Annotated in this window: 45 protein-coding genes (1 of these 45 running past the window's edge); 25 read left to right on the top strand and 20 right to left on the bottom strand. The window is 40.6% G+C overall.

Annotation, left to right across the window (positions count from 1 at the left end):
• The 4 genes from QZ576_RS15445 to QZ576_RS15430 all read left to right on the top strand — a co-directional run.
• Window positions 1-328: the final stretch of a FecR family protein gene (locus QZ576_RS15445; RefSeq protein WP_297098688.1), read on the top strand. 668 nt of this gene lie to the left of the window's left edge; the window shows 328 of its 996 coding nt (coding positions 669-996); the start codon falls outside the window, past its left edge; the stop codon is at window positions 326-328.
• Window positions 329-555: 227 nt separating this feature from the next.
• The gene (locus QZ576_RS15440) at window positions 556-3,738 is read left to right on the top strand and encodes a SusC/RagA family TonB-linked outer membrane protein (protein WP_297098687.1); all 3,183 of its coding nucleotides are present in this window, start codon (window positions 556-558) and stop codon (window positions 3,736-3,738) included.
• Between the two features lie 18 nt (window positions 3,739-3,756).
• Window positions 3,757-5,433 carry a RagB/SusD family nutrient uptake outer membrane protein gene (locus tag QZ576_RS15435; RefSeq protein WP_297098686.1) on the top strand — a complete coding sequence of 559 codons (1,677 nt, stop codon included), beginning with the start codon at window positions 3,757-3,759 and terminating at the stop codon, window positions 5,431-5,433.
• A 132-nt stretch (window positions 5,434-5,565) separates the two neighbouring features.
• Complete coding sequence (locus tag QZ576_RS15430) at window positions 5,566-6,972, top strand: Gfo/Idh/MocA family oxidoreductase (protein WP_297098685.1); 1,407 nt, start codon at window positions 5,566-5,568, stop codon at window positions 6,970-6,972.
• An 82-nt stretch (window positions 6,973-7,054) separates the two neighbouring features.
• Here QZ576_RS15430 and nhaC read toward each other — a convergent pair whose 3' ends face one another.
• Window positions 7,055-8,518 carry a Na+/H+ antiporter NhaC gene (gene nhaC / locus QZ576_RS15425; protein WP_297098684.1) on the bottom strand — a complete coding sequence of 488 codons (1,464 nt, stop codon included), beginning with the start codon at window positions 8,516-8,518 and terminating at the stop codon, window positions 7,055-7,057.
• A gap of 183 nt (window positions 8,519-8,701) precedes the next feature.
• Between nhaC and QZ576_RS15420 the strand changes: the two genes are divergently transcribed.
• A complete protein-coding gene (locus QZ576_RS15420) occupies window positions 8,702-14,638 on the top strand; it encodes a hypothetical protein (RefSeq protein WP_297098683.1) in 5,937 nt (1,978 codons plus the stop codon).
• Window positions 14,639-14,694: 56 nt separating this feature from the next.
• On the opposite strand, the gene QZ576_RS15415 is transcribed toward QZ576_RS15420, so the two are convergent.
• A complete protein-coding gene (locus tag QZ576_RS15415) occupies window positions 14,695-15,381 on the bottom strand; it encodes a hypothetical protein (protein WP_297098682.1) in 687 nt (228 codons plus the stop codon).
• A 544-nt stretch (window positions 15,382-15,925) separates the two neighbouring features.
• Between QZ576_RS15415 and QZ576_RS15410 the strand changes: the two genes are divergently transcribed.
• Window positions 15,926-17,614, top strand: a complete 1,689-nt coding sequence (locus QZ576_RS15410) for a M20/M25/M40 family metallo-hydrolase (protein ID WP_297098681.1) — start codon at window positions 15,926-15,928, stop codon at window positions 17,612-17,614.
• 100 nt (window positions 17,615-17,714) lie between these two features.
• Here the strand turns inward: QZ576_RS15410 and QZ576_RS15405 are convergent, their stop codons facing one another.
• The 5 genes from QZ576_RS15405 to QZ576_RS15385 form a co-directional block, all read right to left on the bottom strand.
• A complete protein-coding gene (locus QZ576_RS15405; RefSeq protein ID WP_297098680.1) occupies window positions 17,715-19,394 on the bottom strand; it encodes a sugar phosphorylase in 1,680 nt (559 codons plus the stop codon).
• A 13-nt stretch (window positions 19,395-19,407) separates the two neighbouring features.
• Entirely contained in the window at window positions 19,408-20,625 is a 1,218-nt protein-coding gene (locus tag QZ576_RS15400) for a hypothetical protein (RefSeq protein WP_297098679.1), read from the bottom strand.
• Between the two features lie 144 nt (window positions 20,626-20,769).
• On the bottom strand, window positions 20,770-22,221 hold the full coding sequence (locus tag QZ576_RS15395; RefSeq protein ID WP_297098678.1) for a glycosyltransferase: 1,452 nt from the start codon (window positions 22,219-22,221) through the stop codon (window positions 20,770-20,772).
• Window positions 22,218-23,099 carry an HAD family hydrolase gene (locus tag QZ576_RS15390; RefSeq protein WP_297098677.1) on the bottom strand — a complete coding sequence of 294 codons (882 nt, stop codon included), beginning with the start codon at window positions 23,097-23,099 and terminating at the stop codon, window positions 22,218-22,220. The genes QZ576_RS15395 and QZ576_RS15390 overlap by 4 nt, the downstream gene beginning before the upstream one ends.
• Window positions 23,092-24,378 (bottom strand): hypothetical protein, encoded by a 1,287-nt coding sequence (locus QZ576_RS15385; protein ID WP_297098676.1) that lies wholly within the window; start codon window positions 24,376-24,378, stop codon window positions 23,092-23,094. The genes QZ576_RS15390 and QZ576_RS15385 overlap by 8 nt, the downstream gene beginning before the upstream one ends.
• A gap of 91 nt (window positions 24,379-24,469) precedes the next feature.
• Here QZ576_RS15385 and QZ576_RS15380 point away from each other — a divergent pair, with 91 nt between their 5' ends.
• Entirely contained in the window at window positions 24,470-25,345 is an 876-nt protein-coding gene (locus QZ576_RS15380) for a creatininase family protein (protein ID WP_297098675.1), read from the top strand.
• A 146-nt stretch (window positions 25,346-25,491) separates the two neighbouring features.
• Here QZ576_RS15380 and QZ576_RS15375 read toward each other — a convergent pair whose 3' ends face one another.
• The gene (locus QZ576_RS15375) at window positions 25,492-25,701 is read right to left on the bottom strand and encodes a helix-turn-helix transcriptional regulator (RefSeq protein WP_297098674.1); all 210 of its coding nucleotides are present in this window, start codon (window positions 25,699-25,701) and stop codon (window positions 25,492-25,494) included.
• 3 nt (window positions 25,702-25,704) lie between these two features.
• On the bottom strand, window positions 25,705-26,241 hold the full coding sequence (locus tag QZ576_RS15370; protein ID WP_297098673.1) for a DUF2975 domain-containing protein: 537 nt from the start codon (window positions 26,239-26,241) through the stop codon (window positions 25,705-25,707).
• 196 nt (window positions 26,242-26,437) lie between these two features.
• On the opposite strand from QZ576_RS15370, the gene rimO reads away from it, so the two are divergent.
• A complete protein-coding gene (gene rimO, locus QZ576_RS15365; RefSeq protein ID WP_297098672.1) occupies window positions 26,438-27,733 on the top strand; it encodes a 30S ribosomal protein S12 methylthiotransferase RimO in 1,296 nt (431 codons plus the stop codon).
• Window positions 27,734-27,739: 6 nt separating this feature from the next.
• On the opposite strand, the gene QZ576_RS15360 is transcribed toward rimO, so the two are convergent.
• Both QZ576_RS15360 and QZ576_RS15355 read right to left on the bottom strand, forming a co-directional pair.
• Window positions 27,740-28,372 carry a hypothetical protein gene (locus tag QZ576_RS15360; protein WP_297098671.1) on the bottom strand — a complete coding sequence of 211 codons (633 nt, stop codon included), beginning with the start codon at window positions 28,370-28,372 and terminating at the stop codon, window positions 27,740-27,742.
• 18 nt (window positions 28,373-28,390) lie between these two features.
• Window positions 28,391-30,517, bottom strand: a complete 2,127-nt coding sequence (locus QZ576_RS15355; protein WP_297098670.1) for a TonB-dependent receptor — start codon at window positions 30,515-30,517, stop codon at window positions 28,391-28,393.
• Window positions 30,518-31,030: 513 nt separating this feature from the next.
• On the opposite strand from QZ576_RS15355, the gene QZ576_RS15350 reads away from it, so the two are divergent.
• Window positions 31,031-32,248, top strand: a complete 1,218-nt coding sequence (locus QZ576_RS15350; protein WP_297098669.1) for an acyltransferase family protein — start codon at window positions 31,031-31,033, stop codon at window positions 32,246-32,248.
• A 99-nt stretch (window positions 32,249-32,347) separates the two neighbouring features.
• Here QZ576_RS15350 and QZ576_RS15345 read toward each other — a convergent pair whose 3' ends face one another.
• The 3 genes from QZ576_RS15345 to QZ576_RS15335 all read right to left on the bottom strand — a co-directional run bounded on the left by QZ576_RS15345 (window position 32,348) and on the right by QZ576_RS15335 (window position 34,376).
• Window positions 32,348-32,950, bottom strand: coding sequence for a short chain dehydrogenase (locus QZ576_RS15345; RefSeq protein WP_297098668.1), 603 nt, complete (start codon window positions 32,948-32,950; stop codon window positions 32,348-32,350).
• A 227-nt stretch (window positions 32,951-33,177) separates the two neighbouring features.
• A complete protein-coding gene (locus QZ576_RS15340) occupies window positions 33,178-33,567 on the bottom strand; it encodes a nuclear transport factor 2 family protein (RefSeq protein ID WP_297098667.1) in 390 nt (129 codons plus the stop codon).
• Window positions 33,568-33,584: 17 nt separating this feature from the next.
• Entirely contained in the window at window positions 33,585-34,376 is a 792-nt protein-coding gene (locus QZ576_RS15335; protein ID WP_297098666.1) for a hypothetical protein, read from the bottom strand.
• A 648-nt stretch (window positions 34,377-35,024) separates the two neighbouring features.
• Here QZ576_RS15335 and QZ576_RS15330 point away from each other — a divergent pair.
• On the top strand, window positions 35,025-35,534 hold the full coding sequence (locus QZ576_RS15330) for an aminoacyl-tRNA deacylase (RefSeq protein ID WP_297098665.1): 510 nt from the start codon (window positions 35,025-35,027) through the stop codon (window positions 35,532-35,534).
• Window positions 35,535-35,595: 61 nt separating this feature from the next.
• Here QZ576_RS15330 and QZ576_RS15325 read toward each other — a convergent pair whose 3' ends face one another.
• From QZ576_RS15325 to QZ576_RS15300, 6 genes are all read right to left on the bottom strand, one after another.
• Window positions 35,596-36,708, bottom strand: coding sequence for a sodium ion-translocating decarboxylase subunit beta (locus QZ576_RS15325; protein WP_367270498.1), 1,113 nt, complete (start codon window positions 36,706-36,708; stop codon window positions 35,596-35,598).
• Window positions 36,709-37,258: 550 nt separating this feature from the next.
• The gene (locus QZ576_RS15320) at window positions 37,259-37,684 is read right to left on the bottom strand and encodes a biotin/lipoyl-containing protein (RefSeq protein ID WP_297098663.1); all 426 of its coding nucleotides are present in this window, start codon (window positions 37,682-37,684) and stop codon (window positions 37,259-37,261) included.
• A gap of 35 nt (window positions 37,685-37,719) precedes the next feature.
• On the bottom strand, window positions 37,720-38,091 hold the full coding sequence (locus QZ576_RS15315) for an OadG family protein (RefSeq protein WP_297098662.1): 372 nt from the start codon (window positions 38,089-38,091) through the stop codon (window positions 37,720-37,722).
• A gap of 14 nt (window positions 38,092-38,105) precedes the next feature.
• A complete protein-coding gene (locus QZ576_RS15310; protein ID WP_297098661.1) occupies window positions 38,106-39,665 on the bottom strand; it encodes an acyl-CoA carboxylase subunit beta in 1,560 nt (519 codons plus the stop codon).
• A 24-nt stretch (window positions 39,666-39,689) separates the two neighbouring features.
• A complete protein-coding gene (gene mce / locus QZ576_RS15305) occupies window positions 39,690-40,094 on the bottom strand; it encodes a methylmalonyl-CoA epimerase (protein WP_297098660.1) in 405 nt (134 codons plus the stop codon).
• Window positions 40,095-40,395: 301 nt separating this feature from the next.
• On the bottom strand, window positions 40,396-41,703 hold the full coding sequence (locus tag QZ576_RS15300; protein WP_297098659.1) for an acetyl-CoA hydrolase/transferase C-terminal domain-containing protein: 1,308 nt from the start codon (window positions 41,701-41,703) through the stop codon (window positions 40,396-40,398).
• Window positions 41,704-42,133: 430 nt separating this feature from the next.
• Between QZ576_RS15300 and QZ576_RS15295 the strand changes: the two genes are divergently transcribed.
• The 15 genes from QZ576_RS15295 to rpmB form a co-directional block, all read left to right on the top strand.
• Window positions 42,134-43,138 (top strand): LuxR C-terminal-related transcriptional regulator, encoded by a 1,005-nt coding sequence (locus QZ576_RS15295; RefSeq protein WP_297098658.1) that lies wholly within the window; start codon window positions 42,134-42,136, stop codon window positions 43,136-43,138.
• A 585-nt stretch (window positions 43,139-43,723) separates the two neighbouring features.
• Window positions 43,724-44,917, top strand: coding sequence for a hypothetical protein (locus QZ576_RS15290; protein WP_297098657.1), 1,194 nt, complete (start codon window positions 43,724-43,726; stop codon window positions 44,915-44,917).
• Window positions 44,918-45,138: 221 nt separating this feature from the next.
• The gene (locus QZ576_RS15285) at window positions 45,139-45,789 is read left to right on the top strand and encodes a hypothetical protein (RefSeq protein WP_297098656.1); all 651 of its coding nucleotides are present in this window, start codon (window positions 45,139-45,141) and stop codon (window positions 45,787-45,789) included.
• 1 nt (window position 45,790) lies between these two features.
• Complete coding sequence (locus QZ576_RS15280; RefSeq protein ID WP_297098655.1) at window positions 45,791-46,291, top strand: CsgE family curli-type amyloid fiber assembly protein; 501 nt, start codon at window positions 45,791-45,793, stop codon at window positions 46,289-46,291.
• A 15-nt stretch (window positions 46,292-46,306) separates the two neighbouring features.
• Entirely contained in the window at window positions 46,307-46,735 is a 429-nt protein-coding gene (locus QZ576_RS15275; protein WP_297098654.1) for a curli production assembly/transport component CsgF, read from the top strand.
• A 16-nt stretch (window positions 46,736-46,751) separates the two neighbouring features.
• Window positions 46,752-48,140 carry a CsgG/HfaB family protein gene (locus tag QZ576_RS15270; protein ID WP_297098653.1) on the top strand — a complete coding sequence of 463 codons (1,389 nt, stop codon included), beginning with the start codon at window positions 46,752-46,754 and terminating at the stop codon, window positions 48,138-48,140.
• Between the two features lie 11 nt (window positions 48,141-48,151).
• Window positions 48,152-48,796: a carboxypeptidase regulatory-like domain-containing protein gene (locus QZ576_RS15265; RefSeq protein WP_297098652.1), complete on the top strand. Its 645-nt coding sequence runs from the start codon at window positions 48,152-48,154 to the stop codon at window positions 48,794-48,796.
• Between the two features lie 187 nt (window positions 48,797-48,983).
• Complete coding sequence (locus QZ576_RS15260; RefSeq protein WP_297098651.1) at window positions 48,984-49,982, top strand: response regulator transcription factor; 999 nt, start codon at window positions 48,984-48,986, stop codon at window positions 49,980-49,982.
• A gap of 369 nt (window positions 49,983-50,351) precedes the next feature.
• Entirely contained in the window at window positions 50,352-51,422 is a 1,071-nt protein-coding gene (locus tag QZ576_RS15255) for a hypothetical protein (RefSeq protein WP_297098650.1), read from the top strand.
• Between the two features lie 38 nt (window positions 51,423-51,460).
• A complete protein-coding gene (locus QZ576_RS15250) occupies window positions 51,461-52,819 on the top strand; it encodes a hypothetical protein (RefSeq protein ID WP_297098649.1) in 1,359 nt (452 codons plus the stop codon).
• A gap of 280 nt (window positions 52,820-53,099) precedes the next feature.
• Window positions 53,100-53,615: a ferritin gene (locus tag QZ576_RS15245; protein ID WP_297098648.1), complete on the top strand. Its 516-nt coding sequence runs from the start codon at window positions 53,100-53,102 to the stop codon at window positions 53,613-53,615.
• 63 nt (window positions 53,616-53,678) lie between these two features.
• On the top strand, window positions 53,679-55,871 hold the full coding sequence (locus QZ576_RS15240; RefSeq protein ID WP_297098647.1) for a RelA/SpoT family protein: 2,193 nt from the start codon (window positions 53,679-53,681) through the stop codon (window positions 55,869-55,871).
• Between the two features lie 2 nt (window positions 55,872-55,873).
• Entirely contained in the window at window positions 55,874-56,161 is a 288-nt protein-coding gene (locus tag QZ576_RS15235; RefSeq protein WP_297098646.1) for a hypothetical protein, read from the top strand.
• 211 nt (window positions 56,162-56,372) lie between these two features.
• Window positions 56,373-57,146 (top strand): hypothetical protein, encoded by a 774-nt coding sequence (locus tag QZ576_RS15230; protein ID WP_297098645.1) that lies wholly within the window; start codon window positions 56,373-56,375, stop codon window positions 57,144-57,146.
• A gap of 382 nt (window positions 57,147-57,528) precedes the next feature.
• On the top strand, window positions 57,529-57,671 hold a 143-nt coding region (gene rpmB, locus QZ576_RS15225; RefSeq protein ID WP_297098703.1), incomplete at its 3' end, for a 50S ribosomal protein L28.

The following is a 57,671-nucleotide window of genomic DNA, read 5'->3' as shown; positions in this document are numbered from 1 at the left end:
CTTTAAAGATTTGTATCCCGGCGAACAATCAACTTTTTACACCGAAACAGCCGAAGTTTTAATCGGCGAAAAAGACTTTGATATTTACACCGCCTGGCGCGAAGGACGTTACGAATTCCGTAACGAATCGGTCGACAAAATTTTTAAAATTATGGAGCGCTGGTGGGATGTTGATATCGATTACCCGGAAGAAGAATTTAAGTACGAATATATCTCAGGAGTTCTGAGAAAACATAAACCAATTAAACAGCACTTTGAAGTTATCAACGAGTTAGTGCCAATCGACTACCAGATTGATAACGATAACATTACCGTGAATCTGAAATAGAATTTCACAAACTTTATTTTACTAACTAGCTAACTAAAACATCTACTGCCTATGAAATGAGACACCTATGCATCCAAAAAAACGGGAAATACGCCACATACTTCCCGTTTAACATTACTAGTGTAATTTTTTGATTTATAAATTAAAATCGTAGCGAAACTATGAAAAAAAAACTAATCCACCTCTTTCTTTTTGAAAGAAGGAAGGGGCGAAAACTGTTTCTAGTTATGAAACTATCCCTTTTTTTAATTCTAATAAGTTTAGTCAGTGCGTCGGCTAGCGTTTATTCGCAATCAGTGCGGATTGATATGGAGCTGCACGATGCAAGTCTTGAGAGTGTTTTTCAATCTATTCAAGATCAAACCGAGTTCGATGTCTTTTACAAAAACGAGCATCTGCCACGATATAAAAAGGTTGATGCCGTATATGCCAAAGCTACTGTTGAGCACGTATTAGACGACGTTCTTGTTGGTACCGGATTGAAATACAGAGTGTTTAATAAAGATATTGTGATTACCAAGGACAACTCCGGAAATGGCAGTGATCAGGAATCGCAGCAGAAAACTGTTCGGGGGGTAATTACCGACCTCGACGGAATGCCGCTGCCCGGTGTAACTATTGTTGTGAAAGGAACTACGAATGGAACGGTTACCAATTTAGATGGCCAGTATTCGTTACCGGGAGTTCCTGCTGATGCCGTATTGCAATTCTCGTTTGTAGGAATGCAAACCCAGGAAATTGAAGTGGGTACTCAAACCGAAGTAAATGTAACGATGCTTGCCGATGCAATTAATGTTGACGAAGTAGTTGTTGTTGGATACGGTACTTTGGAGAAAAAAGAAGTAACCAGTTCGATCACCACTGTAAAATCGAAAGATCTGATTCCGGGTGGATCAGGAAATCCACTTATCGGTATGCAGGGAAAAGTTACCGGTTTAAGTATTCAATCGACCAACGGAACAAGCCCGAATGCCACAACATCAGTACAATTGCGTGGTGTTGCATCGGTTTTGGCCGGACAAGGCCCGCTTATTGTAATCGACGGTGTTCCAGGAGGTAGTTTAAACTCGGTAAGCCGCGAAGATATTGAGTCGATCGATGTTTTGAAAGATGCATCGGCCGGAGCAATTTATGGTACACGAGCTGCAGGTGGTGTAATTCTTATTACTACCAAATCGGCAAAAGCCGGAAAAATTCGTTTGACTTATACATCGGAGTTCACTACAGAGACTATTCGTCGTAAACCGGAAGTTTTAAGTGCTGAAGAATTTGTTGCCAACGATTTGGGAACGGATTACGGAAGTTCTACCGACTGGTACGACGAAGTTACCGTTGATAATCCTTTCAGTCAGCGTCATCATATTAACTTAAGCGGTGGTTCTGAAACTTCTCGTATTTATGCAACGTTCCTGAAATCTGATCAGGAGGGTATTGCCATTGGCGATAAAAGAGAAGAAATGGGCGGCCGTATTAACGCCAACTTTACTTTAATTGATGGATTTGCTGAAATTATTGCGCATGCCGATTACCGGAAAACAAACAGCGATCGTTCGCATAATGGTATTTTCGATATGGCTTTGAAATTGAATCCAACACAACCTGCTTACGACGATACACAAGTTCATGGTTATAATGTTTGGACCGGTGGTTGGGAATATTACAACCCTGTTGCCGATATTTATTTACGTACCGATCAGGGACACTCAACCAACTTTCTTGGTGATGTAACTTTGAAACTTAACCTTACCGATAATTTGAGTACACAGGCTATGATTGCGCATCGTGCCAACGAATACCGGGATGTTTTATACTATTCAGCGCAGCACAAAGAGTCGCTGGATAACGCCAGGGCTGGTCGTGCCCGTCAGGCATACGGCCGTAATATGGATAAAACCTTCGAATGGTTAGCAAAATACATCAATACTTTCGGAGATCATTCAATTAATGCAGTGGCCGGTTATAGTTTCCAGGAATTTAATGCTGATGGTTTTGATATGACGAACTATGATTTCCCGGTTGACGGTATCGAAGCCTGGGATATGGGGAAAGGAACATTCCTTTCGGAAGGAAAAGCCGGAATGGGATCGTGGAAAGATCCTCGCGAAAGACTGATCGCTTTCTTTGGTCGTGCAAACTATACTTTCCGCGAAAAATATATTCTTTCTGTGAGTGGACGTTACGAAGGTTCTTCGAAATTTTACACCGACAACCAGTGGGGATTTTTCCCAGCTGTATCGGCCGGATGGCGAATTGGTGACGAAGCCTTCATGAGCAACCTTGATTTTGTGAGCGACTTAAAACTGCGTGGTGGTTATGGTGTTACCGGTAACCAAAGTTTTGCTCCGGGTGCAGCAACACGTATGTACGCTTCGGATACCTGGTGGTTGGTTGACGATGAATGGATATATACTTACGGATCGGCACATAACCAAAATAAAGACCTGCAATGGGAAGAGAAAAAGGAATTTAACGTTGGTGTTGATTTCGGATTCTTTGATAACAAACTGACCGGTAAGTTCGATCTCTACGATCGTAAGGTGGATAAAATGATCTACGACATTTCGGTATCAGTGCCACCGGCAGTACACGATAAAACCACCATGAACGTTGGTAGTTTACGCAACAAAGGTTGGGAAGCAGAAGTTAATTACAATGCTGTAAGTTCTGCCAACTGGGATTATTCAACAACATTCCGTATTTCACACAATAAATCTACTCTGGAGTCGCTTTGGGGCAGTCAAACCTATTGGGATAGGGTAGGATTTCCTGCTCCCGGCTCTCCGGGTAATGCCGTTCGTTTGTTCCCGGGACAAGACATAGGTAAGTTTTACGTATGGCGTTTTGCCGGATTTACCGACGAAGGAAACTGGATGTTGTACGACAAAGACGGAAATGCATTTGATGTAACTCAGCAAACAAAAACAAACGACGATAAAGCATTTGTTGGAAACGCAATTCCAAAAGTTCAAATGTCGTGGAACAACACAGTTAGTTTTAGAAACTTCGAATTGGAAGCCTTTTTTACCAGCTGGTTAGGTCACGATATTTTCAACACCATCGATATGTATTATGGTTTGCCAAATGTGGAAGAACAAAACGTTTTGGCTGATGCATTCGATAAAAACAAAGATGTTACAGGCGAGAAAGAGTTGTGTGATTACTGGATTGAAGATGGCGATTTCATCAAACTGAAAGCCTTAACACTGCGCTATCGTTTTGAAACACGGAACATCAACTGGCTGCAAAACGCCAATGTGTATGTTACCGGAAGAGATCTGTTTACCATCACGTCTTATTCGGGAATGGATCCGGAGTCGAACATCAATGGTTTAGACCCTGGTTTCGAGTGGCATAATAACATTTATCCACGTACCCGTACCTGGACTTTGGGTGTGCAATTAACTTTCTAACCTTTAAATTGAATTGTTATGAAAATTAAATCATATAGTTTACTACTAATCATGTTATTGTTTACCGGTGTTGCTTGTACCGATTTGGAAGAGGAATGGTACTCTGCAGTGGTTCCGGAAACATTCTTTAAAACAGAGCAGGATGTAAAAGCTGCTTTGTACCGCTCATTTACACACGCACGCTGGTACGTTCAGGAGGACAGATGGCAGTTGCAGGAAATGACTGCTGACCAGTTTGCAATTACAACCAAAGGTCCTCACTGGTATAACGGTGGCGAAAACTACCGCTATCATTATCACCAATGGACTGTTAACGACGGTTGGATCTGGCAATCGTGGAGAGGTTCGCTTATGGGCGTTGCACTGGCTTTAGATACCAAGCAAGACCTTGAAAACCTCGACTACAGTACCGTAGGTTTAACCGAAGAAGATAAAGCATCACACCTGATGCAGCTGCAAACGCTTATCGCATATTTCTACTTGCGTGGGCTGGATTTCTTTGGAGGACTTCCGATTTTTACTTCAAACGAAGGCGAAAACATTCCTAGAAGCACGGATAAAGAAACCTTTGAGCATATTGAAAGTTTGCTTTTGGAAGCTATTCCTCAGTTACCTAAAAAGGCAGCTGGCGAAAAAGAAGAAGGCGCTCTTCGTCAGGGAGCTGCTGCAGCCATGTTAGCTCAGTTGTATTTTAATGCGGAATCGTACATTGGAGAGAGCCGCTTTTCAGACTGTGCAACAATTTGCCAGGGAATCATCAACGGAGAATACGGCGATTACGATCTTGATCCAACATGGTTTGGTGCACTTGGATTCTACAATAACGAATCTCCTGAGGTAATCTGGTCGGCTCCATCGGAGTTTAACAAACTTCAGTACGACTGGATGTGGAACCGTTTTTACCACTACGAAACCTATAAATATTTTGGTTTGGATGGTGGTGCCTGGAACGGTCATCACTTGCAACCGTCGCGTAAACCAACCGGCGAAATTTATACCGAATTCAAGCTGGGTAATCCTTACGAAAAATTCGACGATGGCGATTTGCGCAAAAAACCATACGTATATTTAGGTGGCGGACGTTACGAAGGAATGTTCCTGGTTGGTGATCAAATTAGCCCTTACGGAACTTCGTACGGAACGCAGGAATACAAAGACGAAGTGATTTCGTTTGTTGATATGGTAGCCACGTTCAAAAAGGTAGGCGACGAATATCCTGATATCGCATCGTTACCATCTACAATGGCCGACGGTGAGGAAAATACCGGAATTCGTTTGGTAAAAGCTCCTATGCCAAATCTTGCTGACGAATCGTTACGCTGGGGCGCTGATAATGTTATCATCCGTTTGGCTGAAGTTTATTATATGTTGGCCGAATGTAAACTACGTGCAGGCGACGAGGCAGCAGCCGCTGATTTGATCAACGATGTTCGCGTACGCAATTTCGAAGAAGGAAATGATCCGAATCCTGTTACCGCAGCGAATTTGGATGAATACAGAATGCTTGACGAGTGGGGTGTGGAATTCCTTGGTGAAGGCCGCCGTCGTACTGATTTAATCCGTTGGAATAAATTTGTAAATGACGACTGGTGGGATCATGAAGCTTCTAATTCGGAGCATTTACGCCGTTTCCCTGTACCGCAAGATGCACTTTCCGGTAACAACGCATTGGAACAAAATCCGGGTTACAACTAAACCTGATAGTCTAGTAATTAGTTTATGAATCGAGAGGCTGCCTGTGGGCAGCCTCTTTTTTTTGGAAGAATACACAAATTGTCTTAAGTTTATTCGTCTAAATCAACTACTATTCATTCTAAACTTTTACACATGCAAAACAGACGAAACTTTCTGGCCACTATTGGCACCATCGCTGCAGGTGCTGTTGTCTCCAATCCTTTAAAAGCTGCTGTTCTTTCCGAAGGTGAAAAACTGAAAATTGTTTTGGTGGGCACCGGAATTCGCGGAAACAGTTTCTGGGGCAAACGACTGGTCGACAAATACAATGAGATTCTTGAATTTGTGGCGCTGGTGGATATAAATCCCGGCCGCGTAAAATATGCTGCAGATTTTATCGGAGTCGGTAAGGACTGTAAAACCTACACCGAGTTCGACGATATGATCAAGGAGCAAACGCCCGATTTAATAATTGTTACAACACCTGATGCCACGCACCATCAGTTTATAATAAAATCGTTGGAAAATGGTGTTGATGTGCTGACTGAAAAGCCACTAACCACCGACGAAGATAAATGCCAGGAAATATTGGATGCCGAACGACGATATAAACGAAAAGTTATCGTTGGCTTCAATTATCGCTGGAGTCCTTACAATACAAAGATCAAGGAGTTGTTGATGAATAATACCATCGGCAAACTGGTTTCGGTTGATTTTTCGTGGATGTTAAATACCAGTCACGGTGCTTCGTATTTTCGTCGTTGGCACGGGCAGCGAGAGTGGAGCGGAACTTTATTGATTCACAAAGCCACACATCATTTCGATCTGCTGAACTGGTGGATCGATTCCGATCCGGATGAAGTTTACGCCAAAGGCGATCTGGAGTATTACGGCAACCGCCCCGAAAAAAGCGGTGTAAATTGCCGGTCGTGCGATGAAAAAACAACTTGTCCGTTTTTTTGGGATATCACCAAAAGTACTACAGAATACAATCTGTACGCAAAACACGAGCAGTACGATGGTTACATCCGCGATAATTGTTTGTTCCGACCCGAAATAAACATTTACGATAAAATGAATGTGAATGTAAAATATGCCAACAATGTGTACCTGAATTACATGCTAACGACTTACTCGCCGTGGGAAGGCTGGCGCGTTGCATTTAACGGCACCGAGGGGCGTATTGAAGCATTTTTGGATGTGCCTTATTTGGAGGAAGTGCAGATTTCGCAGGAAGATATGCACCGTGCAGAAATGGACCAGAGTGGCAACGAGGAGCAAATATTGAAGCCAATAATTTTGCATAAACTGTGGGGCGAGCAGGAAATTATAAATGTAGGGTACAGTCGTGGTGGCCACGGAGGAGGAGATGAACGATTGCACGATCATATTTTCAGAACTCCCGATGCCGAGGACGAATTTCAGCATTTGGCCGGAACCCGCGACGGAGCAATGTCAATTCTGATTGGTACCGCCGCCCGAAATAGTATTGAGTCGGGAATGCCTGTAAAAGTTGGTAGTTTAACCACTTTACAACCACGAAGTAAACGATTAACGTAATTCACTTTTCTACCATAAAATAAATAACGCAGTCAACGTTATGTTGCTGCGTTTTTTTGTGCTTTATAAAAAGTATTTCAGTTTAATCTTCTTTTACTTCCTGTGGCTTTTCGCCTTTGACAAATCGCCTGATTTTGATGTTCAGATAAGCAAAAAGTATGGTCATAAACGGACTGATGATATTAAAAAAGGCATAAGGCGCGTACGACCAGGTATCAACACCTAAAACACGCGATTGTGTTGCCCCGCAGGTATTCCACGGAATAAGCACAGAAGTAATCGTTCCGCTGTCTTCCAGCGTTCTACTCAAAACTTCAGGCTTAAGGCCTTTGTCCTCGTACGCTTTTCGGTACATCCTGCCCGGAACTACCAGTGCAATATACTGGTCGGATGCTGTGGTGTTGAAAAAGATGCAAGTTCCAACTGTTGATGCCACCAGACTTCCGGTGCTTTTTGCGTACTTTATAATTGGCTGTGTAATTCGTTTTAATAAACCTGCCGATTCCATTACGCCACCAAAAACCATTGCCGAAAGTATCAGCCAAACAGTGTCGAGCATTCCGCGCATACCCGATGTGCTCAGCAAATCGTTTACATTGGCATTTGAAGTGGTTAAACTTACATCGCCAAACATGGCCTGCATAACCGAATAATACGATGCGGTTCCGTAATTGTCAACGTTGCCAGCAACAGCATTTATAATATCGGGTTGGAAAATAATGGCAAACAAACCGCCTAATAATGTTCCAATCAACAACGATGGAAGTGGCGGTACCTTTAAGATGATTACCGTAATCAACGCCACCGGAACCAAAAACAATAGCGGACTGGTGTTAAAAGTAGCGTCGATGGCCACTTTTACATCTTCAACATTTATCGATGCATTCGTAAAATCATAATTAAAACCCATGATCAGGAAAATGATCAGAGTGATTGTCATCGTTGGTACCGTGGTGAAGGTCATATATTTTATGTGGGTAAACAAGTCGGTTCCCGCCATTGCAGGAGCAAGATTTGTTGTATCGCTCAACGGGCTCATTTTATCGCCAAAATAGGCGCCACTAATAATGGCTCCGGCTACTACGGCTTCGTCAATTCCAATGGCTTTCCCGATACCCAACAGCGCAATTCCAATTGTTGCAATGGTCGACCACGAACTTCCGGTGGCCACACTAACAATGGCACTCACCACAACTGCCGTAAACAGAAACATTTTGGGGCTGATAATATCTAATCCGTAATAAATCATTGCCGGCACAACACCACTAATAAGCCATGTTCCAGCCAACGAACCGATCAAAAGAAGAATTAAAATAGAGGGCATCGCCGAACCGATTGTCGAAACGATTTTGTTGCTGATTCGGTCCCAACTAAATCCCAGCCGATAGGCAACAACGCCTGCAATGGCAGCGGCCAGCATCAGCGCAACCTGGTTGGCGCCGGCCAAAGTATCGTCAAAAAGTAATACGTTAAGTGTTAATAGTCCTATTAAAATGAGAATGGGCAACAATGCCAGAAAAAGTGATGCTTCGCGTTTTGTTGTCATATTATAGTAGTGGATAAATAAATGAAGCGCCAAAATAACATATAATAGTTGAAAAATGTAATAAAAAAGCGCGTAAATCGTGCATTTTGTAAAAAACAGCCGTTAAAAGAAAAACATGCTACAATTTATTTAGCGGATAATTATTTGTTTTTATTTTCGTTCTTTGTTAATTAACAAATTGATATGAAGCAAGGGTTTACAAGCATAATTACCATTTTAATTTTTGTTTTTTGTGTTGGCCAGTCGATGGCTCAGCGCGCCAATGGTTTGGCTGTTGAAGGTACGATTACCGTTCAGGAAGGATCTCCTGAAGGGGCTATTATACAAATGTATCGCGATGGCAGACGACTTGATAATTACGGTGTTGGAGCCGATGGAAGATACAATGTCGAGTTGAACTGGAACCACAAATGGGAACTGGTTTTTGAGCACGAAGGAAATTTTAGCCAGAAAATTGTGATAGAAACCGCTGTTCCGCGCGATGTTCTTAATGCCGATCCTAAATTCCCTCCATTCCCGATAGATATTAATCTGTTTACTGAGATTCCGGGAATCGATAATTCGTTTGCAGAGAACACCGTCCTGAAAATATTTTATAGTCCGAGTGTCGATAATTTTGTAAAGGAACTGTATTACAACGATGCGCAAATTGAGCGTCTGATCAACCAGGCAATTGCACAGGCGCAGCAGGTTGATGAGAATGCTGATTTTATGGCGCGTTTAACCCGTGCCGAATTGGCGGAGCTACGAAAAGAATACAACGAATTACTGGAACAAGCCGGAAATGAATACAGTAACGAAGAGTTTTTAGAAGCTTTGGATGGTTATAAAGCTGCCAGCAAAATATTCCCGAGCGAGCAGTTTCCGAAAGACCGGATTGCTGAAATTAACGATCTTCTGGGATTGATTATGGCTGCCGAAGATTTGGATGCCGCAATGTTAGCGCGCTTTAATAAACTGGTTAAAGAAGGCGATCTGCACTTTACGAATCGTGAATTGCCCGAAGCCAAAAATTCATACAACCGCGCCCTGTCTATAAAACCTTTTGATCAGTATGTAAACGATCAGATTAAAAAGATTGCCGAATTACAGGAGCAGCAGCGTGTTGCCGGAAATTATCAGAACCTGATTGAACAAGGCGACCAGGCGATTGACGAACTGTTATTCAACGAGGCGCTTGGGCTTTTTAATAAGGCGCTGGAGATCAGGCCCAACGAACAATATCCGAAGACTAAAATTGCGGAAATAAATGGTTTGCTTGCTGAACAACGCAGAAATCAGGAAGATCAGAAAAGTTATGATGATGCGATGACGGAAGGGGAGCGTATGTTTACCAAGCAGTTTTACGATCGGGCGCTTACTTCGTTCGAAAATGCATTGTCGTATAAACCCAACGATATAAAGGCTACCCGCCGAATTGAGGAGACGAAAAAGGAAATGAAGGACATCCTTAACCGGATGGAGTTTGATAAATTTATTGCCGCCGCGGATAAGGCCTACAAAAAGGAAGATTATCCCGAAGCCTTGTCGAACTACGAGCAGGCACTGGAGTTAGTTCCCGATGAGCCAAGAACGAAAAAGCGGGTCGAGGAGATCAGCCAGATTCTGTATGCTCAAAACAGTTTTAATGAGTTTGTTAGTCAGGCCGATAAGCAGTTTGATGCCCAAAGTTATGCCAACGCCAAAACGCTTTATGAAAAGGCAAATGAATTAAAATCGGGCGACAAACATGTTGAGGAGCGAATTGCGGAAATTACTCAGTTAATTGCCCAACAGGGAGTTGACGAGCAGTATGCGCAGGTAATTGAGCAGGCCGACAATATGCTGGCACTGAAAAATTACGAAGATGCCCGGGGTAAATACAACGAAGCCTTGCAAATAAAACCGCGTGAGCAATATCCGAAAGATAAGCTGGATGAAATTGCTTCGACTTTAACTGAATTGGCTCGTTTGGATCGGGAATACAACGATTTGATTGCAGAGGGTGATCGTTTGTTCGGACGAGAGGATTATGCTGATGCGAAATCCACTTTTGCTGAAGCTGCACAACTTAAACCGGAAGAGACTTATCCGCCGGAAATGATGGCTAAAATTGATGGGGCTGTTGCCGAACAGCAACGTTTGGCGCAAGCAGCTGCCGAAGCTGAGGCAGCACGTTTAGCAGCGCTACAAGCTGAGAAAGATAAAAACTACAACGATGCAATCGCCAGAGCTGACGAACTGTTCACTGCGGAGAACTACGAAAACTCACGCAACGAATATCGTGCAGCATTGGATATTAAGCCGGAAGAATCGTATCCGCAACAGCGTATCGATGAAATAGGAAACCTGTTGTCACAACTTTCAGCAGCACAAAAAGCTTACGAAGATGCCGTTGCTGAAGGTGACCGCGAATTCCGTCGTGAAGGCTGGGAGGCAGCGATTGCGGCTTACAATACCGCAAAACAAGCAAAAGCCGACGAAACGTATCCGGATGAACAACTGGCAAAAATTGATTCGATTGTAACCACAAGAGAGCGTCTGGCTCGTGAAGCCGCAGAAGCTGAAGCCGCGAGATTGGCAGCTATTCAGGCAGAGAAAGATAAAAATTACAACGATGCGATTGCACGCGCTGATGAACTGTTCACAGCTGAGAACTACGAAAATTCACGCAACGAATACCGCGCTGCATTGGATATAAAACCGGAAGAATCGTATCCGCAACAGCGTATTGATGAGATCGGAAACCTGTTGTCACAACTTTCAGCAGCACAAAAAGCCTACGAAGATGCAGTTGCTGAAGGGGACCGTGAATTCCGTCGCGAAGCTTGGGATGCTGCAATTGTAGCCTACAATACAGCAAAAGAAGCTAAAGCCGACGAAACCTACCCGGATGAGCAGCTGGCAAAAATTGATTCGATTGTAACCACAAGAGAACGTTTGGCAAGAGAAGCTGCAGAAGCTGAAGCCGCGAGATTAGCTGCTATCCAGGCAGAGAAAGATAAAAACTACAACGATGCCATTGCCCGTGCAGATGAACTGTTTACAGCTGAGAACTACGAAAATTCGCGCAACGAATATCGCGCGGCTTTGGAGATTAAACCTGAAGAATCGTATCCGCAACAGCGTATTGATGAAATCGGAAATCTGTTAGCACAACTTTCCGCAGCACAAAAAGCTTATGAAGATGCAATTGCAGAGGGTGACCGTGAATTTAATCGCGAAGGTTGGGAAGCTGCTATTGCTGCATATAACACCGCAAAACAAGCAAAAGCTGATGAAACTTACCCGGATGAGCAGTTGGCAAAAATTGATTCAATTGTAACCACACGCGAACGATTGGCAAGAGAAGCCGCAGAAGCCGAAGCCGCTCGTTTGGCAGCCATTCAGGCAGAAAAAGACAAAAACTATAACGATGCCATTGCTCGTGCTGATGAATTGTTTACAGCCGAGAACTACGAAAACTCACGTAACGAATACCGCGCAGCACTTGATATAAAACCGGATGAAACTTATCCGCAGCAACGCATTGATGAAATAGGAAATCTGTTAGCACAACTTTCAGCAGCACAAAAAGCATACGAAGATGCAATTGCTCAGGGCGACCGCGAATTTAATCGCGAAGGTTGGGACGCTGCGATCGCAGCTTACAATACAGCAAAACAAGCGAAAGCAGACGAAACCTACCCGGATGAACAACTGGCAAAAATCGATTCGATTGTTACTACAAGAGAACGTTTGGCTCGTGAAGAGGCCGAAGCCGAAGCCGCTCGATTAGCAGCAATTCAGGCCGAAAAAGACAAAAACTACAATGACGCTATTGCTCGTGCTGACGAACTGTTTACTGCAGAGAACTACGAAAACTCACGCAACGAATACCGTGCAGCGCTTGACATTAAACCGGAAGAATCTTATCCGCAGCAGCGTATCGATGAGATTGGAAACTTGTTAGCACAACTTTCAGCAGCGCAAAAAGCCTACGAAGATGCAGTTGCTGAAGGCGACCGCGAATTTCGTCGCGAAGGTTGGGATGCTGCAATTGTAGCCTACAATACAGCAAAAGAAGCTAAAGCCGACGAAACCTACCCGGATGAGCAGCTGGCAAAAATTGATTCGATTGTAACCACCAGAGAACGTTTGGCGCAAGAAGCTGCCGAAGCAGAAGCTGCACGTTTAGCTGCTATCCAGGCAGAGAAAGATAAAAACTACAACGATGCCATTGCACGTGCTGACGAGCTGTTCACAGCCGAGAATTACGAAAACTCACGAAACGAATACCGCGTAGCACTCGATATAAAACCGGAAGAAACCTACCCGCAACAGCGCATCGATGAGATTGGAACAATACTCGCTCAACTATCAGCGGCACAAAAAGCGTACGAAGATGCGATTGCTGAAGGAGATCGTGAATTTAATCGCGAAGGTTGGGAAGCTGCTATTGTTGCATACAACACAGCAAAACAAGTCAAAGCTGATGAAACATACCCGGATGAACAGTTGGCAAAAATCGATTCGATTGTAACAACCAGAGAACGTTTGGCTCGTGAAGCAGCCGAAGCCGAGGCAGCACGTATAGCTGCTATTCAGGCTGAAAAAGATAAAAACTACAACGATGCCATTGCCCGTGCAGATGAACTGTTTACAGCTGAGAACTACGAAAATTCGCGCAACGAATATCGCGCGGCTTTGGAGATTAAACCTGAAGAATCGTATCCGCAACAGCGTATTGATGAAATCGGAAATCTGTTAGCACAACTTTCTGCAGCACAAAAAGCCTACGAAGATGCAATTGCAGAGGGCGACCGCGAATTTAATCGCGAAGGATGGGACGCTGCAATTGCAGCATACAATACAGCAAAACAAGCTAAAGCCGACGAAACTTACCCGGATGAGCAGTTGGCAAAAATTGATTCGATTGTAACAACAAGAGAACGTTTGGCTCGTGAAGCTGCAGAAGCTGAAGCAGCTCGTTTAGCTGCTATTCAAGCTGAAAAAGATAAAAACTACAACGATGCTATCGCCAGAGCTGACGAACTGTTCACTGCCGAGAACTACGAAAATTCACGAAACGAATACCGCGCAGCACAAGATATAAAACCGGAAGAGGGTTATCCGCAGGAACGTATCGATGAGATTGATCGAATCTTAAGAGAGCTGGCAGCTGCAGAGGCTGCGCAGGCTGAGTTAGATCGGAAATATTCGAGTTTGATTATGCAGGCTGACCGTTTCTTCTCGGCAAACAGTTACACGTCTTCGAAAGAGAATTACACTGAAGCGTTGGCATTAAAACCGGACGAAATTTATCCGAAAGAGAAGATTGCTGAAATTGACGGAATTCTGGAGCAACAAGCTATCGACGAAAAATACAGAAGTGTAATTGTTGTGGCTGATGGTCATTTCCGGACGCAGTCGTATGATGATGCCCGCCTGCAATACGAAATTGCTATGGGTGTAAAACCGGATGAAGAATATCCGAAATCGCAGATCAGAAAGATAGATGAAATTCGTGAAAACGAACGCCAGCGATTGGCTCAGGAACAAGCTAATGCTGAGGACTTGGCTAGAAGAAAAGAGCAAATCGCACAACTGGAAGAGGAGCTGGATGAGCAGCGAATTCTGGAAGAAGCAGGACTGGATGCACTTTACAACGAAATTATTAAAAAGGCCGATGGTTCGTTTGATATCGAGCAGTACAACGTGTCGAGAGCGTGGTATTATAAAGCACAGGATCTGAAACCGGAAGAGACTTATCCGCCGCAGCGTATTGCCGAAATTAACCGAATACTGGGTGATATGATGATGAGCGAACGCGACCGCGAGTACCAGCGTTTTATCGATTTGGCGGATGAAAGTTTTAGGAATAACGAACTGGCAGTTGCCAGAGGTTGGTATAACCAGGCGCTTTCGCAGAAAGATACTGAAGCCTATCCAAGGGAGCAGTTACGCGAAATTGAACGCCGGGTTGCTGAACGGGTTGCCGGTCAGAGCCAGCAGCAGTTCGAGAACTTTAAAACAACTGCCAATAGTGCTTTTGAGTCGGGGAATTATAATGTGGCCCGTTTCTACTACCGAAAAGCGTTGGAATTAAGATCGGATGACGCGGAGGTTAAAGCAAAACTCAAGGAAATAGAGTCACTCTAACATTATAAAAAGCCCGGTAAAAAATAGTTGCCGGGCTTTTTTATGCTTTATTGCATCTATAGTTTCACGAATTCTTTTCGTAAACATTTAAGCATATTCAGATCCAAAGCTTCCGAAAAAATACGTACGATATGGATTAGTTTGCCGTTGCTGAACAACACGCCCTGCTCGGCATCAAAAAGCTTACAAACACCGTTAAATCTGATTTGAGTAATCGCACGATCAAATTCTTCCGAATCAAAATGTCGGTCAACAATAAAATAGCCTTTATGATCTTCTACCTGGTCGATAAAAAAATCAGGCTCCAATTCTTCCAGAACAAAAACTTTGCTCACAATCGTTTTAACCTCTTCCTCCAGGTGAAGTTTTTCAACGAGAAGCACATTTTTTTCGCCTAAGCACTTTTGCAATTTTACTAATTGGCTGTAATCGGGAAAATCTTTTATACGAATGGCCGGGAATTGTTTATCGCCCGATTCAACAATTGCACTGGCAAGATTAATACGTTCAAAAAGGCACTTTTCAATACTTGATGAGTAGCACATCAATTGTTCCAGAAAATAGAATTTTTTGGTAAAAAGAAAGATCGAATTTGGGGTAGCCGTTCGTGGCGAGTGCCCATAATAATCGGCATACGGACTGCTGGCTTCAGCGATATAAACATTGTTTGGCGTACTTAATGCTATCTGAACGAGTTTCTCGTGTTTAATCACGATCCCGTTTAAATGTATACTATTTTCCATGGCAGATATTTTAGTTAGTTGAGTTGATATGAAATAAGAAACCGTATGAAACAATACGATTGTAAATGACTAAATGTTATACTATTATTGCATTTCATTTTCAGAAGAAAACCCAGGTCTCGGTTCAAATTTAGCATCGTTAAAATGTATCTGTTGTTCATTGTTAGCATCTCAAATACACAAGCAATCGAAAAGTACATCTCAGCAAAACATGACAAATGTTTAGTTTCTGAAAGCAATTATTTGTTATTATTGTGTTGACGAAATGTTATAATTATTGGGTTTAATTTGTCAATTTGAGATCAATAGGGTTTAATTAAGTTTGTTTTAATCGTTTATTGACAAAAGAAGTGAGAAATTAAAATGTGGCAGAACTGTAATTATGAGCCCGTTTTTCTACCCATTAATTTGTAATGACAGAATAGTAAGCATTTTGTCTTTATATCCTAAAAAAACCTGTGCGTCTGAGAAAGTATCCAAATAGAGATAGTTGATCAGAAAGCCAATTTTGTATAGAACCATTAACAAAAACAATTTAAATCGCATGAAAAAAATTTCATTACTCTTAATTCTGTTTATTTCCGGGCATTTTGTATTTGCCCAAAACGAGGTTGAAAAAGGACTGGAAGCAATCTCCATGGAGTCGATAAAAGGACAACTGGAGTTTCTGGCATCCGACTGGACCGAAGGCCGAGCGGTAGGAACAAAAGGAGCTTATATGGCTGCTGATTACATTGCATCGATGTTTCAAACCTATGGAATTCAGCCATTTGGCGACGAAGCTTACACGCAACCATCGCGAAGCGAACGCATGGCTGGAGCAAGACCTGAACTGTACCATACTTATTATCAGAATTTTGGCCTTGTAGAATATGAACCGGGCGACGAGCAGGTATTTTCAGTGGTAACTAGCAAACCGGGAAGCGAAAGTTCGATGGATTTTGCCTATCAAACTGATTTTTATGTGCAGACCGGAACCGTTGGACAAAAAGTTCAGGCTCCGCTGGTTTTTGCGGGTTATGGCTATTCTGATGAAGATAAAACATACGACGATCTGAAAAAAATTGATGTTGAAGGAAAGATTGTTGTGATTCTGCAGGGATACCCGGGACATAAAGACACAACTTCTGTGGCCTACAAAAAGTACAAACCTGAAGGACGTTATGCAGCTTATTACCTCGAGCGTGACAAAATGCAAAGCTTGCAGGAAGCAGGAGCTTTGGCAGTAATCCGAATTAGTCCGGATGCCAACCCGATGATGGGCTGGGCGCAAAACAATATTTACAGAGATAATGGTGGTTTTAACGAAAGCGACAAACGCCCAAATCCGTATTACGGAAACAGAATGTCGTTACCGGGAAAAGAATTCAGTGGAAACTTGTCGACTTTCACTGTGTCGTCGCGTGTTGCCAACGAAATTTTGTCTGGATCAGGCATCGACATTGTAAAATTTGAAGAGGACGCAGCCACTAATATGGAACCGGCTTCGAAAGTTCTTAGCGGAAAATCGGTAGCTTTTAAAACATCGGTAAACTCGAAAGTAGTTAACGCACGAAATGTTGTTGGCTATATCGAAGGCGAAAAGAAAGATGAGTTTATTGTTGTTGGCGGACACTACGATCACCTGGGTAAAGTGGATGGAATTATTTACAACGGAGCCGATGATAACGCATCGGGAACGGTTGGTGTAATGGAAATTGCAAAAGCTTTTATGGCTACCGGCAAAAAACCTGAAAGATCGATTGTATTCGCAGCATGGACGGGCGAAGAGAAAGGTTTGTTCGGATCGACCTATTTTGTTCGCGACGCAAAAGAAAAAGATATGAATGTGGTGCTGAATTTGAACTATGATATGATTGCCCGAAATCCTGAAGGCGATACTTTAGGTAACCAGGCACACATGGTTTACACGGAAGCAAACACTGTAATTGGTGAAACCACCAAAAAGAATATTGAAGATTACGATATAAATCTGGATCTTGAGTTGCGTCCGTCGGAGCGTCCCGGTGGCGGTAGCGACCACGCACCATTTGCTCAGGAAGACATTCCTATTTTCTACTTTATGGCAGCTATGCACCCTGATTATCATCAACCATCAGATGAGTTGAGTAAAATAAACTGGGAGAAAATGCAGAACATTATTAAAGTTGGATTTTTGAATACCTGGAAGTTTGCCAATACCGATGACTGGCAAAAAACAACATTAAAAACCAATTCAGAGGTTAAACCTTAATTGGCAATAAAAACAATAAAAAACGGGCTTTTAAATCAAAAGCCCCTTTTTTATTGCCGATGTTTTGCATCGGTATTTTTTTATGAATTTGCCACTAGGTTTATGTAAGCCACAAACATTGGTAGGCTTTCAGTTTGCCTGAATCGATTGTTGAATCCGAAATCAGATCGAAAGTAAATGCATCCGGAATTTCAATCTCCTTTTCTTCGTCGCTCAGGTTGATGATGACCAGAATGGTTTGGTTTTCGGCCTTTCGTTTTAGAACAAAAAGATCAGTTCCAAAATCCAGAAACTCCTGGCCGGCATTTGGATGGAACGCTGCTTGTTTTTTCCTAAGCAGAATTAGTTGTTGTAACGACTCAAATACTTTCTTCTGTGGCGTGTCGCTGTTAAGCACTTTCTTCAACTCATCCAGTTCCCATTTGCGGCGATTTATAGTGCGATTATGTTGTGTTTTTTCGACGCCTTCGTAATAATTTGGGGTGGCTGTTAAGCTGTGAATATAAAATGCAGGAACGCCGGCCAAACTCATCATGCAAATCTGCGAAGCCAGAAATCTGTCAGTCTGAAACTGGTCTTCGCCCTTATGAGTGCCTTTAAGTGCATCAAAATAGGTGATGTTCAATTCGTACGGACTTTGGCTGCCATCCGGATTGGATTTGTAGTTAACCATGCCACCAAAACCTTTCATATTTTCCACCAACGAATTTTTTTCGTCGTCGGGTAAAAGTCCTTCCAACGGACGAACACCAATACCGTCGTGCGAGGCTGTAAAATTGAAAAAAGTTTTATCGCCGTCGAGTTGCGGTAGGCTTTTTGCCCATGTCGACAGATAACTTGAATTACCTGTGTGCAATGCATGCAACAACAGGGGTGGGAGGCTGAACTGGTAAACCATATGTGCTTCGTCGCCATCGCCAAAATAGCTCAGGTTTTCTTTGTTGGGCACATTGGTTTCGGTCAATATAATCGTATTCGGATTGATAAACTCAGCAACATCGCGCATAAGTTTAACCACCTCGTGGGTTTCGGGTAAATGCAGGCAGGTGGTGCCAACTACTTTCCACAAAAATGCAATTGCATCGAGGCGGATAATTCGTGCGCCTTTGTCGATGTAACCGATTAGGATATCCATCATTTCAACCAACAAATCGGGATTGGAAAAATCCAAGTCCACCTGGTCGGCACTAAAAGTTGTCCAAACATGTTTGGTGCCGTTTGCCGTTTCGTAAGGCGTTAAAAGTGGTGTGCTGCGCGGCCGCGTCACCTGCGATAGATCTGTTTTCGGATCTTCGGTTATAAAATAGTCTTTACCTTTTCCGTGCTGCTTTAAAAAGTTTTTAAACCACTGGCTTTTGCTCGATGCATGATTGATCACCAAATCGGCCATCAGGTCGTAATCTTTTGTCAAATCTTCAATATCGCGCCAGTCGCCCAGCTCGGGATTCACCTCTCTGAAATCAATCACGGAAAAACCATCGTCGCTGCTGTAAGGGAAAAAAGGTAAAATATGGACAACCGTTAACTGTTCGTTTAGTTTGTCGTTTAAAAAAGCCCGCAATGTTTGTAAAGGGGCTTCATCATTCGTTTTTATACTGTCGCCGTACGTGATCAAAACCACATCTTTTTCACCCCATTTCTGGCCTTTTGACGAGTTGATCCGGTACGACGAAATCACATGAATGAGATCGGCAAGAATCGATTTCTCATACTTATCCTTATAGATAAACTTTAGCCGACTCTCTATTTTTTTGACGAAAGAAGTATCGGGATTGATCATATTTCTTGGGGTTTTAGAGGATGTTGTTATCTGCTTCTACTATCTCATGAAACTCTTCTAATATGTCGGGGAATGCGCTTTGTACACGTTTCCAGCTTGGCATATTAGGCACGTTATCAGGATTTTCCAGAAACTGAATGCCGGACTGATAAACGTTTTTCACAAAAAGGTCGATCACTTCTTCTTCTTTATGGAAATCGTACGTGAGGCCGTTCATGGCAGCATCGGCTTTGTATAATTCAACAAATTCGAGTGCAATACGGTAATAGGTTGCTTTTAGTGTGCGGAAAAACTCGGCGCTTAATGTAATTCCATCCGAGGCCAGTTTCCCAAAAATTGCACGCGAAACATCGCGACTCATTTTCGACAGTCCTTTTTCGGCATCTTCGGCTGACAGGTCTTGATGTTTATGATCGTAACGGTCGGCAATTTCAACCTGACAAATCCGGTTAAACGAGTTGTTACGTTCAACCTCGTTCAAAATACCAATTTCAAGCCCCCAATCGTACGGTATACGAATGGTTTTAATTACATCGGCACGCATTGAAAATTCGCCTGCCAGCGGATATCTGAAACTATCAAGATATTCGAGGTAAGTATGATGGCCCAATAATTTTTTTAAGGTTCGTAAAAGGGGAGTAACCAGCAAACGAACGGCGCGACCGTGTAACTTTTCATCATCGGTTCTGAAATAGAATCCTTTGCAATATTTGAAGTTAAACGAAGGATCGGCAACCGGGTAAACCAGTCGTGCCAGCATTTCGCGGTTGTAGGTAACAATATCGGCATCGTGCAGAGCAATTGCTTCCGAACGCCCTGAGGCGATCATGTAACCAAAACAAAACCAAACGTTTCTTCCTTTTCCGGGAACGGTGGTAACAATATTCTTCGATGCCAGTTTCTTTTTGAATTCCTGCATGCGTGGTCCGTCGTTCCATAAAACGCGGTGATGCTGTGGTAATTCGGCAAAAAATTCCAGCGCATTTTTGTATTGATAATCGTCGGCACGGTCTAAACCGATAACAATTTCCGAAACATAAGGAATGTCTTTTAAAACCGAAACAATATCTTTTAGTGCCTGGCGCGAAAGTTCTGAATATAAGGAAGGAATGATTAATCCAATGGGACGTTTTTTACTAAATTTTTCCAATTTTTGTTCCAGCTCCTCATAAGGTCTGGCACGTAAATTATGCAGTGTTGCTACAAATCCATTCTGATAAAAATCACCCATTTTCTACTATTTTAATTGTCAAATAACTGTTGATTGTGCCGCGTTTTCGGCCACCTTTTAAATATAAAAAAATTGTTGTTTTAAACGACAAGTATGTCTTTTGAAAATACGCGTTTTACAGCATAATTAACATGAACAATTGTTTTATAACTCGCGCATATACATACTTTTTATAATCGGTTCGAGTTTATCAGCAATTATTTTATGATCGAGCTTTTCTTTTAGCACTTTTAGGTTGTGCATTACTACTTTGTTTCTGTATGGAATATCTGTAAGCAAGCGGTAAGCCGAGTCAACTAGTTCTTCGGTTACGCCACCGCCGTCAATTGCCGGAAGGTCAAAACCATATTGCTCAATTTCTTCTTTATAAACCTCGTATTTGTTGATTACCGCCGGCAATCCAAACGACATCATTTCAAGCAAGTTGTTACCAAACCCTTCCACATCGCTGAAATAAGTTCCAAGTCCGCCATGAGCAGCAACGATAGAAGGGACTTCTGCAAATTTGTAAAACTTCCGGTCCACAATAATATCGCGGTGCGAAAGGATATTGTGCTCGCCAAATATCAGGACCACATTACTGTTTGGATGTGCCTTGCAAAGTTCGGTGTAATGCACGTACAAATTGTTGAGGTACTGGTTTTGTTCGTCGCCCGAATGTCCACTAACAATGACCGCCACACATTTTTTCTCGCGGTTTTTGGTGAATTTCTTTTCCAGTTCAAAAGCCAGATCAATCGCCAATTCGATTTTCTTCCGCGGAACAACGCGGGTGTGCTGCAACAGAATTACTGTTTCGTCCATTGTAAAACCGCGGCTTTCTACTTGCTGAACAAGGCCGATGTCTTTAAAAAATGAATCGTTGTAATTGTCTTGTACCGGGCAAATGAGCTCTTCGGTTTGCGGATCGATGTCTTCCCAGTCCCATGGAATTTCGCAGGTGTTAGGAACAACAGTTGTTCGCAGTTTAAAGAATTTTTCGAGTTTGCTGGCGTTGAGTTGTTCGAAAAGCCTTTTTCCTAAATCAATTTGTTGCTTGTTGATAAAGGCAATCGAATTTACAAAAGTAACTCCCGGCAAGTATTTCAAATATTTCTGAATCACTTCATTCGGATTCGAAAAAATATCGCGCTCAAAATACGAATCGTGCCACCACACCATCAGTTTTGGCCAGATAATTCCTTCGGCGCGCAACTCTTCAATGTAATAACCTAAACCTACTGCCGTAATAAAATTATACGGATGCGAAGTGTTGTGCGCAATAATCAGGTCGATATCGTTTTCGTCAACCCACTCCTGAATAACTTTTTTGGCATACAGCGCATTTTCATGAATTAATTCATCCAGACCTTCGGTATCGGGATTATTGAAATTATTCAAAATGGTTTTGTGCGCCTCGCTTTTGTGCCAGAACACATCGTTTGTTTGCGCATTAAAACGCGGCGATGAGTGCGCAGCCAAAAAGAAAAAGTTACCAATATTTATGTCGAGGTGTTCCGACATGGCTTCAACTGTTTGGTCGATAACAATGGAAACACCATCGTTTTTGCCAATTAAGGAATGGATAATTCCTACGCGTAATTCGTTTAACTTCATCCTATAATTTTCAGTAGTTGTTGTAAATCTTTGATAATAAAATCGGGGAACATGCCTTTCACGCGCGGGTCGTCTTCGCGCAGTCGCAGCGAACGTTCGTCGCCGGCAAAAAGCACTGTTCGCAACCCTGCTTTTGTGGCGGTGTATACATCTTTCAGCATGTCGTTGCCCACAAATATTGCTTCCGATGGCTCGATATTATACTTGCTGTTCAATACCGGAATAAATTTTTCGAACAACGCCGTGTCGGGTTTTGCCCGTAGTTCTTTGAAAGAGTACACCGAAAGATCTTCCTCAAAAAGATCGATATGTTGATCGGTTGAAAATTCACCGGTCAGAAAATAATTCATGATTATGGGCGTGTAAAATTGCGCATTGGAAACAATACCCATTGGAATGCCCAATTTTTTTATTTCCAGCAGCACTTCTTTCATGCCCGGCATGGGATAAACGCGGTTACTCAGCAGTTCGAAAACCATTATGGTGTCTTCCCATGTTTCGTCGCCACTCAGTTTGAGTAAACCTTCCGTTTGAGCCGCTTCGAACATGTTTTTCCAAACATTAAAAATATCTACATCGGGGTAGGGATGACCTTTGGTTTTTAGCTCTTCGTGCTGCTTTTTAACCTGCACTTGTAACTGGTCGAGCAGAAAACTGCAGGTTTCTTCCTTGCAACCCGAGAAGTCGAATCCTCCGGCTTCCATGGCTGCGCGCATATTATCCTTGTTCAGCGAAGCCTGATCGATATCGCCAGACGAAGAAATAAGCAAGGTGCCGTAAATATCGAAAATAACGGCCTTTATCTTTTCTTTCGAATCGGTTTTTAAATTGGGGCAAAAAGTGGTGGGAATGGGTTGCAGTTGTTCTGAACTATCCAACCATTTTTTTATATCGTTTCTGAAGTTTAATTCCATATCCCTGTAAAGAATAGTTGTTTTTGATAATTGTCTTGTTTTTTTCTGTTACATGTGACGATACGTCACTAAATAGAGTGTTTAAGATGGGATTTTGTTCAAACAGTTTGTGTTTTTCTATCTTTTCGCTAAGAACTCCGGAAATGATCTCCATCTGCATTTTTAAGTTCAGATCTTTGAAGTCAGTTTTAATTCCGGGAATATTTAACTTGTAGTATAGCGTGGGAAAACTAAAACCATCGTCTTTAAAATCGCGGGTTATAAAATCGATGTCGCGGCCAACCACGGGGGTATCAAGTAACCAGGGTTCGAGGTACACCATTCCAAAACCTTCTTTATAACTGGTGGTGACGCAGAAATCGCTTCCTCGCAGTAATTTCTCGAAGTTTACTTTTTGGCCCGCTTCAAACACAATGTCAATTTCATTCTTGTTACAGAATTTCAGCCATTGGTTATACATTTCAATCTCAACCGGATTTTGTGGTGGTTGCGTTACCGCGAAATTCGCACGGTGGCGGAACAGTATGGAAAGCAGAATAAACTCGCCAATATTTTTTCGTTGAATAACACGCACCGGATATGTAACCAACAGTTTTTTTGCATCGATATTCAGCTCTTCGCAAACGGCTTGTTTGGCATCTGCTTTTTCGGGCAGGTCATCCGACGCATTAAAAGTTACCGGGTTTGGCAACCACTCAATACGGTCTTCCGTTACTCCCAATTCTTTCAATCGGTCGAAATCAAATGAATTCAACACACCGAACTGATAGTTGGGCAGTTTTGGGTAAAGCACTTCGTCGATATTTTGCGAAAAATTACCATAGATAATTTCTTCCAGAAACGAATAATTACTGGGGCGGTCTTCGGCAAAATCATGAGCGTGGTTAAACACCTTTACACCTTCTTTTGCCAGCAAATAAACGGCATAAGTAACAATCGGATTCTTTCCGAGATTAAGATTATGAAAGTGCAGAACAGTATCGGGAGTGAGGTGTTGACGAATTTCACCATGTACTTTGTGCAATATTTCTTTTGCTTCCTCCTCTGTGTATTGCCGGCGCTCGAGATAGTTGAGTTCGGGAATAATATGGAGTTCGGCATTTTTCGACGTTATCATACTGGCATCGGGGCAAGCGCCTACCAAAACTTTTATCTCTTCTCCCTCAAGGCTGTCGATCTGCGATTCGATGATGCGGGTAACACCACCGGGATTTAAATGACTATGTGCAATTACTACTGGCATGTTGTAAGTTTATCGATAAAAATAGAAAATCGTTGCTAAAATGTTTCCAAGAATCTATTTTTATGGAAATATTAACTAAAACCTAAGACCTATGAAAAAAGTTGCAACCTTGTTGCTTTTGGCCATCACTTCGTTTGTTTACGCCCAGGATTTATCGTATCGCCTGGAAGAATTAACCGCACCTGATTTTGTTAAAGCTGTTGAAAAGAGTGCTAAAACCTGCATTATTCCGATTGGAGTAATGGAGAAACACGGTCCTCAATTGCCTTTAGGCACCGATTTATACATGTCGCGTGAATATTCGCTTCGCGCAGCGGAGCAGGAATATACGGTGGTTTTTCCGTGGTATTATTTTAGCCAGATTAACGAAGCGCGTCATCAGCCCGGTACCATTTCGTATTCGCCCGAATTGATTTGGAAAGTGTTGCAGGAAACATTAGACGAATTGCACCGCAATGGTTTTGAGAAAATAATAATTGTAAACGGACATGGCGGCAACAATGCTTTTCTAAATTATTTTGGAATGGCACAACTTTCTGAGCCACGTGGCTATTCACTTTATTGGTTTCGTCCGGAGGGTGACAAGGAGTTGGATGAAAAAGCTGAAGCTTTAACACGTCATGATCCGTTTGATGAGCATGCCGGAAACAGCGAGACATCAAAAATGTTGGCTACAGTGCCCGATGTGGTGCATGTTGATAGGGCCAAAGATCAATCGGGTGTTGATCAGGACCGGATGAATGCACTAAAATATGTTTATACCGGAATTTGGTGGTATGCCAGTTATCCGAATCATTACGGTGGAGAAGCCTGGGATGCCAATGCTGAAGCTGGCGAATTATGGATTAACCATACGGTAGATCAGTTGGTAGAAATGATTCAGCTGGTAAAAGCCGACACAGTTGTACCTACTTTGCAAGAGCAGTTTTTTAAGGAAGCGGCTGATCCGTTGAAGACAAAGCAATAGTTGGTGTATCCTGCTTATACAAATATTAGAAGTCTGATTGTCATTTCGAACGTAGAGAGGAATCTGTTACTGTTTTGCGCTGCGGTAACAGATCTCTCCTCGCACTTTCGTCGAGATGACAGAAAACACGAAGCGGATCAGGCAAGTTATTTTTCCTCTACATATTCCAAGATATCACCGGGTTGACAATCCAGCGCCTCGCAAATAGCTTCCAGTGTGCTGAAACGAACTGCTTTAGCTTTGCCGGTTTTTAGTATTGAAAGGTTGGCCAGTGTGATGTTTACTTTCTCTGAAAGTTCGTTTAGCGACATTTTGCGTCGCGCCATCATTACATCAAGGTTTACAATTATTGGCATGGCTTAAACGGTTAAATCGTTTTCTGACTGAATTTCTATACCTCTCTTGAAAATCTGGAAAATAATAAACACCAGACAAGCCATAAACAAAAATTGTCCGTGCTTCCAGTTAGCATTCAGGTTGCCGGCTATGTCACCCATCCATGCAAAAAAGCCACCGGCAGTTACCGATAATATCCAAATGGCGAATAACGTATAACTTATTTTTGCGAGGTTGTATGCAATTATTCGGGTAAATGGATTAGATATTTTTAAATTATTAATGAGTTTAACAACCATCCACCAAACATAAGCTTTCATTGCATTAGTTAATATTAAGAGGAACATAGTGATTGAATATTTCAATAAACTGGTTTGCCTTAGATCATACAGATTTATTCCATCATATAGGTGGCTTGCGGCATCTGGATTCCAAACACTTACTGTATAAATGAAAAGTGTAGCTCCAGCCGCAACAGCAAATCCGAAGAATGCTATCCATGCCAATATCTTCATAAAAATCAAAACTTGTTCGGTTTGAGTTTTTCCCATCTTTTTCATGGTAGTTGTTTTAATGTTTTTATGCAAATTAAATAAATAATTATTGAAAAACAATAAATATTTATTGATTGGTGATTGAAAAGGCTCGGAAAACGATTATTTACATGTGTTATATTTCAGTAGTTAGTCGCTTATACTTTCTTAATTCAGACAAATTTATCTTTACTTTGCAGCCGGAAAAGAAACAAGAAAAATTATGGCGAAGAAAAGGGTAAATGTGGTAACCATGGGATGTTCGAAAAACCTGGTTGATTCGGAGGTTTTATTGAACCAGTTGCAGAAGGGGAAATTTGAAGTATTACACGATTCAAACGAAACCAATTTTGATGCAGTATTTGTAAATACCTGTGGTTTTATTCACGATGCCAAGCAGGAATCGATTGATATGATTCTGGATTACGCCGAGGCTAAAAAACGTGGCGAAATCGACAAGCTTTACGTTATGGGATGTCTCTCGGAGCGTTACCACAACGAGCTGGAGAATGAACTACCCGAAGTAGATAAATACTTTGGTAAGTTCGATATGAAAGCCATGGTTGAAGAGCTGAAAGTTACCTATGCGCCCGAGTATATTTACGAGCGTAAAATTACCACGCCATCGCATTTTGCTTATCTGAAGATATCGGAAGGTTGTAACCGTTCTTGTTCTTTCTGTGCCATCCCAAAAATGACGGGGCGACACCAATCACGCACCATCGAAAGCCTGGTGATGGAAGCCCGTTACCTGGCCAAAAAAGGAGTGAAAGAATTGTTGCTGATTGCCCAAGATCTTTCGTATTACGGAATTGATCTGTACGGAAAAAACCAACTGGCAGAATTGATCAATCAGGTTTCGGAAGTGGAAGGAATTGAGTGGATTCGTTTGCATTATTTGTATCCGACCAAATTCCCGATGGAGATTTTGCCGGTAATGCGCGAAAATCCAAAAGTGTGCAAATACCTTGATATGCCATTGCAGCACATTTCAAATCGCGTGCTGAAAAATATGTTGCGTCATGTTACCCGCGAAGAAACAGAAGCTTTAATTGCCAAAATAAAAGAAGAAGTACCGGGAGTAGTTATTCGCACAACCATGCTTGTTGGATTCCCAGGCGAAACCGAGGAAGACTTTGAAGAGTTGAAGGCATTTGTGCAGGAGCAGAAATTTGGCCGACTTGGTGTTTTCCCTTACTCGGATGAAGATGGTACTTATGCTGCTAATAAATTCGAAGACAATTTGCCAGACGAAGTAAAACAAGGGCGTGCCGACGAAATTATGGAAGTACAGCAATACATTTCAGCCGAACTTAACCAACAAAAAATAGGGAAGGAGTTCGATGTGATTATCGACCGAAAAGAGAGCGATTATTACGTTGGACGTACCGAATTTGATTCGCCTGAGGTTGACGGAGAAGTTTATATTACTACCGACGATGAAATAAAAAACGGCACCATTGTTAAAGTGAAAATAACAGGTGCCGAAGATTATGACTTGTACGGAGAATTGATTTAGAGTAACTTAAAGTTTCTGCATCTCCATTTCATTGATTTCTTTACCCCAGTTCGGATGAAGCGGTGATTTTGGTTCGAACTTGTCGAATTTCTCTTTTGCTGTTTCAAAATGAGGACGGGCAACTTCTGCGCCGCCACCAAATTGTTCGGGCGTGTTAAATAGCGTAACTGCGCGCAAATAATAACTTCTTGGATTTTCTGGATTTAGTGCAATTGCTTTGTCGAGCGCTGCATTCATTTTGGGCATGTATTCCATTCCTCTGGTCATTGGATCAACTGTAATCCGCGACGGATAAAGAAATGCCTGAAGCGAATATAATTCCGATTCGTTGGGCGCAATTTTTAATGCTTTGTCCAAAAATTGCTGCGCTTTATCCAGATAAGCATCTTTCTTGTTCACATCCTGGTCGATGTAGCTGATCACGATCATTGAATACGATGCATAGTACAACGGCAGCCATTCTCTTGTTTCGGTCATGCTGATTCGTTCAAAAGTATTTGCTGCCTCCTGAAAGTTGGCTACAGTTTCCGAACTGTTCATTTTTTCGAGGGCTGCTGTCATCGCTGCCTCGTAATTGTTTCCCTGTGCTGCGACAGTTAAAACTACCAAACTAAAAATAAGTGTTAATAAAGTTTTCATGTGATTTAATTTTAAAGTTTATAATTGAAATGATAGTAGAAATACAATGAGTCGTTTTTGTCCCGGAATGATGGGTTGCGATTGATAAACACCATTGTTGTCGGGTGTTTGTGCGTAGTTGTAGCCAAATACATTGTTAAAGCCCAACGTATTGTTTACGATTACGTGTGCCACGGTTTGCGTATTGAAAAGGTAAAATAGGTGCGTGAATCCAAAACTCAAATCGTTGTAGGTTTTGGTTTTACCGGCCATAAATTCGGGAGTGTTTGGATTGTTGAAAGGACGTCCGCTGGCAAAAGTGTAGGAGCCCGAAATAAAGGAATTGATCTTTGTAAAATACTGCTTGTAAACCACCGAGAGGTTGTGTTTTGAAACGTAGTGAGGAGTGACCTTTACCGGGTAATCGCGGTAATTTCGTTTTGAATCGATCAACGAATAGGAAACCCAGTAATCGGCTTTTCCAAACTGTTTCTGGTCGCGCCAAAACACATCGATTCCTCTGGAATAGCCACTACCTGTATTATTGTAATTTCCTGGTTCGGCAGAAAATTCTTCATCAAATTTTACCAGATCGGAATAGTTTTTATTGTAGGCTTCAATTCGTAACGTGCGGCTGTCTTTTTTATATTGCCAGGTTAAAATAGAGTGGCTTGATGTTTCTGGTGCCAGCTCGTCAGTGAATTTCAGATAATCGTCGCCCGGATTCTGAAAGAACTTTCCGTAAGCCGCAGAAAGCTGACTGTTTTTGCTCGTTTTTACCGCTGCCGAAAGACGGGGAACAATATTTATTTCATCGATCAGCGAATTATATTCGGTTCGCAGACCGGCTTTCAGCGCAAAGCTTTTTATTACTTTCCACTCCGATTCGGCAAAGCCGGCAAACAGGTTGTTGTTGAATGAAAGGTTGAAGTTCCCATCCATATCAATGTCTTGTTCGTATTTATAAGCTAAAGCTTCTGCACCAAAGGTTGTGGTTACGTCCTTTACGGAATAATTGGATAAGGTAAGTTTTAACTGGCTGCTGTTTCGCGAAGTAGCGATTTCATCTGAATCGACATCCATATTTTCGCGATCGATGTTAACCGCAGCACCTGTTTGTATCATCCAGTCATCATTCAGCATTTCGTTATAGGTGGTGTTCGAATAAAGATTTTTATTGCCCAAAGAAACTTCCTGTAATGCTGATTGCTCAAAGTTATCATACAGTAAGCTGCTAGTGTCGTAGTTAAAAGTGGCAAACGATTTAAGCATTCCGGTTTCACTGGTTTTGTGTCGGAATAGCATCGTTGAGCCAACAATAACGGGTTCTTGCAACCACTCAACGTTTTGTTTGAACAGCTTGTTGCTGAGCGTGGTATTGAGGTATTCGCCACTGACCGACAGCGACGTATTTTCCCATCTTTTTGCATGCGAACCTTGCAAACCAACCGAAAGAACTGAAATACTCGATTTGGTTTCAGGCTCAAGTGCCACGGTATTTAAAGCTACGATTGATGATAGTGCCTGCCCGTATTCGGCAGAGTAACCTCCGGTGCTAAATACCGAACCATTAAAAAGGATGGGGGAGAACCGGCCTCGTGTGGGCAGATCGGGCATTTTTGAATAGTAAGGTGTATTTACCAACATTCCATCCATAAAGGTTTTGGTTTCGTAGCTTTCGCCTCCACGAACAAAAAGACGTCCTTCTTCGCCCACCGTTTGCGAGCCGGGTAATTTACCAAATGCACCATAAATGTCGCCATTGGCTCCTGCAGTTAGTGCCACATCAAGCGGTTTTAAAACAACCGACTTCTTTTTGTCACTGGCCTCAAAAGTTCCGGCATTAATTATTACTTCGTCGAGTTCGCTTATTTCCTCAATCAATACGATTTTAATATCAGAAACATCTCCTGCGATGTTTAACGCCTGTCCGTAGGTTTCAAATCCTACGCAACTGGCAATTAATGTTTGTTCTCCGGTAGCATCAGTTTTAAAGGTAAATACACCAAGACTATCGCTTGTTGTACCGTCGTAAGTTCCCTGAATAAAAATATTCACCCCGGAAATCGGGCTTCCGGATTCAGATTGTACAACTCCTGAGATTTTGACCTGCGCATGAGCAAACAGAATCAGAAATTGGAAGAGTATGAATAAAAGTGTTTTCATGGTTTTTTCTGTTTTATTGTTTTCGTACTTCAAATATCCTTCGGAAAAAGAAGGGGGAGAAATAAAAGAATACGGTTGGTTAGCATTTCACCACGAACGGGACTAAAACCATCACGAATCGGAAGAGAGATTTACGAATTTGCCATGAAAAACTACATCGTAGATGTTGGTTGAAACTTTAAGGTAGTGGCTTTGTTTTTAATTTTTGGATTAACATAAAAAGCTGAAAAAGAGAATATTATTGCGTTTGGTGGAAATAGTTTGTAACTTGAGAAATAAATATCTAAATATCTTTATATGGTTCTGGCTTTCACCCACACGAAAAGAAATTTCGAAACAATTTGGCTTCATTTTTTGCCTTTACGGCGGAACTGTCGATTTAGGACCATTTTAAAGATTCGAAAATCGATCATCGCACACGCATTTCAAAATACTTTACTGTCATTCCCGAACGCCAATCAGAGATTAAGTCTGGAATAAGTGCGCAAGTATTAACTATAAAAGCTAGCAGTTATGATTAAAACAGATCACGGAAACAAAACGGAGCGTATTCATGCGCTGGACTCATTGCGCGCAATAATGATGTTACTAGGGTTGGTTCTTCATACGGCAATAACTTATGGCACTTTGAATTATGGAAATGCCTGGACGATAAAAGACGCGTCAAGCACAAGTTTTATTATGGATTACATTGTAAACGTCATTCACAATTTCAGGATGCCGATATTTTTTGTAGTTGCAGGATTTTTTGGAGCCTTGTTGTTTTTCGAACGTAGCCCCCGAAGGATGCTTTGGAATCGAACTGCTCGCATATTTATCCCTTTCGTTGTTTTTATTGTGCTTTTGAGTCCGACAATAATTTTTGCTTTTACCTACTCTAAAAGCGTGTTTGCCGGTGTTGAAAATCCGCTTGCTTCTTCTTTAGCGATCTTTTCGAACCCCTTGCTTTTTATTCCTCCCCGAACCTTTCACCTATGGTTTTTGTATTACCTGTTTTTTATCTCCATAATTTCATTTGGATTAGGATATTTGTTTGAAAGTATTCCCCGGTTTACTAATTGGAGCACAAATGTTTTTAACCGGATACTGAATCAGCCAATTTTAAAAGTAGTGGTGTTTTCTGCCCTTACCGTTGTTTTACTTTTTATAATGAATTCAACCTGGGTGGCAACTTCAACAAGTTGGGTGCCCGATTGGAAAACATTTCTTTTCTACTTTTTCTTTTACGGTTTCGGGTGGATTTTATTTAAATCCAAGACTCATCTCGATACTTTTAAAAAATACGACTGGACTTTTACAATACTGGCGCTGGTGGTTATCTCAACCCAATTCTTTCTTTACAGTTCATTGGGCTTTGCATTAACAATCGTTTTTAAATCTGTTGCAGTGTGGTTATTTGTTTTTGGAATTACCGGCCTGTTTATTCGTTACGGAAGCCGGCATTCGCATTTAATGCGTTATAATTCCGATTCATCCTACTGGATCTATTTATTGCATTTGTCGATAGTTGCTACAATCCCGGGATTAATTGCCCAATGGCATGTTTCAGCAATCGTTAAATTTTTATTTGTGTTCCTGCTAACTTCACTCATTTGTGTGATCACCTACCACTATTTTGTTCGGGCAACATTTATCGGTAAGTTTTTAAACGGACGAAAGTATTCGCGTAAGCTACATCCGAAACGTGAGCCGATTCAAGTGCCATTGGAAAAGAAAGCAACGGTTGCCTAATTCTGTAGTCGACAATCAACTTTCAATATCATAGAAGAATAATTCAAAAGAAAATAGCCGCTCTTAGTGAACGGCTATTTTTTATGTAGGGATTGTCCTTTATTCGTAGACGCGAATAATCTCTCCTGTCCGTAATCCTTCCACACTTCGCTCGTAGCCTTTAGCTACTTTTTGCATCGAAACAGGCGTGTGGCCCGGAAAGGCATTTCCAAGTCGTTCTGCCGAGTCTTCAACCAGTTCCGGTGAAACTACATTTAGCCGGAATTCATTTCTATGTTCCTGCGAAACCGCAAGCACAAAACCATGGATGGCATTATTTGCCATAGCCGAGTTAGTTGCTCCAAACACCGGATCGTCGGCTAAAACTCCGGTGGTTAGCGTGATGGAACCTCCCTCGTTTAAGTAGTCTTTACCAATTCGAACAATGTTTACCTGGCCCATTAGTTTGCCTCGCAGCCCAACATAAAAGTCTTCTTCCGAAAGTTCGGCAAAAGGACCCCATTTTGTAGCTCCGGCACAATTTACAATGGCATCAACTTTACCGATCTGTTCAAACATATTTTTTATCGACTCAGAACTTTCCATATCAACCTGCACATCGCCATTGCTTCTGCTGGCTGTAATTACTTCATGCTTTTTCTTAAAATGGTTGGCAACGGCGCTGCCAATGGTCCCTTGTCCTCCAATAACTACTATTTTCATAAACTCAATATTTATTAACCGTTTAACAGCATAAAGTAGCGGTTGTTTAATTGCGGTTACTATTTCGAAATACAACAAAAGAGAAAAGCCAGACTTGCGAAAGCCTGACTTTAAATTGGAATATAGGAAATTTAATGAAGATCAAAATCGATTGCAATTACCTGTTTTCATTTTCGTGTAACTGCAATGATGAACCTCAAAATGGAATACATTTTAATGCAACAGTTTTACGGATTGATCATTACCGCTGTATCAACAGCCTGAAAAAAGACCGCGGGTTTCTCATCCTTAAATGTCCATGTATGCGTGGCATTGGCTTTAAAACGTTTGCCAGTTGTTTTATAAACACCGGTGTAAAAACCTTCCATAACAATTTTATCACCTCCATCGATGAAATCCGAAATTTCAATGCTAAAATCATCAAAATGTTCGGGGATGGTGGCCAGAACATTTGTTAGAACATCTTGCGGTCCAATGTATACACCATCACCTTTAATATAAGGAAGACCGGTGCAAGCGTGCCAAACAATTTTTTCGTCCCACATGGCCAAAACAGCTTCAATGTTGCCCTCCGCAAAATTCTGATATCCTTCTTTTAATTTTTCTAAATTACTCATGCTATTGTATTCTTAATTTATCGAACTTTCATTACTAAACGGGCCATTTCAACACCGCGCATATCTCTTGTTTTTAATGCTTTCTGTACCGCCAGCGAAGTGGTTAAATCCATTTCTCCGCCGCCGCCTTCCCAATGGTTGGCCAGCTGATTATAGTCTTTATACATGCTGTAAGTAATATGCGATCCAACAGCCTCGCTTCCTGCCGGAAGTATTATTCGCAATAATCCCCATGCGCCTTTTTGCCCATTGTCTACCATTTGTTGATGCCACGGTTTAAAGACTTCGTCTTCTACTTTTTCATAACTATCATGTTGCTGTTTCATGATATCAAAAACCATCATGGTGCCGATTTCCATCTCAAAATCACCACTGGTATTATTGATTTCGGTGGTATAAACCTGATGGGCAATATCGCGCGATTTAACCGTTTTTTCCATCATCGCATCACGGTCGCTCTGGCTCATATTGGGATAGGCATTTTGCACATACTGCTGAAATTTGTCACCGGGAATTCCTTCAAGCATGGCTGCCAGACTGCTAAATAGGGTAACGGTGAAATACTGCGAACCTTGTTGAGTTCCATTTGGCATCATGGCCCAAAGATCCCAGCCAATAATGTTGTTATCAGTAATGCGTTGTTGGTGAATCTTCGTCCAGAATTCTTCAACCTGCTGGTAATCGCCATCCATTTCATCCGAAACAGACATGAATTCCATTAAAATATAAAGTCGATCATTTTCTTGTTGTGCAAATAGGGTAGCTGTGCTCAGTAGCATAAAAACGACTAAAAAAATAGACTTTTTCATAATGTTTAATTTTAATTAGTTAGAATTATTGAAATGTTCTAAAAAGCACAGTGAGGTTTCCGAAATAGGCTTTCCGGAATTATAATTTTGCATTTTGTAAGTTGTGGAGATCAAACAATTCTGCTGGATTCTTTTAATGAATCGTATCTCTTTCATGTGGTGATTGTTTGATAAGCAACAACAAGTTAGTGCATTTTGAAAATAGAATACAAAATACTCCGCTATTATTTTTCGAATCAATATTATTTTTTACATAATTGATGTGCAACGACTTAGTTTACGATTGAACTTTGACTAGTCATGAAATTGGAATGATAAAGAATCGAATTGTCGCTCTAAATAAGAGTTTTAGAAAATACTGAATCTGTAATTAAAATACTAATTGGTATTATTTATGACTCTAATTACTGATAAATGATTAGCATAAAATTTATTCGAACAATTGATCGTTTTGTTCGATGGCTTATTTCGGTATCAATCAATAAATCATTTGACTAATGAAATTTTAGCATCGAAGTATGCTTTTAAACTCGGTAAAAAACGAAACCCGGAATATGAATTTCGTGTAAAAATAAACTGCAGAGAAACCTATTGTACTTAAAGAAATTCGAGGAGTTTTCAGATTTAAATAGTTAAACTAAAATTGTTATGCCGGTAAAAAAACTTAAAGCATTTCTTGATGAAAACAATGTAAAGTACATCGTAATCAAACATTCGAGTGCTTTTACTGCTCAGGAAATTGCAGCAAAAAGTCACATTTCGGGTAAAGAGTTTGCAAAAACCGTAATTGTAAATGTTGATGGTAAAATGGCGATGACCGTACTTCCTGCTTCGTATCAGGTTGATTTTGAACTGTTGAAAGATATCTTCGGGTCGCAGCATGTTAAACTGGCGACTGAGGCTGAATTTCAGCGTTTTTTCCCCGACTGCGAAATAGGAGCGATGCCGCCATTTGGCAATCTTTACGACATGGAAGTTTTTGTGGCCGAAACGCTTGCTGAAGATGAAGAAATTGCATTTAACGCAGGCAACCACACCGAAATGATTAAAATGAGCTATGCCGATTTTGAACGTCTGGTTGAACCACGGGTATTCAAATTTTCGTGGAAAACAGTTTCTATGCCCGGCGACCCGAGCGAAAGGTGGGCATTTGAATGAACAAAAAAAAAGGATTTCTGTTTCAGAAATCCTTTTTTAATATATCGTAAGTTGTTTGTTCTTACATCAAGAAACTCAACAAAATACCAGCCGCGACTGCCGAGCCAATAACACCCGAAACGTTTGGTGCCATAGCGTGCATTAACAAGTGGTTGGTTGGGTCTTCTTTTAATCCCATACCCTGTACAACCCTTGCACTGTCAGGTACTGCAGATACACCGGCTGCACCAATCATTGGATTGATCTTGTTCTCTTTTTTCAGGAACAGGTTCATGATTTTAGCTCCGGCTACACCACCCGCTGTTGCAATAACGAACGAGCCGGCACCCAATGCAAAGATCTTAATTGATGCAGGAGTAAGGAATACGTCGGCTTGTGTTGAAGCTCCCACGGTAATACCAAGCAAAATTGTAATGGCATCGATAAGTGGGTTGGCTGCAGTGTTTGCCAAACGTTTTGTTACACCCGATTCTTTTAGCAAGTTACCAAAGAACAACATACCAATAAGTGGCAATGCCGAAGGCGCAATGTATGCAGTCAGAATCAGACCAATAATCGGGAACAGTACTTTCTCAGTTTTAGAAACCGCACGCGGAGGTTTCATTTTGATCAGGCGTTCTCTTTTTGTAGTCATCAATCGGATTACCGGTGGCTGAATAACAGGTACCAGTGCCATGTAAGAATAAGCTGCAATCGCGATAGGACCAATCAGGTTTTTCACCGTGGTTCCATCCGGCAGAACGTTCAATCCATTCGCCAGTTTCGACGAAATGAAAATCGCAGTAGGACCGTCGGCACCACCAATAATACCAATTGCACCAGCTTCAGGAGCGGCAAATCCTAAATAAATCGCTCCAAGGAACGTAAGGAAAATACCAACCTGTGCAGCTGCACCCAGTAACATCAGTTTTGGATTCGAGATCAACGACGAGAAGTCGGTCATTGCACCAATACCAAGGAAAATAAGTGGAGGATACCATCCCTGAACCACACCCTGGTAAAGAATGTTGAGTACCGAACCTGGCTCGTAAACACCCAATTTCAGGTTAAAATCGGCCACCTGGAACATTGGAATGTTACCAATTAAAATACCAAATCCGATTGGTATCAAAAGCATCGGCTCGAAATCGTATTTAATAGCCAGGTAAAGGAAAATAAATCCCACAATCATCATAATGATGTTTCCCCAGGCTATGTTCGCAAAACCCGAGAATTCGTAGAAGTTAAATAATCCGGCTACCGCACCATTATAATTTTTATAGGTGTATCCGTCGCCATACAGGTTACCGTCGGCGTTAATTTTCAGAACGCGGTTAGGCAGTTTCACCTGTAGGGTTGTAACATTGTAACCTCCCTGTTGGTTTGGATCTTTGTTGGTACGCAACTCAGTAATCGGAACGGTGTTGAAGTGCAATTCAACTTGGTCTCCAATAACTTCGTAGCGACCTGAATATCGCTGTTTTGCTGAGTCAAGAAGAAATCCTCCATCAGTTTCAAACGTAAATGTTTTGTAACGTTTTACTGTTGTTGGATCCTCTTTTTGATCAGGCTCTCCTTCTTTATAAGTAGGAATTGGCACATATCCGTCGGAATGATTTATCCATTTCCCCTTTGTAATTACATCGCTGAGTTTCTCTGGCTGACCGGCAGCAAATACTGAGGGCGCAAGAAAAATCAATACGAATAATAATTGAACTATTTTTCTCATGTCAGCAATGTATTGTTTAAGCGATTTCTATTAACAGATCATCTTGCAACACACTGTCGCCCACATTAACTTTAATAGCTGTAACTTCTCCGGCTTTTGTGGTTTGTACCTGGTTTTCCATTTTCATGGCTTCCATAACCATCAGGTTTTGTCCTTCGGTTACCACGTCGCCAACAGTTACATTAATTTTAAGGATTGTACCCGGTAGTGGTGCTGTTACTTTGTGTTTTCCGGTTGATGCTGATTTTTTGATCTGTCCTTCTCCAGGCATCTTTTCAACCGGTTTCCGAATCAGTTTCGGAGTTTTTGAAGTTTTTACTTCTCCGTGAATCTTAACTTCGTAAATGGTTCCGTTTACATCCAGTTCTGCAACATTATCTTCAATGTCTTTTAAGTGAACGTCGTAATCGTTACCACTGATGGTGAATTTATATTTTTTCATTGTTTACTTTTTTTGCTCGTAATATTCAGAATTATTTATCGCGGCCAGTTGTTTTGTACACTGTAAATTTTTGAACTCCAAGGAGAGTACGATTTCTTCGTCTTTTTAATGGTAACGATGTTACTCTCTTCGTCGTGTAGTTCGTTAAAGTACATGTGCAGGGCTAAACTGATTGCTGCAGTTACGTTACCTTCCATGTATTCTTCGTCTTCTTTAACTTCTGCCTGCCCTTTGGTTTTGTTTCTTTTTAGCTTCTCCTTGTTGAATTTCATGTTAATCAACTTTGGAGTATTGCTAAACACAATAACCAAACAGGTAAGCGCTGTGAAAACGATGCAGAATCCAACGATTGCAACAGTGTACCCAAACTGAACAGAACTGGCTAATAGAATTGATAATGGTTCCATAATTTGTTCTGTTTTTAAAGTGGAATATTTGAGTGCTTCTTAGGTGGATTAACCAGTTTCTTAGTAGCAAGACTTTGTAATCCGCGAATAATTCTGAACCTTGTATTACGAGGTTCGATAACATCGTCGATATATCCGTAAGATGCAGCCTGATATGGATTTGCGAATTTCTCTTTGTATTCTTCCTCGTGGTCGGCAACAAATTTAGCGCGTTCTTCAGCATCTTCAATATCGCGTAATTTTCTTCCGTGAAGTACTTCAACAGCACCGGCTGCACCCATAACCGCAATCTCGGCAGTTGGCCAGGCGTAGTTAAGGTCGCCACGCAGTTGTTTACTCGACATTACGTCGTGTGCTCCACCGTACGATTTACGCAATGTGATAGTAATTTTTGGAACAGTAGCTTCACCGTAAGCAAACATCAGTTTTGCACCGTGAGTAATAATACCACCATACTCCTGACGACTTCCTGGCAAGAATCCCGGAACATCAACCAATGTGATGATTGGAATATTGAATGAGTCGCAGAAACGTACAAAACGAGCTGCTTTTACTGAAGCGTCAATATCAAGCACACCGGCTAAGTAATTTGGCTGGTTAGCTACAATACCAACAGGTTGTCCGTCGAATTTAGCAAAACCAACAACGATGTTTTTCGCGTAGTTACGGTGAATTTCAAGGAACTCGCCATAGTCAACAATGGTATGAATAACATCTTTTACTTCGTAAGGCTGGTTCGGATTGTCAGGAATGATTTCATTCAAAACATCATCCAAACGATCGATTGGATCGGCACTGTCAGTGGCAATCGGATCTTCCAGGTTGTTTTGTGGAAGATAGCTGATCAGTTTACGTAAGATAGAAATACCTTCCTGCTCGTTTTCAACTAGGAATTGTGCAACACCTGATTTAGATGCGTGAACTTTACCACCACCAAGATCTTCAACCGAAATGTCTTCGCCGGTTACCGTTTTAACAACTTTTGGTCCGGTTACAAACATGTACGAATTTTGCTCGGTCATCATGATAAAGTCGGTTAGGGCAGGAGAGTACACTGCACCACCGGCACATGGTCCGAAAATAGCTGAGATTTGTGGAATAACTCCCGAAGCCAAAATGTTACGCTCGAAAATTTCGGCATAACCGGCCAGCGAGTTCACACCTTCCTGAATACGTGCACCACCCGAGTCGTTGATACCAATTACAGGCGCTCCGGCTTTCATTGCCATATCCATTACTTTGCAAATTTTCTGTGCAAAGGTTTCTGATAACGATCCTCCAAAAACGGTAAAGTCTTGCGAGAATACGTAAACTACACGTCCGTCGATTGTTCCGTGACCGGTAACAACTCCGTCGCCCAAAAACTTGGTTTTCTCTAAACCGAAGTTTGTACAGCGGTGAGTAACAAACATGTCAAATTCTTCGAAACTACCTTCGTCAAGAAGCATTTCGATTCTTTCGCGAGCAGTAAATTTGCCTTTTTTGTGCTGCGCTTCAATTCTTTTCAATCCGCCACCCAGCTTCGCTTCTGCTCTTAGGTCGATTAACTTTTTAATTTTATCCTGGTTGCTCATAAAATCGGTTATTATAAGTGTCTTTTATTCTTTTCCACAAATTTCGGTTAATACGCCCATTGTAGCTTTTGGGTGAAGGAAACCAATGTTTAATCCTTCGGCTCCTTTACGCGCTGTTTTGTCGATCAACTGAACGCCTTTTTCTCCAAGTTCGTTCAACGAATCGTTTACACTGTCAACAGCAAAAGCAATGTGGTGTACGCCCTGGCCTTTTTTCTCAAGGAATTTACCAATTGGTCCGTCAGGACTTGTTGATTCCAATAACTCGATTTTAGTGTCGCCAACCTGGAAGAAGGCGGTTTTTACTTTTTGGTCTGCCACTTCTTCAACGGCATAGCATTTTAGACCCAGCATCTCTTCGTAGTATGGAATAGCTTCTTCTAAACTATTTACTGCGATCCCGATGTGTTCTATATGAGAAATGTTCATATTGTAAATAATTGTATTCTTGAAAATAAGCAGATTTTGAAGCAGTTAGTACAGTTTATTTAGGCATTAATCGTTTCTATATCTGCTTATTTAGAATGGTTATAAAATATTAATAGTCAAATTTTTAAACTCCAACAAAGTTATGGTTCTTACAATTCCCTATTCACGAAAAACCGAAAACCTGATTGTTTGGTATTACGATTTTAGAATTAGTTAATATTCGAACGAAATGATAAAATTGTTGATGATAATAGTCATAAAAAAAGCAGACACTTGGTCTGCTTCTTTAAACATATGTCTTTTATTCTCCCCTTACATAATGGTAATGTGGACCGAATCGTTCAAACGATGCTTTGTCTAAAGATTCTTGATGGTCAGGGTGAGCGATAGATATCAGAAGTTTTGCTCTTTCCTGAAGTGTTTTTCCATATAAGTTAACAGCACCATACTCAGTTACCACCCAATGCATGTTTGCACGAGTAGTTACAACACCTGATCCTGAAAGTAAGGTAGGGCTGATTTTAGAAATACCTTTATTAGTTACCGATGGAAGTGCAATAATTGGTTTACCTTTTTTAGAGTGACCGGCACCACGGATAAAGTCGATTTGGCCACCAACGCCAGAGTAGTGAGTAATACCAATTGAGTCGGCACAAACCTGACCTGTTAAGTCGATAGCCAGTGCTGAGTTAATTGCTGTTACTTTATCGTTTTTACGTATGCTTGCTACGTGGTTGGTGTGTGCAACATCCATCATAGCAACACGTGGGTTGTCGTCAACAAAATCGTAAAGTGCTTGCGATCCCATAAGGAATGATGCTACCATTTTACCCGGATCGGTTTTTTTCTTTTTACCGGTAATAACTCCTTTTTCAACCAAAGGAAGAATACCATCGGCAAACATCTCGGTGTGTACTCCAAGGTCTTTGTGGTTACCCAATTGCGCCAAAACAGCGTTTGGTATACCACCAATACCCATTTGTAAACAAGCACCATCGTCAACTAACTCGGCAACATTTTTTCCAATTTTAATATCCATATCCGTAAGTGGTGCTGGATCGTGAACATATAATGGAATGTCGTCTTCAACGAATATGTCGATTTCGTCGATGTGCATCATTGCATCACCCCATGCTCTCGGAACATTTGGGTTTACTGCTGCAATTACCGTGTCGGCATTTTCAATAGCAGCGCGGGTTGCATCAACAGAAGTACCTAACGAAACGTAACCATGTTTGTCAGGAACTGACACCATAATCATGGCAACATTTACTTTTAAATAGCCTCTGCGCATTAAACGTTGGGTTTCGCTCAGGAAAATTGGAATGTAATCAGCGTAACCTGATTGCGTTTGTTTTCTCAGGTTTCCACCAACAAAAAATTGTTCAGAATGAAAGATTCCTTCGAATTCAGGATCGGCATAATCTACCTGACCTTCGACATGGATATGCTGAATGGTAACATTATGAAACTCTTTGTTGCGACCTCTCTCAACCATCGGTTTTATTAAGGTGTGAGGAGTGACGGCAACACTACTTAAATGGACTCTGTCTCCGGTTTTGATAACCTTAACAGCTTCCTCCGGCGATACATACTTGATATTTTTCATGTTTTATCGGATTATAAAATACGGCTAATAATTTCAGGTGCGCAAAGATAGAAATTTAATTACCCCCACTATAATTCGAATATTATAATGTGAAGTTCGAATAGATATGTAAAGTATTTGTTAATTGCGGGTTTAGCTACTTTTATTTGGACTAATAACAGATAAGGAATGGAGAGTAGTGGTTTATTGTTAAAAAGTCTGTGAGTCAATTTGTTTCGTAAAATTTCCGGATATAATCTAAACGAATTTTGAGAATGTTGAATATGCTTTAATTTCCTCTATTTCCGAACTTAAGTTTAAGATTTATACGCGCCTGATTTTCGACTTATTTTCTATCTCAATTCAAGAAAATGGGATTTAACTGTTTCATTTATTGGAAATTATCTTAATTTAGCTGTCACCTTTAAAATACATAATAGCGATGAACCAAATGCAACGAGACAAGTTGATATTGCTCAACATGCCCGATGATGATCTGTTCCGGCAGTTTTGCAGTATTCTGAAAACACACAAATATCGTGTGACACGGGCTGTAACAATTCAGGCAGCCGTTCAAAAAATTATTGAGTATTCTCCCGATCTAATCATTTGTAGTCACAATTTTCTCGATTACGATGCTTATCAAACCTACAATTTATTGCGTCGTACCACATTAAATTGTGTAACTCCGTATGTTGTAGTTGTCGACAATTACGACTCGGATGAAATAATGATGGGGCTGGAGCTCGGAGTCGATAATTTTATCTTTACGCCACTCAACGAAAAGCGTATAGTTACAAAACTAAAGCTGTTGTTCGAAAAAATAGATAAACTTAAAGCATTTGAGCGCTCTACTTTCGAAAAGCTTTTTGTTACCTCGCCAATCGGAATGTTGGTTTGCGAAACCGATAGGATTGAACGTGCCAACCCGGCGTTTTATCAGACAATGGGTTTTGACAAAAATTTGAGCCTGCCGGGATTAAAAGAAATTTTTGATTTCAGTGAATTTCCCGAGCAGCAAAAACAATTTTGCAGGTGTTTAAAAGGACTGACCAACGATTGTACCGTTTCGGATGTGCAATTGAAAGGCGGGAATGAGTATCGTACGAATTTGTACATTTCTAATATTTCGAATTTTGTAGTTAACCGTTTGCTTATACAAGTAGAGGTTCGGTTGGATCAAACTGCTAATTCATTTTCCGGCAATGATCAGAAAGTTTTATCTGAAACAAAACAGGAACAACCGGCTGATTTTGAGTTAACCTCGAGAGAGTACGATATTTTAAAAATATCGGGCAAAGGAACCCCCATTAAGCTAATTGCTGCCGAATTAGGAATTTCGCAGCGGACGGTGGAGAAACACCGCTCGAATATTATGCGAAAAACAGATTCAATGAATATTATTGAAGCCATTGGCAAGGTATACGGCATGAGTCAAAAACTCCAGGATACGTGATATTGCGTATTGGATTTATTGAGTGGCGGTATTTACGTATTGCGCAAAATTTTATCAACGTTTACTTTTGAATCGTAATTAAATGATTAGCATCCCTAAGCGAAAGTTTAATTTATCGCGAGTGCCGGACTAACAGAAGGTAGCTTGCTGATAATATAAAAAGGAAGAATTATTGAAATCTACCTCCATTAAATCTATACCGGGTAAAAAGTTACCGCGTGGTATGGATTTTTGTCATTAATACATCTAAAGATGTTAAAAAATAGGGGTATTTTCTACGCTTTAGGTTTAATCAAAATCCATTGTAAATAATAAAAAATAAAAAGGATAGATCCTTTACGAGGCAACATATGCTTATTAATTTAATAATACATAAATAAAATTAAATAAACTGAATAATGAAGAATCATAAAATTCCCTGACAAGAAACAAGGAATCGTTTCGCAAAGCGACGTAGAAAACGGTTATCCCCAACTGTTCCGCAGAACTTTAGACTACGCTAAAGTTATTCCGGAAACTAATCCTGAATCCTCTCGGGATTATTAAATGTAACATCCAAATTATTAACAACTTAAAAATTTTAAAATGAAAAAATTAGTATTCTTATTCGCATTGGTTCTGACGGCAGGTTTTGCAATGGCACAGAACAATACAAGTACAGTTTCACAAGAAGGTGATTTAAACGGAGCAACAGTAAACCAGGCAGGTTTAGAGAATGGCTCTGTAATAACACAGGAAGATGGTTACAATACTGCAACTGTTGATCAGTCTGGTGAAAAAAATGCATCAGAAGTTTCTCAACGTACTTTGTCATCAACAGAATCAAACTTCGTTGATGTTGATCAGGAAGGGAAAAGCAACTTTGCTAAAGCTCGCCAGTTTAACGCCAAAAATAGTATTACAATAAAACAGGTGGGTGATAACAACTGGGCTTCTTCAGGTATGGCTCAAGGTGCAAGTAAAACAATTGTTACTCAAACCGGTGACGATAACTATACCTATACTTATTCTACTCAGGGAAATACGAATCAGACTGTAACGCAGACTGGAAACGAAAACCTTGCCACAGCCAAAAGTGCCGGAGGTTATAATAATGCCGAAATTACTCAAATCGGAGATGGTAACATTTCCGGAAATAATCCATTTTATCAGGCTGCATATGGTATTGATCAGGATGGTGCAGGCAACACTGCCGACATTAAAGTTTATGGTAATGATAATAACACTTATGAAGCCCAAACAGGAGTTTCAAATGCCGCAGTAATTAAAGTTGGATTCCAGGATATTCCTACATACGAATCGAACCTGAACAATGTAAGCATTGTGCAGGAAGGCGACGCCAATCAGGCAATGTTTGGTTTAACTATGGGCGATGAAAATGTTTCAGAAATCAAGCAAATAGGTAGTTCTAACTACACTGAGTTCGGTATTAAATATGGTTCTTACAATTCAATGAAAGAAGAAGTTACCGGTAGTGGTAACCGTACTCGTTTAGGTGTAGCAGCATCTTGGGGATCAAGTTCTGACGATAATACAGTGATTATTACAAAAACCGGTGATTACAATATGGTTTCAGGAAACATTACTGGTGATGAGAATGACGTTACAATTACTCAAGACGGTTCGTCGAACCATGTTGGTACAACCTGGTATTCACGTGATGGTGTTTCAATTACAGGTAATATGAATACTGTGGATATTCTTCAGGGAACTGATGGTAACATGAGTTTAAACTCAGTGGTTGGAAATGGTAACATGGTTTCGGTAACTCAAAATTAGTGCTAAAACGAAAGTGTTTCGTAAAGCAATTGAAGTAGCCTGATTAGCTATCAGGTCTTCAAGCATTATAATGTAATGGTCCTCCCGGTGAAATGCCGGGAGGTAACCATTAAAAATGTAAAAGTTGCAGAAAACACGTATACACTTAGTAGTGCCCGATCGGTTTGATTATGGTAATTTTAGTTGAAATGTTTTAGGCCTTACCCACAAATAAAAAAGTTATGCTGAGGAAAATATTCTATTTCGTTCTATTCATGAGTTGTTTTGCAAATGTTCAGGCACAAGAGAACCTGGTTGAGCATTTGCTGGAATTGATGCAGGTTGGCGTTATCGATAATGGATTGCTGTTAAACAACAACAGTATTATTGGCCAGGTTGGCGATGCCAACACAATAGTTGTAAATCAGGAGCAAAATGGTTTGTTAAACAATACTATATTCTCTCTTCAGCTACAGACTGAAAATCAGGCCGGAATAATTCAGCAAGGATCCGGACATTATACAGCCCTTATTCAGGATGGAGAGAACAACCAGGCAAACACATGGTCGGTTGGAGTGCTTACTGCTACCGAAATCTATCAAAAAGGCAACAGAAATACCATTAATTCATATATCGATAACGAAGGGATTTTGCCCAAATCGAATTTGCTTAACCAAGTTGGAGATGACAATACCATGGAAATTGCCTTATTGGGAAATGGCGACAACTGGACCGAGCGATTGCCCAAAACAGTTGATGCAACTCAAATAGGAGCGGATAATAATCTCGAACTAATTCTCGATCATTCGGCCATACCCGGTATAAAAGTTACCCAAACGGGTGGAATGAGTTTAATATTAAAGCACAGCGACTTTTATTTCCCCGCACAATAATATGAAACCACTTTTTTCTATACTCCTGATCTTTGTTTGCATTGGCTTTTGCAGTGCTCAAAATGATACGATTAAAGCTTCAAAACAAATAAAAGAAGCTCCTGACGATTTAAAACAATTAATTAAGGAGATTACGGAAGAAAAGGCACAAAAGGTAAGTCGGGATGCGGATTTAGAGATTGATGGCTTGTTAGTTGATGAAACAAAAACAAAAAGTGGACGAGATTTTTACGATTTGTTTTACCGCGACTGGGAGGCTCCGGCTAATGCAAAAAACTATTCCATTTTTGTTACCGAAAAACCTTACCGCTTAACCACCACTCAAATACAGGTAAAAATAAACGAAACACTTGTGTTTCAATCATTTTTGCAACCCCGGGGCGATATTGTTGAAACCCTTGCTCAGCAGGCGGTTGCGCGCACACAAATTTACTTACAAAATTATGAAGCAATTTTAAAACAATTGGAAGGTGCTGACCGTGCAGGTTCTGGCATTTTTTAAACAAAACCATACATTATGAGAAAAAAAATATTAATCCTTTTAGGAGTTTTTGCAATGGGCATTTCGTATTCTTTTGCCCAGGATTTTGTCTATTCTCCTAAAAATCCCGCTTTTGGCGGAAGTCCATATAATTACAGTTGGCTTTTGAGTTCAGCGCAAGCGCAAGATACCTACGAGGCTCCGGCCGACGAAAGCAGCTCGTACAGTAGCTATTATAATTCCGATCCGGTAGATAATTTTACAGAAAGTCTGAATCGTCAAATCCTTAGCCAGTTGTCGAGGCAGATCGTAAGTCGTCAGTTTGGCGAAGATGCTTTAGACGAAGGAACTTATGTTCTTGGTGATTATCAAATTGAAATCGGGAACGGAGGGACCGGTTTGAATATATCAATCGTTGATAATTCAACCGGGGCAACAACATCGGTAGAAGTACCTTATTTCTAAGACAGATATGGTTGAAATGTTAAAACTTCAAAGACTGATTTTCAGAACACTTTTGTTCTGTATAATTGTATCTGTTATCGCCGGATGTAGTCCGTATTTCTACCAGCCATTGGGCGAAAAACGTGAAGCGCAGCTTGGTCCCGAAACGCCGGTGAAAAAGGATTTACTTGATCTGCCTCAACCCAAAGAGCCGATTGTGGTTGCTGTGTATAAATTCAGAGATCAGACCGGGCAATACAAAGCGTCGGAAGTTGGTGCCAACTGGTCTACCGCAGTTACCCAGGGAGCTACCAATATTCTTGTGCGAGCATTGGAAGAATCTGGTTGGTTTGTACCTATTGAACGAGAGAACATCAGCAACTTGCTGAATGAACGAAAAATTATTCGGTCGAGCCGCGAGCAGTACGAAGGAAATAACGGAGTAATGTTGCCTCCGCTTTTGTTTGCCGGTGTTTTGCTCGAAGGAGGAATTGTTTCGTACGAAACAAATATTTACACCGGTGGTGCAGGGGTTCGCTATTTTGGTACCGATGCCTCGGCTCAATACCGCGAAGATCGTGTGAGCATATATTTACGTGCTGTTTCTACCAGTAATGGTAAGATTCTGAAAACTATTTACACTACAAAATCCATCCTTTCGCAGGAAGTTTCAATGGGTGTTTTCCGGTATGTAAAATACAAACGACTGCTGGAAGCAGAAACCGGTTATACCTATAATGAACCTACCGAACTGGCAGTTACTGAAGCTATTGAAAAAGCGGTTCACAGCCTGATAATTGAAGGTGTTTTGGATAATTTATGGACCCTAGAAAATCAGGATGAGATTAAAGATGAGCAGATACAAAACTACATGGCCGAAAAAGAAGACAGGGTAGATATAGACCATATGGGGCGGCCATTTGAGCAGCACCTGAGAGGAAAAATGTTTGCCTCGGTTCTTGGGACCGGGCAGTTTTATACCGGCGATTATTCTACCAGTTACATTCGTCCCGGAGCTTCATTGGAATTAGGATATGCCTTACACAAAAATTTCTTTCTGGAAACCGATGTCGGGTACCAGCGCATTCATATCGATGACTTAATGACATCTGACGAATATTATGCCGATATGAGTTTAATGTATTTGCTAAATCCTGAAGGTAAATTCTCGCCACATTTTGCTGTGGGGGGAGGCGCGTATTATGATTTCGACTCGAATGTTGGTTTGTCGGACAAAAGGTTGATTCCTTACGTTTCGTATCGTGCAGGAGTTGAATATTTATTTGGAAACAAGTTTGCCGCATTGGGGAAAGTATATGTAAACCAGCTGTTCTCCGACAGGTATGATGGCGAAACAGTCGGACAGTTTAACGACCATATTTGGGGATTTAAACTGGGTTTGAAATTTTATATGGGTAAAAATTAAAAACAAAATAAATGAGCAAGATAAATTGTTTACTACTTCTTTTTATTGGCGTGCTGTTGTTTGCATGCGAAGAAGAAAAACTTGACATCGATAAGTTCGGTTCAATTCGGGGACAGATCCTCGATGGAGAAACTTACGGTCCGCTGGACGGTGTGCAGATTGCCACTAACCCGGCAAGTACATCTACAATTACAAATACCGATGGCGTATTTGAGTTTAATAAGGTAGCTGAAGGAGAGTTGGCCGTAACTGCACGGAAGAAGGATTACCTGAGTAGTACAGTGAGCGTCGCAGTGTACGATAATGAAACCACGTCACTTACTTTCTTTCTTTTAAAAGATGAGAAAAATATTGGCTGGGTTACAATTTACGATCCTGTGCCGGGAAACGGCGCTGTTGATCAAAATACGTCGTTAACAATGCAGTGGCAGGTCGATCAGGAAGATAATAGCAAAAACTTAGAATATAATGTATATTATTTTAGGGCGAACTCAACAACACAAAATTCGGCAGGTGAGAATCTTTCGGATCAGGAAGTAATTATTTCGGGATTAGAGAGCAATACAACATATTACTGGTATGTTGTAGCGAAATACGAAGGAAGCAGGGTGGCTAACAGTCCAACCTGGAGTTTTAGAACACAGAGTGAGAACTAATTTCCGGTACATTTTATTAGGAAGAGGGAGCTGTTAGAGCTCCCTCTTTTTTGTGATAATATATTTGTATTATTTGTTCTTTATGTCGTGTTATATTCTGTCAATGAGTTAAATATAGAGAAAATACGTATTTCATAATCTTTTTCGTTTTTGTAATTTGCTATCAGATAAAAAATGAGGATTTAAAATGAAAACTACCCAAAGTAATCTGCTTCTGATTGGCGAATCGGAAGCATCAAGTAAAATGTTTATCGATGTATTGGCTAAAGAAAACTATCATGTAACGTTTGTAAGTAATATCGAGATAGCTATTCAAAAGCTAATGAAAGAGCTCCCTGATTTAATAATCTGCTTCTATGATATAAATGAGTTAAATGGGTTCCAGGTTTATAATATTCTCGACAACGAAATATTAAAAAACGAAATACCATTTATTATGATCTTTAATCAATTTCGCAAAAACGAGTTTTTTGTTGCGGTTGAATTAGGCATTGATAGTTTTATATTTCCACCATTCGATCAGGAGCGTATTCTAAATATTATACAGAAGCAATTGGTTAAGAATATGGAACGGAAAGCATATGGCGCTATTAAGTTCGACTCAATTTGTAAAATGATTCCATACGGCGTATTTGTTGCCGATGATAAACGTATTACTCAAACTAACGAAACATTTGATAAGTTGGTAGATTTGGCAAGCAAGCGAAACGGGAGTTATTTATTAAATGAAGTATTCGCCTTTAATTCCGGAAATGAGGATGAGTTAAAGCTTTCGCGATTTATGAATGGTTTAACAAAAGATTGCAGACTAAACCGAATTCGAATTCACGGAAAGGAGAAAGAGTATTTTAACGTATACTTTTCGCATGTAAAAAAACGAGGTTCCGTATCAAAAATAATTGGCGTTGTTATTCCTTTAAATGAGACAAAACAAATTTCAGAAATTAATTATCTGAACGATGAGAATGAGGTGAAATATCTTGATCCGAATTTAATAACTGCGCGAGAGCGACAGGTGCTACAATTATCGGCAACGGGAGTGCCCATTAAACAAATTGCAGATCGGTTAGGCATTTCGGAACGTACCGTTGAAAAACACCGCTCAAACATTATTCAAAAAACTGACTCGGGTAATATTATGAAGGCTGTATTTATGTTTGGAAAAAACTACATGTTGAACGTTTGATATTGATTTTGTAAAGATTAAAATACCGTATGATAATATTTTCATACGGTATTTTTTTGACCGATACCTGTTGCACGTAGTTCTGATTTCTTATCTGAAAGTCTCTTTGCTTTTTATTCGTGCTTATTGTTTTTATGAAATACTAACTGGTTGTTATAGAGATGTTTTTGCTGAGTTGTTAGTGTTGGGGCTTACAAGATTATTGCTTCATGATTCTCTTATTTACTTGTATGTTTTCCTAATGTAATTTTGATTGTAAATCTTGAAATCGGAAAAATGCAACTTAGTAAAACCAAACACTTTTATAAAATCCGAAACTCAAATAGAGTTTTAAATAATCCTTTTAATTAACAACTTAAAATTTTAATTATGAAAAAGTTATTTTTCTTATTAGTAATGGTGTTTGCTGCATCCATTGTAATGGCGCAAACAAACAAATCTGTAATTATTGAAAGTGGAACAAATCAAACTTCAACAGTTGATCAGCAAGGAGAAGACAATGAATCCTTGATTGAGCAAAGCAACAAAAAAAATGAAGCGACAGTAACCCAGATTAACTACCTACTCGTTGATGATGACGCGGGTGATGCCAATTATTCTGAAGTTATGCAAAGTGGAAAGCGAAATGATGCTAACGTTACCCAAATCCATGACAGAAGCGAACCATACGCAGGTCCTGGTGGAGTATTAGAAGCTTATATCACTCAAACAGGCGATGATAACCTGGCTGAGCAATTTCAAGGACCTCACCATCAAATGGGTGCGTCTGTTGCAACTATCGAGCAAGGTGGTGATAATAATGTCGCCTTACAGATGCAGGTTAAATATTCAAACGAAGCTACAATTTTGCAATCCGGCAATCTAAATACGGCCAAACAAGCTCAAGATACCAAACTGCCGGATGACTACGTAGGTAGTTCTAATACAGCTTTAATTAACCAGTCGGGAAATAAAAACTGGGCAGAGCAAGAACAGCATGGATGGGCGAATGAGGTAACAGCATTGCAGTCGGGTAACCGCAATGAAGCTTATCAAACGCAAGCGGTTGCTTCGTGGAAAAGTGTAGCCTTTGTTGAACAGACAGGCAATGACAATGATGCTTGGCAAGATCAGTTAGGTCATAAAAATAGTGGAACTATTACACAGGCCTCTGGATCTAATATCGCTATGCAAGACCAGACGTCATTAGCCGGTCAACCGGGAGACTTCGTAAACGAAGCAATAATATCTCAATTGGGAGGTAATGGAAACACCGCCAATCAAACACAAACAAATTTGTTTGAAATGGGTAAAAACTATGCAATTATTACACAAGATGGTAGTAGCAACTTTGCTTCTCAGGAACAGGTTGGAGCTATTAATTGGAGCTCTGTTAGCCAAACCGGAAGTGGTCATAGTGCAACAGTAACCCAAAGCCAAAGTATTATTCAGCTGCCTTAATATTATTGTATATAAGCTATAATCAAAGCTTTAGGTTTATGAAGAATATAATATTGCTAATTCTGTTGGTTTTTTGTGGATTTAGCCTGTTGGCTCAAACCACTAATTTTACGACGGTCAATCAAAGTGGTAAAGACCAGTTTGCAGAAACGGATCAGGTTGGCAACATGAGTAGTATATTGATCCAACAAATTTCGAATAAGGCACAATTTGCCTGGGTAAATCAATCAGGAGAGATTGAGGACCATGAAACACAGATGGTTTCGCAAGGTGGCGAAGATAATCACTCTGTTGTTGATCAAACTTATGGCGGAAAAGGTAATTTGTCTTATTTACATCAGTTTGGTTCGCACAACAACTCCAGGCAGATTCAGAAAGGTAATGGCAACCAATTTAATATTATTGGAGTTGCGCCTGATGATGAGCCGGGAATCGAATCAGAAGAGTCGTATGTTGGAGTTCCTAACCAGGATGGCGATTATCATCAGTTATATCAAATTGTTGATGGGAATAGCAATCAGGCATGGATTTATCAGGCTGGCAGAGACCATTTTGCCCAACAGGATTTGCAAGGTGATTTGAATGAAACATGGACTTCTCAAAGCGGTAATGACCAGTATTCTACAATGATTATCAGTGGAAACAGGAACGGCAGTCATTATTTACAGCATGGCGAGGGAAAATTTCCTCACGATGAATCAGAAGAAGAAACCGAGCATGATGAAACAGATCATGGTAAGGGGAAAAGTGGTTCTTCAGTTGGGAAAAGCGATGATGGCGGTAAACCGTCTGAAATTCCTCCTGTGCACGATGAATCTCATGTTTTTGTTCCAACGGTTGGTGTTGCAATCAAACAAATGGGAAAAGGCTCAACTGCTGAAATGATAATTGAAGGCGATGATAATAAAGCCACAATAACACAGCGTGGTGGTTCTGGAAACGAAGGAAAAAACTGTGAAGGTGGCCACTTTGCCGGACAAGAAATTAACGGAGATTGGAACCGTATTTTTGCCGATCAGAGAGGTACTCACCATTACGGTTCGCAAGTCGTTTCTGGCCTAGAGAACCTGGTTACCTCGATTCAAAGAGGTAATGGCAGTAATTCCACTATCGACCTACTTGGTGATTTGAATGAAATTGGTTGTGATCAGAAAGGAAAATCAAACTTCTCAGATATTGACGTATCCGGGAGTTATAACGGAAATTTTATTGCAGCCATTGATGAATATGGAGTTAAAATCCTTCAGGAAGGACGAGGCAATTATTCCGATTTGGATATTGCCGGTAATTTCAACTTCGTTTCTGTTCAGCAAGGAGGTGGAGGATCTTCAGTAATTGACCAGAGTGGAGACTGGCATTCTGCAACTGTAACACAGTCGTCATTAACGACTCATTGATAGGGGCTAAAATCGGGCTGTCTGGATTTATCCTGCAGCTCGGTTTTATAGTACTAACTTAAATACTAAAAAGATTTTTTTACCCTTATTTTTTATTGGCTCAGGAAATTAAAGATCGAATAAAACCACCATTAAATCCGGTATCACAATTAATGTGAAAATTTTCTCTGACAACATTCGATTTTTAATTCGTTAAGAAAGATCCGAAAACGGATCTTTCTTTTTTATCTTTCTCTTGTTTTTCCTACTTTTAAGCACAAAATCATAAAACAAGTAGATCATGTTGAAAGAAAAAGTGCTAAATGCGTTAAACGAGCAAATAAACGCAGAACAATATTCATCATTATTATACCTCTCAATGTCAGCCTATTTTAACGATAAAGGGCTGCCGGGCTTTGCCAACTGGATGTATGTTCAGTATCAGGAAGAGCTGACTCATGCTAACAAGTTTTTCAATTATGTGGTTGAACGCGGAGGTAAAGTGGAGTTAAAAGCGATTGACCAGATGCCAACAACATGGGAAGGTGTTATCGATGTTTATGAGAAAACACTTGAACACGAGCAATTAGTTACCAGTTTAATCGACAAATTAGTTGATGTTGCGGTTGAAGAAAGAGACCATGCAACACAAAGTTTTTTGCGTTGGTTTGTTGATGAGCAGGTTGAAGAAGAGGCGAATGTCACCGAAATTCTTGATACGCTAAAGCTCATTAATGGCCAGGGGAACGGTATTTTTATGCTGGATCGTGAAATGCGTAATCGTACCTTCGTTGATACTACTGCTGCAGCTGAATAGATAAAAAATCAATATAAGGAATTAAAAGGCTGCTCTTATGGCAGCCTTTTTTATTTTTACAACATGGAACCCAGAGAACAAATATATACCAGATACGACCACCTAAAAGAGTTTTGCCAGTTAACATGGGACGATGCGTCATTCTTGAAACTTGAGAATGCTTTTGAATTTGCCCAAAATGTACTTGGTGAAACCCGCTTTTCTCACGACGAAGTAATTTTAAGCCATTCGCTCGAAGTGGCCTCCATAATTGCTATGGAGATCGGTCTGGAGCCCGACTCTGTAATTACTGGCTTGCTACATAACGTAATGTACGCCGGCCTAAAAGAAAAGGTAACTCAGGATGAAATTGGTAAAAAATTTGGTACCCATATTAGTTCTATTCTGGAAGGCATGGCAAAGATCAATGCCCTGGGAACCGATACCATTGATCTTCACTCGGAAAATTACCGAAAACTGATGTTGGCACTGGCCGGCGATGTACGTGTTATCCTCGTTAAAATTGCCGACCGTTTGCAGGTTATGCGCAATCTTGAAGTTTATAACGAAGCAAATCAGCAGAAACTCGCCAACGAAACACAATATTTATACGCGCCTTTGGCACACCGGCTTGGTTTATACAATATAAACTCCGAGATGCAGGACATTTGCCTGAAAATTCAAAAGCCTGATGAGTATTATTACGTAGTTAACCGCTTAAAAGAAACCGAACGCGAGCGGGCCAACTTTGTGGCCGAGTTTGTTAAACCCATTGAGAAAAAGCTACAGCAGCGCGGATTGAAATTTTCGATGAAAGCACGTACAAAGTCAATTTCGTCGATAAATACCAAAATGCGCAAAAAGAATGTTTCGTTCGACGAGGTGATGGACTTGTTTGCCATTCGCGTAATTCTCGATTCGGAACCGGAAAATGAAAAAGCCGACTGCTGGACCGCCTATTCGTTTGTTACCGAAGAGTATCAAACCAATCCAAACCGTTTGCGCGATTGGATAACCATTCCAAAATCGAACGGTTACGAGTCGTTGCATACAACGGTAATGGGGCCGCATAAAAAATGGGTTGAAATACAAATTCGTACCAAACGAATGGACGAGGTTGCTGAAAAAGGTTTGGCGGCACACTGGAAATACAAGGGTGGTAAGGAATCGAGTTTTGACTCGTGGCTGGCCGGAATTCGCGATATTCTGGAAAATCCGGGGCTGAATGCGGTTGATTTTATCGACCATTTTAACACCGATATTTACAGCGACGAGATATTTGTTTTCACTCCAAAAGGCGATTTAAAGAAAATGCCATCGGGAGCAACAGTTCTTGATTTTGCCTACGAAATTCACTCGCGAATTGGGGACACTTGCGTTGGCGGAAGGATAAATGGTAAAAAAGTTACGTTAAAACACAAGCTTAAAAATGGCGATCAAATTGCAATTGATACGTCGAATAACCAGAAACCAAAGTTAGACTGGTTGGATTTTGTAGTTACATCGAAAGCCAGAAACCGCGTTAAAACGAGTTTGAACGAAGATCGTAACCGCCAGGCAAACGATGGCCGTGAGATGTTGTTGCGTAAGTTTAAAAACTGGAAACTGGATTTAAACGATGATGCAATTCGTAAAATCCTGAAACATTTTGGTTTTAAACTGGCTGTTGATTTTTACTACGAAGTTGCGGTGGGTAAAATAGATACGCTGGAAGTAAAATCGTTGTTTGTTGAAAAAGAAGAGGAAGAAGATACAACGAAAAAGACTCTTGAAGAGCTGTTGCCAACAGGCGAAGCGAAAAATCTTTCGTACGATGGTGGCGAAGATTTTCTGATCATCGATAACAACCTTAAAAATGTAAATTACAAGCTGGCAAAATGCTGTAATCCTGTTTTTGGCGATAGAATATTTGGTTTCGTTACCATAAATGAAGGTATTAAAATTCATCGCGACAATTGCCCGAATGCGCCTCAAATGAAGGAGCGCTTCCCGTACCGGATCATAAAAACCGTGTGGAAAGACAATACCAGCAACAGTTCATTTTTAACGTCGTTGCATATTTCCGGAACCGATGAAGTTGGCATTGTTTCGGAAATTACGCACATCATAGCAAAAGATATCGGCACACAAATGCGTTCGATAAATATTACGAGCGACAAAGGAAATTTTGAAGGAATATTGCAGGTTTCGGTTTATAATCTCGATCACCTCGAGTTTCTTATTCATAAACTAAAAAAGGTAAAGGGTGTTATTTCAGTAAGTAGGGGAGAGAAATAGAAATGGAGAATACGAAGATTGAAAACAGCCTGAAAGTAATTGAAGATTTGTTGAAAACTGAAAAGGCAGAACAGGCCAAGAATCTTTTCGAAGAGCTTGAAGAACAGGATTCTGTGCGATATTTTTTGCTGAAAGGAAATATTGAACAAAAATACCAGAATTGGGGAGAAGCCATTAATGCTTTTAACCGTGTGTTAGATATTGATCCGCAGAATACTGAGGCCGCAAATAATCTTCACCTGATAAAAAATATATTGAATTTTTGGAATCCGGATTTGCTCAACCCGTAAGTCGCTAAAAAATAATGCCATTTTTATTGGTACTGTTTTTGTTTTTGCAATAATGTGCAAAAAGAGTCGCGAATCTTAGTTGCTGTATTTTAGGTTTTTAATTCAGAATTACTATTTTTGGGGCTCATCGACGAAATTTAGAGGGAAATTAAACTGAATTATAAAATATTAAAAAGTAGTTGAAAAAATGAAAAGAGTAGTATTGTTAATGGTGATGGTGTTTATTTCTGTAATGTCATTTGCCCAAGACGCCAGTGAATTAATGACGCAGGCAAATGCCGCTGTAGAAGGCAAAGATTTTGAAAAAGCGATTGAATTATTCGAATCTGTATTGGCCATTCCTGATCACGGACAGAATGTAGATAATATTAATGCTGTACTTGGCCAATTACGTCCGGCTGTAGCTAAAACTAAAGCTTCGGATGCAGTTGATGCCAAAGAGTACGATAAAGCAATTGAACTGTATAAAGCAGCAATAGCAGATTACCCTGATGCAGGTATTGCAGAACAAGCGGGTAAAATATTTTATAACGAAGGAATTAAAAGTTATAAAAGCGAAGACTTTGTTGAGGCTGCCAACTGTTTTGCGGTTTCACAAAACGATTTTAGCTACGACAAAGCTGAAAAATACAAAAGTGCTTCGTTGAAAAAAGCTGCCGAAGCTATGGTTGCCGAAGGAAAATCTTCAGTTGAAGGAGTTGCTGTAAGCGAAGCAAACAAAGCCGAATTGGTAGAAAACCTTGCAAAAGTTTACTTCTCGCAAGGATACGAAAAATACCAGGAAGGTGCTGCGACTATTAAAGGTGCAACAGAAAGCGTTAACGCTGGAACTATCACAACTTTAGATGAAGAATACACAAATGCAGTTGCAGCAGGTAAGAAAAGCTTTGAACAAGCTATTCCGTTCCTGAAAAAAGCCTTAGAGCTTGATCCTAACAATGCAAATGCTAAAAAAGTATTAGCTGCATGTGAGCAAAGTTTATAAGCGAATTGCGATATAAAATGTAAAAGGTTCGGGAGTAATTCCGGACCTTTTGTTTTTATAAGCGTTATATAAGCGTATGATTATTGTTCATAATAGTAATTGAGGGGCCGAAAACTAATCCTGTAAATCATAAAATAAACTGTTAATCATCTATTTTCAGAAAAATTAATATTGCTTCAATATTCTTTTCAAGCTGAAGAAAAATAGCATATATTTGCAGGCGATTGAGTAGAAAACACGTTTTTTCCTGAGTATTAACACTGTATTGTTAATTGTTTTTGCAAAAATTAGGTTAACTGCTTGATTATTTTCTAAAAAAGTATTTTCTTTGCACTCCGTTTTTAGTAATGTGTTTATTGTAAACATCAAGAAATTAAAAGAAATGTCACGAGTTTGTCAAATAACAGGTAAAAGAGCAATGGTGGGTAACAATGTTTCTCACTCGAAAAGAAGAACTAAAAGAAAGTTCGATGTAAACCTGTTTAAAAAGAAATTTTATATGCCCCACGAAGATCGTTGGGTGCA

The organism is uncultured Draconibacterium sp. (assembly GCF_913060805.1).
Classification (GTDB): Bacteria; Bacteroidota; Bacteroidia; order Bacteroidales; family Prolixibacteraceae; genus Draconibacterium.
The sequence above is the reverse complement of the archived record's forward strand: the minus strand, read 5'-3'. Positions and strand labels throughout refer to the sequence as shown.

Excerpts from the sequence above, each read along its gene's own strand:
- QZ576_RS15325 (WP_367270498.1), bottom strand. The coding sequence starts at position 36,708 with ATGATGATTGTGGGATTTATTTTCCTTTACCTGGCTATTAAATACGAT.
- QZ576_RS15405 (WP_297098680.1), bottom strand. The coding sequence starts at position 19,394 with ATGATCAATCCCGATACTTCTTTCGTCAAAAAAATAGAGAGTCGGCTA.
- QZ576_RS15245 (WP_297098648.1), top strand. The coding sequence starts at position 53,100 with ATGTTGAAAGAAAAAGTGCTAAATGCGTTAAACGAGCAAATAAACGCA.
- QZ576_RS15280 (WP_297098655.1), top strand. The coding sequence starts at position 45,791 with ATGAAACCACTTTTTTCTATACTCCTGATCTTTGTTTGCATTGGCTTT.
- QZ576_RS15255 (WP_297098650.1), top strand. The coding sequence starts at position 50,352 with ATGAAAAAGTTATTTTTCTTATTAGTAATGGTGTTTGCTGCATCCATT.
- QZ576_RS15310 (WP_297098661.1), bottom strand. The coding sequence starts at position 39,665 with ATGAGCAACCAGGATAAAATTAAAAAGTTAATCGACCTAAGAGCAGAA.
- QZ576_RS15395 (WP_297098678.1), bottom strand. The coding sequence starts at position 22,221 with ATGAAGTTAAACGAATTACGCGTAGGAATTATCCATTCCTTAATTGGC.
- QZ576_RS15330 (WP_297098665.1), top strand. The coding sequence starts at position 35,025 with ATGCCGGTAAAAAAACTTAAAGCATTTCTTGATGAAAACAATGTAAAG.
- QZ576_RS15400 (WP_297098679.1), bottom strand. The coding sequence starts at position 20,625 with ATGGGTGATTTTTATCAGAATGGATTTGTAGCAACACTGCATAATTTA.
- QZ576_RS15440 (WP_297098687.1), top strand. The coding sequence starts at position 556 with ATGAAACTATCCCTTTTTTTAATTCTAATAAGTTTAGTCAGTGCGTCG.
- QZ576_RS15420 (WP_297098683.1), top strand. The coding sequence starts at position 8,702 with ATGAAGCAAGGGTTTACAAGCATAATTACCATTTTAATTTTTGTTTTT.
- QZ576_RS15435 (WP_297098686.1), top strand. The coding sequence starts at position 3,757 with ATGAAAATTAAATCATATAGTTTACTACTAATCATGTTATTGTTTACC.
- QZ576_RS15335 (WP_297098666.1), bottom strand. The coding sequence starts at position 34,376 with ATGAAAAAGTCTATTTTTTTAGTCGTTTTTATGCTACTGAGCACAGCT.
- QZ576_RS15235 (WP_297098646.1), top strand. The coding sequence starts at position 55,874 with ATGGAGAATACGAAGATTGAAAACAGCCTGAAAGTAATTGAAGATTTG.
- QZ576_RS15240 (WP_297098647.1), top strand. The coding sequence starts at position 53,679 with ATGGAACCCAGAGAACAAATATATACCAGATACGACCACCTAAAAGAG.
- QZ576_RS15250 (WP_297098649.1), top strand. The coding sequence starts at position 51,461 with ATGAAGAATATAATATTGCTAATTCTGTTGGTTTTTTGTGGATTTAGC.
- rimO (WP_297098672.1), top strand. The coding sequence starts at position 26,438 with ATGGCGAAGAAAAGGGTAAATGTGGTAACCATGGGATGTTCGAAAAAC.
- QZ576_RS15360 (WP_297098671.1), bottom strand. The coding sequence starts at position 28,372 with ATGAAAACTTTATTAACACTTATTTTTAGTTTGGTAGTTTTAACTGTC.
- QZ576_RS15380 (WP_297098675.1), top strand. The coding sequence starts at position 24,470 with ATGAAAAAAGTTGCAACCTTGTTGCTTTTGGCCATCACTTCGTTTGTT.
- QZ576_RS15265 (WP_297098652.1), top strand. The coding sequence starts at position 48,152 with ATGAGCAAGATAAATTGTTTACTACTTCTTTTTATTGGCGTGCTGTTG.
- QZ576_RS15370 (WP_297098673.1), bottom strand. The coding sequence starts at position 26,241 with ATGAAAAAGATGGGAAAAACTCAAACCGAACAAGTTTTGATTTTTATG.
- QZ576_RS15430 (WP_297098685.1), top strand. The coding sequence starts at position 5,566 with ATGCAAAACAGACGAAACTTTCTGGCCACTATTGGCACCATCGCTGCA.
- QZ576_RS15285 (WP_297098656.1), top strand. The coding sequence starts at position 45,139 with ATGCTGAGGAAAATATTCTATTTCGTTCTATTCATGAGTTGTTTTGCA.
- QZ576_RS15415 (WP_297098682.1), bottom strand. The coding sequence starts at position 15,381 with ATGGAAAATAGTATACATTTAAACGGGATCGTGATTAAACACGAGAAA.
- QZ576_RS15385 (WP_297098676.1), bottom strand. The coding sequence starts at position 24,378 with ATGCCAGTAGTAATTGCACATAGTCATTTAAATCCCGGTGGTGTTACC.
- QZ576_RS15260 (WP_297098651.1), top strand. The coding sequence starts at position 48,984 with ATGAAAACTACCCAAAGTAATCTGCTTCTGATTGGCGAATCGGAAGCA.
- QZ576_RS15340 (WP_297098667.1), bottom strand. The coding sequence starts at position 33,567 with ATGAGTAATTTAGAAAAATTAAAAGAAGGATATCAGAATTTTGCGGAG.
- QZ576_RS15315 (WP_297098662.1), bottom strand. The coding sequence starts at position 38,091 with ATGGAACCATTATCAATTCTATTAGCCAGTTCTGTTCAGTTTGGGTAC.
- QZ576_RS15355 (WP_297098670.1), bottom strand. The coding sequence starts at position 30,517 with ATGAAAACACTTTTATTCATACTCTTCCAATTTCTGATTCTGTTTGCT.
- QZ576_RS15375 (WP_297098674.1), bottom strand. The coding sequence starts at position 25,701 with ATGCCAATAATTGTAAACCTTGATGTAATGATGGCGCGACGCAAAATG.
- QZ576_RS15300 (WP_297098659.1), bottom strand. The coding sequence starts at position 41,703 with ATGAAAAATATCAAGTATGTATCGCCGGAGGAAGCTGTTAAGGTTATC.
- nhaC (WP_297098684.1), bottom strand. The coding sequence starts at position 8,518 with ATGACAACAAAACGCGAAGCATCACTTTTTCTGGCATTGTTGCCCATT.
- mce (WP_297098660.1), bottom strand. The coding sequence starts at position 40,094 with ATGAACATTTCTCATATAGAACACATCGGGATCGCAGTAAATAGTTTA.
- QZ576_RS15410 (WP_297098681.1), top strand. The coding sequence starts at position 15,926 with ATGAAAAAAATTTCATTACTCTTAATTCTGTTTATTTCCGGGCATTTT.
- QZ576_RS15275 (WP_297098654.1), top strand. The coding sequence starts at position 46,307 with ATGAGAAAAAAAATATTAATCCTTTTAGGAGTTTTTGCAATGGGCATT.
- QZ576_RS15295 (WP_297098658.1), top strand. The coding sequence starts at position 42,134 with ATGCAACGAGACAAGTTGATATTGCTCAACATGCCCGATGATGATCTG.
- QZ576_RS15320 (WP_297098663.1), bottom strand. The coding sequence starts at position 37,684 with ATGAAAAAATATAAATTCACCATCAGTGGTAACGATTACGACGTTCAC.
- QZ576_RS15270 (WP_297098653.1), top strand. The coding sequence starts at position 46,752 with ATGTTAAAACTTCAAAGACTGATTTTCAGAACACTTTTGTTCTGTATA.
- QZ576_RS15345 (WP_297098668.1), bottom strand. The coding sequence starts at position 32,950 with ATGAAAATAGTAGTTATTGGAGGACAAGGGACCATTGGCAGCGCCGTT.
- QZ576_RS15350 (WP_297098669.1), top strand. The coding sequence starts at position 31,031 with ATGATTAAAACAGATCACGGAAACAAAACGGAGCGTATTCATGCGCTG.
- QZ576_RS15290 (WP_297098657.1), top strand. The coding sequence starts at position 43,724 with ATGAAAAAATTAGTATTCTTATTCGCATTGGTTCTGACGGCAGGTTTT.